We start from the raw sequence: 56,348 nt of genomic DNA, 5'->3' as shown, positions 1-56,348 counted from the left end.
CCTGCCTGCGGAGGTCAGCCGATCGGTTCTGCCATCCGGCGCACGCCGTAGCTCAGTGAGAGGACGTCGCCGGTGACCGGATCGGACATTTCGACCTTCCAGCTGCGGGCAAACTGGTCCACACCGTGCAACATGGCGACGGTTCCGGAAATCAGGACGGTTCCGGGCTTGTCCAGGCCGCGTTCGGCCAGGATTCCCAGCCAGTAGTCCGGCGTCAGCAGGGCGGCCAGGGAGCTGTCCTGGATCAGCGTGTCCGGCTCCTCGCCCGCACCCACCCAGGCTTTCAGCGTGATCTCGTCCAGGTGGTCCCGAACGTCGTCCAGCCGCCAGGCGCGGCGGCCGAGGACATCCGGGCTGGCGTTCTTGCTCCAGGCCACGCCGTGGACTTCAAGGTTCCGGTCCGTGTGGTCGCAGGCCACGGTGAGCAGGGTTCCGGCGTCGCTGATAACCAGCGCCCATTCTGCCTCTCCCGAAGTCTTGCCGTGCTGCACGCTGACTTCCCCGACCTGCTGGGCGAGGTACGGGGAGACCGGGTATAGGGCCGGGGTCACGGACGGGCCGGGGACACCCAGCTCTGCCAACTCCTTGATGTGCGCCTGGACTTCGTCCTGTTCCCGGCCCGCGTAGCCGGCATTCAGCAGGTGCTTGACGTCCACGGCAACAGCGGTACCGTCCGGAAGTTCAAAATTCAGCAGTGTCATGATGTGGCCCTTCGGAAAAGAGATTTAACAAACCGGAAATGGAAACCCTCGCCAATCTACATCAAGTATGCGTAATGTATACATCGTCCACACAAGTGGCCCGCATCACTGCCGCCCATACCCCGGAGGTCCCACAACGTGACAACCAGCCCCGCACCCGGCGCCAGCCGGCCGCCGAAACCGCCCACGCCGGAGAAGCCCGCAGGCCTCTACAAGGCCTTTGCCGCCAGCCTCACGGGCACTGCCCTTGAGTGGTATGACTTCGCGGTGTACTCCGCCGCCGCAGCCGTTGTCTTTCCGATCATCTTTTTCCCGTCCTCGGATCCGCTGACGGGAACCATCCTCGCGTTCTCCACCTACGCCGTCGGCTACGTCTCCCGTCCGGTGGGCGGAGTGGTCTTTGGCCGGCTCGGCGACCGCATCGGCAGGAAGAAGGTGCTGGTCGCAACGCTGATGATCATTGGTGTTGCAACGGTGCTGATCGGCATCCTCCCCGGCTACGGCACTCTCGGCATCGCCGCGCCCCTGATCCTGGTGCTGCTGCGGTTCGCTCAGGGAGTGGGCGTGGGCGGCGAATGGGGCGGCGCCGTCCTGCTCTCCAGCGAATACGGCGATCCGAAACGGCGCGGGTTCTGGGCCTCGGCTGCCCAGGTTGGCCCGCCTGCCGGCAACCTGATGGCGAACGGCGCCCTGGCCATCCTCACCGTTGCCATGTCCGAGGATGCCTTTATCAGCTACGGCTGGCGCATCGCCTTCCTGTTCTCCGCCGTCCTGGTTGGATTCGGACTCTGGATCCGCCTGAAGCTCGAGGACACCCCGGTCTTCAAGGCAATCGAGGCCCACGGCGACCGACCCCAGGCACCGGTCAAGGAAGTACTGACCACCCAGCTGCGCCCCCTCATCGCGGCCATCCTGAGCCGGGTTGGACCGGACGTGCTCTACGCGCTCTTCACCGTCTTCACGCTGACCTACGGCATCCAGTTCCTGGGCTACGAGCGCAACCAGGTGCTCACGGCCGTCCTGATCGGCTCTGCCTTCCAGCTCATCACCATCCCCCTTGCGGGAGCGGTGTCGGACCGGATCAACCGGCGGCTGGTCTACGCTGCAGCGGCGGTGCTGGGAGCGGCCTGGACGTTCATCTTCTTCGGCGCGCTTGGCAGCAACAACCAGGCAGTGCTGATCATCGGAATCGTGCTCGGCTTGACCTGCCACTCATTTATGTACGGACCGCAGGCGGCCTTCGTCGTCGAGCAGTTCTCTCCGCGGCTTCGTTCGACGGGCAGCTCGCTGGCCTACACGTTCGCGGGCGTGATCGGCGGTGCAATCGCACCACTGATGTTCACCCTCCTGCTCAGCGAGTTTGGCAGCTGGGTGCCGGTTGCCGCCTACGTGGGCGTCGCCGGCGTGCTCACGCTGATCGGCCTCGCGCTGGGACGCGACCCGCACGGCACTGAAGATGAGGAATACCGCACCATGCTCGAGACCGAAAAGATCTAGCCGCGCAGCAGGAGGCCCAGCGTCACGTCCAGGTGGCGGCTGATGGCCTCCTGCGCCGCGCCGGCGTCCCCTGCGACGAGCGCATCGAGGATCTCCTGGTGCTCACCGCACACCTGGCGCCGGCGTCCGGAAGTGCGGAAAAGTGCTTCCACGCCCACAAGGACCTGCCGGACGTGGAGCTTGGCGTAGGTTCGGGAAATCAGTTCATTCCCCACTGCGTCCACCAGGAGCTGGTGGAAGGCGGCATCAAGCCGGATGAACTCGCGGGCACTCTCAGCGTCAAGCAGATCCGGCAGTCCCGCCTGTTCCTGCAGGGTGGATGCCATGGCGTCGCCGGGGACGGTGCCGGCACCGATGGTGTGGACAGCGGCGTGGCGTTCCAGCACACCGCGCAGTTCCATCAGCTCGGAAATCTGCCGGCCGGTGACCGCGGGAACGTAGGCACCACGCTGCGGAATCAGCTCCACCAGCCCGTCCGCCACCAGGAGCAGGAGCGCTTCACGGACGGGAGTCCGGGAGACGCCGATTTCAGCCGCCAGCTCCTGCTCATTGAGGAAACTCCCCTGGCGGGCCGGGTCAACCAGGATGTTCTCCCGCAGATAGGCATAGGCTTTTTCGCGGCTGGACGCAGCGGTCCCCGTAGTTTTAGGCATACATTATGTATACACAAGGAAAGGGATTCCCATGCGCATTGCGCTCGCCCAAGTTATCAGCAGTTCCAAACCGGCCTCCAACCTTGAGCTGATCCGTGACTACGCAGAACAGGCCAAAGCCGCCGGCGCCGGCCTGGTGGTGTTCCCGGAAGCGGCCATGTGCGCCTTCGGCAACCCCCTGGAGTCCGTGGCCGAGCCCCTGGACGGACCGTGGGCCTCCTCCGTCCGGACACTTGCCGCGGACCTCGGTATCACGATTGTGGCCGGCATGTTCACACCGGGCAGCGGGGGCCGGGTTCGCAACACCCTCCTGGTGACCGGCCCCGGCACCGAGACGTCCTACGACAAGATCCACCTGTTTGATGCCTTCGGCTTCGCCGAGTCCGATGCCGTCGACGGCGGCGAGGCGCCGGTAACGTTCAGCCACGGGGGCCTGACGTTTGGCCTGGCCACCTGCTACGACGTGCGTTTCCCGGCGCTCTTTACCGCCAACGCGCGGGCCGGTGCAGACGTAAATATCGTGTGTGCCTCATGGGGCGCCGGTCCCGGGAAGACCGAGCAGTGGGACCTGCTGGTCCGGGCCCGCGCGCTGGACAGCACCTCTTATGTCCTCGCCTGCGGCCAGGGCGACCCGGCTTCCCTCGGCCGGGCCCGGACCGGAACCGCACCCACCGGCGTCGGGCACAGTGCCGTCATCTCACCGCTGGGCGAAACACTGGCCTCCCTCGGTGAAGCGCCCGGACTGGCCGTCTACGACCTGGATCCCGCCATTCCGGCGGAGGTCCGCGAACGCCTCCCGGTGCTGGCCAACGCGAAGGATTTCACGCCGGCCTAGAGCCAGCCGCGCACAAAAAACGCACCGGCGGCTCCCCGAGGGGAACCGCCGGTGCGCATCCGGCTAAGTGCCTATCCCTTGGGGATGGGCGGACCGAGATAAAGCAGGATGGAAAAGACGACGGCGACTCCGGCCACGGCAACCAGCGCGGCGGCCACTGGCCGGCGCAGCACCAGGGCCTGGACCTTGTCCACGAAGTTCTTGGGTTCCTCGCCGCCCGGACCCAGCCGCCAGCCGCCGTCGAGCAGTCCGCGCTTATCGAGGGACTTTTCGAACGGGATGGTGGCCCAGGGAACGACGGCGAGCGCCACGCCCAGCACGCCGGTCGCTGCCGACCACTTCTGGTTGACCCAGACGAACACGGTCACGGCGGCGTAGGACAGGAACACAAAGCCGTGCAGTCCGCCGGCAACCGGGGTAAACGCTTCGTTGCCGAACGCGTACTTGGCCACCAGGGCCGCGATCAGGAGCGTCCACGTCACGGCCTCGGCGAAGGCCAGTGTAGTGAACAGCTTGCGGGGAGTCATGGAGCAATGCCGCCTTCCGAAGGGGGTTTGCCAACATTATGTCAGCATGGACCTGCCAGCCCCTAATTCGGCCAGCCCTACCGGTACAGCTCCGGACGCATGTCCTGGGCGTAGGTATTGATGCGCCGGGCACGCTGCACCTCGTCCGGGTGAATGTCCGTCAGCAGCAGCTCTTCTCCGTCCGCTGCCGCAGCTGCCAGCAGGGTGCCGTACGGCGAAGCGATGACACTGTTGCCGGTGAAACCGGGGCCGGAGTGGTTTGCATACGCAATGTAAACCCCGTTCTCCAGCGCGCGGGCCGGCACCAGCAGTGTTGAAATCCGTTCGGCGTTGTAGGTATGCAGGGGTTGCGGCCCGCCTACGTCTCCGGTGGCGGGCACCGCCGTCGGAATGCACAGCAGGTCAGCGCCTGCCCGGACCGCCGAACGGGCGTACTCCGGGAACTCGATGTCGTAGCAGATGCCCAGCGCCACGCGCAGGCCGCGGAAGTCCACGGCCCTGGGCATGCCGGCGCCGGGTGTGAATGCACTGCGTTCTTCATCCCCAAAGAGATGGGCCTTGCGGTAGCGCAGCAGCTCCGTCCCGGTTTCGTCAAAGAGCGAGGCGGAAATGAACCGGGTTCCGCCCTCGTCTTCCACGGTGGATGCGACGACGCCGATGCCTTCCTCGTCCGCGATCACCGAAAGCTCCTTCCGCAGCCCCGCGCCGTCGGACTCCGCAGCGCGTGCCGGCGCATAGCCGGAGGGGAAGAGTTCGGGCGTGACCAGCAGGTCTGCTCCCGCCTCAGCCGCGCGCACTGCCGCGCGCCGGATCAGTGCCAGATTCTCACCGGTGCCGCCCATGCGGGACACCGCCTGCAGCACAGCTATGCGGGCCATTCTTGCTCCTGTCCGGTGGTGCACCCGCCACGTCATGTGGTGGTCACAATCACAAAAACCGTTGACTCTTCCCATGATAGGCACAACCATGATCACCAAACCGAATGTCATTCGGTTATTCGTCTTTGTGAATTGAGGAGACACGTGGACCCGAATACTTCGCCCGGTGATGAGCTCGCCCGCCGCCTGCGCACCATAACTGAAGATGAGCATCAGGACCCGTCGCGCCGGGCCCTGACGAACCGCGAGCTCGCCGCCTACGCCGGCACTGCCGCGGCGCTGTGCCTGCTCGGCCTGCTGGTGATTCTGCTGTGAGCGGCGGCAAGCGCACCGCTGAACGGGATGACTCACGCGGGGCGAGCCTGGGCTCCTTTCCGCTGCTGAAGAGTGAACGCATCTGGAGCGGCGCGGAGTTCACCTGGGTGAACGTCTCGCTGGCCATCGCCACATGGGCCTTCCTGGTCGGAGGGTCCACCGCCCTGCTCGTCGGCTTCCAGCAGGGGCTGGCGGCAATGGTGATCGGCAACGCCATCGGACTGTCCTTTATGGTGCTGGCTTCGGTGGTTTCCAGCCAGCGCCACGGCGGCGAGCAGTACACCATGCTGCGCCCCGTGTTCGGCCTGGTGGGCGTGGGCATCCTGGTCTTCACGGTCATCCTGGTCACCGAGATGGGCTGGTCTTCCCTGCTCTCCATCATGGTGGGCCGCGCCGTCACCCAGGTCTCCAACGAAGCGTTCGGCACCGGTTTCGGCCCCGAGTCAGTGATGGTCACGGCGGTGGCGCTGCTGGCCATCGCGGCCGCCTGGTGGATCCTCTCCCGCGGCCCGGTCATGATCGGCCGGTTCAACAAATTCATCGCTCCCGGGCTGGTGGTCATCACAGCCGGCCTGATGGTCTTCCTGGTCCTCAACACTTCCTGGGAGACCCTGCTGACCGCGGCCCCGCTGGCACCCTTCGAGGACGAACGCCTGAACTTCATGCTTGCCGTGGAGTTCAACGCCGGCGTGGGCGTTTCCTGGTACCCGGTCATGGGTTCCCTGGCCAGGCTGACCAAGTCGCCCAAGGCAGCACTCTGGCCGGCATACGGAGGCCTTTTTGTTGCCACGATCATCGCCCAGATGGTGGGCATGGGGGCCGCGCTTACCCTCGGCGACTCCGATCCCACCGTGTGGATGCTGCCCTTTGGCGGTCCAATCCTCGGTGCGGCGATCCTGCTGTTCATCGCCTTCGCGAACATCACCAGCACCTCGTCGATTGTGTACTCGACCGTGCTGGCGCTGCGCCAGGCCAGTGGAAGCCTGCTGGCGAAGACACCGTGGCCGCTGCTCTGCGCGGGGTTCTTTGTCCTTCCGGCCATCCTGGCGTTCTTCCCCGGCTTTATGTACGACCAGTTCATGGTCTTCGTGACCATCAGCGGAGCTTTCCTCTCCGCCATGTGCGGTGCCATCATCGCCGACTACTTCGTCATGCGCCGGCAGCACATTAACCTGCCGGAGATCTTCCGGCCAGGCTCCGCCAGCCGCTACCACTTCTCCGGCGGACTCAACTGGGCCGGCCTGGCCGCAGTCGCCGCCGGGGCTGCTTTCTACCTGGCGATCTACAACCCGGTCACCCTGGATACGCTTCCGGTCTTCAGCTACACCACCGCGTCCCTGCCGGCAGCCCTGCTGGCCGCCGCGGTCTACTACGTGCTCGCGTCGCTGGCCTACCGGCGGCGAGGCCTGGGCGGCTTCCAGGACCGGCCGGCATCGCCCGCTGTCCCAGCTTTCACCGCAACACACCAGAGTAAGGACCACGCATGACATCCTCCGTCCGTAAAACCCGCGCAGCCGTCCATGACGGCACGTCAACGGCACTGGACATCCGCACCATCGAGATCGCCGCGCCGGGCCCCGGCACGGTGCTGGTTCGCCTGGGAGCCTCCGGCGTCTGCGGCTCCGACCGGCATGTGCTTGACGGCGACTGGCAGCTTCCCTCCCCCACGGTCATGGGCCACGAGGGGGCCGGCACCGTGGAGGCCATCGGCGAAGGCGTGGAAGACGTTGCCGTGGGCGACCATGTGATCCTGTCCTGGTTCTACCCGTGCCGGCGGTGCACGGCCTGCCTGTCGGGCCGCTCCTTCGTCTGCACCGGCAGCCGCTCCGAGGAATGCCTGCTGCCGGACGGCACCACCGCGCTGAGCGACGGCGGAACCCGGGTCTTCCCCTACCTCTCCGTCGGGTCGATGAGCGAGTACACCGTTGTCCCCGAATCGGCGGCGATCAAGGTTCCTGCGGAGGTGCCGTTCGACGTCGCCAGCCTGATCGGCTGCTCCATCGCCACCGGCTACGGCTCCGTAGTGAACGACGCCGCTGTCCAGGCCGGCCAGTCCGCCGTCGTCATCGGCACCGGCGGGGTGGGGCTGTCCATCATCATGGCGCTGAACCTGGTGGGCGCGAACCCCATCATCGCCGTCGATCTCAGCGACGAGAAGCTCGAGGCCGCCCGCGGCTTCGGGGCCACGCATACGCTGAAGCCAGGCGCCGACCTGGCTGCCCGTGTCCAGGAGATCACCGGTACCGGAGCGGACTTTGCGTTCGAGGCGATCGGCCGGGTGGAGACCATCGAATCCCTGCCCTGGCTCATCACCGCCGGAGGAAAGGCAGTCATCGTCGGCCTTCCCCCGCAGGATGCCCCGGTATCCATCGACGCGCTGGCGTTGGCGGAAAGCGGCAAGTCACTGATCGGCTCCAACTACGGTTCAACCGTGCCTGGCCGGGATTTCCCGCGGCTGGCGGAGCTCTACCTGGCCGGCAAACTGCCCGTGGACCGGCTGATCTCCCACCGGATTAAGCTGGACGACGTCAACGAGGCGTTTGACGCCATGCGCCGCGGAGAACGTGCCCGCAGCGTCATCGTGTTCGACTAGACCGGAAAACCCAAGGAGAACCATGGCCAGGCCCCGCACTCCCCTGCTGTCGCTGGAGAAGATCCACACGGGTGCGCTGGAGCTGGTGGACGAGCTGGGGGATTTCACGATCCCCCAGCTCGCACGGCGCCTTGGCGTGAGTCCTTCCTCGCTCTACCACCATGTGCAGGGCCGTCCCGAAATCATCAACGGGATGCGCTCAATCATCGGCGCCCAGGCGCTGGCCTCTGACGGCTTCCCGCCCGCGCAGGGGTCCTGGCAGGAGCAGGCGGCGGCCTGGACGAGGAACTACCGGAAGGTCCTGAGCCTGCATGCCAAGGCCATACCGCTCCTGGTCGGCGAAGCAGTGACCGACGCCCCCACCCTGGAAATCTACGAGCGCCTTGCCGTGCTGCTCGCCGGCGCAGGGTTCGACGACTCGCAGGTCATCCTGGGCATCTCCGTCCTGGACATCCTGTGCCTGGGATCGTCCGTGGATACAGCAGGGCCTTCCGCCGCCTGGCGGGCAGGAGCGGAAACGGAACCGGTACTGCACCGTGCGATGGACGGCAGCCGGTACCAGCACGGAGGCAGGTCGGATGCCGCTTTCGAGGCCGGGCTCTCGGCAGCCCTGGCTTACCTTTCTTCCCTGCCGCGCCCGGTACCTGTCGCCGCCTACCCCGCGGAGGACGCCGCAGGATAGGACAGCGGTTCAGTGATCCACTCAAGGTCTGCCCACCGGTCCATCCGCTGCACAATCTCGAAGCTGCTCCGGCACATATTCACTACGGCCTGCTCCGGATCCGGGTAGGAGAACGCGTCCTCCAGCGTCAGGATGAATTCGCTCATCTGCGGCCGGAACTCCGCGCGGTCGGGCCGCAGCATGGTGGCATAGCTCTCGATGCCGGAGAAGAACGGGTACGGCATGCCGAAGAACGCCGGCTTGGACATCTTCACGTCCCCGGGCCAGAATCCGTATTCAACGAACTTTTCGTCGAAGCAGTTCACTCCGATCACGTCGGTGCCGCTGTACGGAGCGGCCTGCCCGGCGAACACCGTTCCGGAGAGGTCCATGGTGCCGAACCAGAACTCGGGCATATCCACCTTGCCGCGGAACGGTGCCAGGAACCGGGACAGGCTGCGGTGGGCGAAGTGCAGGTTCTCCAGGTACGCCTCCACCGCGTGCCGGTCCCAGGAGGCGTGCTTGGTGTCCTCATCGAACGGAGTCTCGTCGTAGAACTCCTGCGGCGTGGTGTTGATCGCCGTCGGCATGCCGATGTAGTCCAGCGCGGCCATCAGCTGGGAATGGAAGTCCGCCACGCTCAGGCCGTCGCCGAGGGGAATCCGGGACTTGCCGCCGTCGGTGTTCTGCACGTCAACGTGGTGCTGGCGCAGGTTGAAGTAGATCTCGAAGCTGGATCCGTCTCCCGGGATGATTCCGGTGCCGATCCCGTCAATGGTCAGCGGCAGGCGCACATGGCCCCATTCGGGCCGTTTGTAGCTGCGTTCGACTTTGACCTTGCCTGCCATTTGGAGGAAGAGATGCAGGGTATCTGCCGTGTCCTGCCAGTCGGTGTAGTCCAGAATCCGCTTTTCCATGGGTATCGCCTCAGCTCGTCGGCGGTCAACGGGGTTCACTCGGCGGGGCGGGATGTTCCTCCAGTGTGAAACTCCGCCCCGCACCGGTCAACGCTTCCCGACCCATTCCCGCGAAAGGCCAGTTACGGCTCGTTTGAGGGCTGAAACAAGCCGTAACTGGCCTTTCGGCGGGACTATACTGGCCGAGGCCCACCGTCTTCATAATCCTGCTTAGGAGCCCCTCCCCGGTGTCCAAAACCTCCCCCGCACGCACCTCCTCCCGGTCCCGAAGCCTGAAGTACATCCTGATGCTGGGTGCCCTCGCGGCACTGCCGGCCGTGACCACCGACATGTACCTCCCGGCCCTTCCGGAGGTCGCCTCGGACCTGGCCACCACGACGACGGCGGCCCAGTTCACGCTATCCGGCACCCTCCTGGGCACCGCCGTGGGCCAGCTGGTGATTGGCCCGCTGTCCGACCGGTTCGGCCGGAGGCTGCCGCTGCTGGTCGGCATCTCAATGCACGTGGTGACCTCGCTCCTGTGTGCCATCGCCCCGAACATCGGCCTGCTCATTGGCCTGCGGATCATGCAGGGCTTCTTCAACGCGGCCGCCTCCGTGGTGGCCATCGCCGTGATCCGGGACAGGTTCACGGGATCCGACGCTGCCCGCCTGCTCTCGCGGCTGATGCTGATGATCGGACTGGCTCCGCTGCTGGCACCCACCCTGGGCCAGGCAGTTGCCGGGATCTGGGCCTGGCGGGCGGTCTTCTACGCCCTGGCGCTGATCGGCGTGATCCTGGTGGTCATCGTCTGGCGCTGGATGCCGGAAACCCTGCCGCCGGAACGGCGCCTCACCAAAGCGAAGAAGGGCACCCCGAAGTCCGGCAAACCCGGCGGCTACCGGATCCTGCTGCGCGACCGCCGCTTCCTCGCGTTCGCCGTCATCCCCGGCCTGTCCATGGGCATCATCATGAGCTATGTGGTGGGCTCGCCATTCGTGATGCAGGAGGAGTACGGCCTCTCTCCCGCAACCTTCGCATTGATCTTCGCGGTCAACGGCGTCGCCATGGTGGTCTCCTCCCAGGTGAACGCTTCCCTGCTGAACCGTTTCCCCTCCGCGGGCATCCTGCGCATCGCCGCACCGGTCCTGCTGGTGCTGGCCGTGATCCTGCCGGTCATCATCGCCACCGGATTCGGCGGCGTCATCGGCCTGGTGGCCGGTCTCTGGGTGGTGCTGGGCATGCTCGGGTTCATCTTCTCCAACGCCACGTCCCTGGCGCTGGACGGCTACGGCCACATGGCCGGAACCGCCGCCGCGCTCCTGGGATGCCTGCAGGTGGGGCTGGCGGGGCTCATCAGCCCGCTGGTCGGCGTCTTCGGCGGTTCGGCACTGTCGATGGCCGGGGTGATCATCGGCTGTGCGCTCATGATCAACCTGGTCCTGGCCACGACGCCGGCCTACCGCCGCGGCCGACGCCGGCTGGGTTCCGCTCCCCGGACCGACGGCGTCGGGGCCCCTGACCAGGCCTAAGCGGAAGCCGGGCCTAAACGGTTCCTTCCGGCGGGGCGGCAGTGCTCTGCCGGACCACCAGGGATGTGGAGAGATCCAGCCGCGTGTTCTTGGGCTGTTCGCCGTCACGCAGCATCAGCACCATGCGCGCGGCTTCCTCGGCCATCTCGATCAGCGGCTGATGCACCGTGGTCAGGGCGGGCGAGGACCAGCGGGCCACCTGAAGGTCGTCATAGCCCACGATTGAAAGCTGCTCGGGCACGGTGATGCCCAGCTGCCGGGCGGCGTCGAGCACCCCCAGGGCCTGCAGGTCGCTGCCGGCGAAGACGGCTGTGGGACGGTTCGGCTGTGCGAGCAGGTCCAGCGCGTGGTCCCTCCCGCCGTCGACGTGGAAGTTTCCGTACCGCACCAGCTCCGGGTCGAAGTCCAGCCCCGCAGTGTTGAGGGCTGAGCGGTAACCGTCGATGCGGGCCAGCGAGCACATCAGGTCCTCCGGCCCGGTAATGGCGGCAATCCTGCGGTGGCCCAGGTCGATCAGGTGGCGGGTGGCCATCATCCCGCCGGCCCAGTTGGCCGATCCCACCGAGGGAACATCCGGTGCCGGATCCCCCGCCGGATCAATGATCACGAACGGTATGCCGCGGGATTCAAGCAGGCGGCGGGATTCCTGCGCCAGGTCCGCAAAGACCAGTACGACGCCGGCGGGCCGGCGGGCAATCACGCCCTCCACCCACTCGGGGCCGGGTGAATGCCGGGTACCGCTCTCCGTGAGCACCACGCTCAGCCCGTGTTCCCGGGCCACGTTTTCAACGCCCCGGATGATCTCCAGCGCCCACGCGCTCTCGAGCTCGTGGAACACCAGCTCCAGCAGGCCGGACTTGGTGCTGCGGCTGGCCCGGCGCTGATAACCGTGTCCGTCCAGCAGCGCCTCAACTTTCGACCTGGTTTTTCGCGAAACGTCCGAACGGCCGTTGAGAACTTTCGAAATAGTCGACAGCGAAACTTCGGCCTCTGCCGCCAGTTCCGCGAGGGTAATGCGACCAGCCGCAGGCGTTTGTGCCATTCGTATCTCCTCCGTGCGAAAGTTCCCGGCGCGAAGACGCAGCTAAAAAGTGTTGCGCATCACATCCCTGCATCCTAAGCTAGCCGCAGTCCAGAACTTTCGGCAAGTGTTTCGAAACTTTCGGAATACACTTCCCGGAAGACCTTCCAGTGAGGAGCAGTTCAATGAGGAACAACCGCAGCTGGCTGAAACCAGCTACCGCAGCCGCGGGCGCGCTGGCTCTCGGCATGTCGATGGCCGCCTGTTCGAACAGCGGCGAATCCGCCGCCAGCAACCGGCCCGAAAATGAAATCCACGTCCTGGTCTACGGCGACGCCGGCAACGACGTCGAGCGGGCCATGGTGGACAAGTTCAACGAAACCTCGGACGTCAAAGTTGTCCTGGACACCATCCCCGGTGCCGACTACCAGCAGAAGCTGCAGACCGTCATCGACACGGATTCAGCGCCGGATGTGTTCTTCAACTGGGGCGGCGGATCCATTACCGACTACGTGGACGCCGGACTGCTGATGCCGCTTGATGACTTCATCGAGGAAGATCCGCAGCTGAAGGATGCCTTTCTCCCTTCGGTCTTTGACACTGCCGTAGTCGATGACCAGGCCTACGGCATTCCCATGCGCGGCACCCAGCCGGTGATGCTCTTCAGCAACGAAGAGGTCCTGGCCAGTGCCGGGGTGGACGGCGCTCCCGAAACCTGGGACGAGCTGCTGGACGCGGTGGAGAAGCTCAAGGCGTCAGGGGTCACCCCGATTGCCCTCGGCGGCGCCGATGAATGGCCCACCCTGATGTGGGTCGAATACGTCTATGACCGCGTAGCCGGTCCGGAACTCTTCGAAAGCGCCCTGGCCGGGGACACCGAGGTCTGGGACTCGGAAGAAAGCCGTGAGGCCCTGGGCATGCTGCGTGAGCTGGTGGATGCCGGCGCCTTCGGCACCAACTTCCAGTCCGTGAAGTTCACCGACGGCGGCTCAGCGTCCCTGCTTTCCAGCGGACAGGCAGGCTTTGAGCTGATGGGTTCCTGGGCCTACTCAACGCACCAGGACGCCGCACCCGAGTTCGTTGAGTCCGGGTCCCTGGGCTACAGCGAGTTCCCGACCATCGACGGCGGCAAGGGCGATCCGAAGAACCTGGTCGGCAACACCAACAACTTCTACTCCGTCCTGGCGAACACCCGGTACCCGGACACGGTCCGCGATTTCCTGAAGCTGATGTACTCGGATGAGTTCGTCCAGGAGCAGGTGGCAATCGGCAACCTGCCGACCACCACCAACACGGAGCAGTTCCTGGACCAGTCCGCCGACCCCGACTACGCCCGGTTCCAGTACGGGCTCGTCGAACAGGCCCCCGCGTTCCAGCTCTCCTGGGACCAGGCCTACCCGCCCTCGGCAACTCCTGCCATCCACGGAGCGATGTCCGACTTCTTCAGCGGACGGATCGACGAAGACGGCTTCATCGCCGCCATGCAGGGTCTGTAGGGACTGCTCCTCATGACTGCGCTGCTTCCTCCGAAGCCGCCGGCGCTGCCGGACGGATCCCAACAGATCCGTCCGGCGGCGTCCGGACGCTCGGCCCGCACACCCCGTCCGGGGCTGGCCTGGACCCTCCCGGCCACGGTGTTCTTCCTGCTGTTCGCCGTGGTTCCCCTGATCGCCGTCGTGGTGCTGTCCTTCATGAGCTGGCGCGGCATCGGTGACCCGAAGTTCGTTGGCATGGAGAACTGGCAGGAACTCGCCGGAGACCCGGTAATGCTCAAGAGCCTCTGGCTGAGCCTGCTCTTCATCGTCCTCGGTGTGGCCACCCAGACCCCGGTGAGCATGCTGCTGGGCGTCTGGGCTGCCGGGCCGCAGCGGAACCGTGCCGTCCTGAGCGCGATCTACTTCGTTCCCCTGCTGCTCTCCTCAGCCGCTATTTCGGTCCTGTGGCGGGCGCTGCTGGACCCCAACTTCGGCGTGCCGTCCCAGTTCCGCTGGCTCTTTGGCGACGGCAACCTCTTCGGCCACCAGGCCACCGCGATCGGCGTCATCATTTTCGTGAGCATGTGGCAGTTCACGCCGTTCCACACGCTGATCTACCAGGGTGCTGCCCGGGCGATTCCGCAGGTGCTCTACCAGGCAGCGGAGGTCGACGGCGCGGGACGGGCACGCACGTTCTTCAGCATCACGCTGCCGCAGCTGCGCAATTCAATCATCACGTCCGTGATCCTGATGGTCGTGGGCGGGCTGACCACCTTTGAAACGGTATTGATCCTGACCAACGGCGGACCGGGCACCGACACCACCATCACGGCCTTCTACATGTTCGAGCAGGCCTTCCGCCGGTTCGACTTCGGCATTGGCGCCGCCGTCGCCCTCGTCCTGGTGGTCGTGGCCACCACCATCTCGCTGATCATGGTCAAAGTCTCCGGCTACGACAAGATGCGCAGCACCATGGAAGGAGTCTAGATGCGCACGCGCCCCAACTACATCGCGGGAGCCGCCGCCGTGGTCTGGCTCCTGATCGTTGCCCTGCCGCTGTACGTGATGATTGCCGCCAGTGTGCAGACGCGCAGCGAGTTCAGCGCCGGCGGGCCGCTCTCCTTCCCCACCAGCTTCACGCTGGAGAACTACGTGGGGGTCTTCCAGAGCGGGTTCGGGCTGTACTTCCTGAACACCCTGATCGTCACGGGTGGAGTGGTGGGAATCGTGCTCCTGGTAGTGCCGCCGCTGGCCTACGCCATTGTGCGCAGCCAGTCGCGCACCACCACGCTGATCTTCCGGTTCTTCCTGCTGGGCCTGGCCATTCCGGTCCAGGCGGTGATCGTTCCCATGTTCTACCTGATCAACACGGTGGGGCTCTATGACACCCTGCTGGGCATCATCCTGCCCACCGCGGCGTTCGCCCTGCCGATCTGCACGCTGATCCTCTCCGGAACCATGCGGGACATCACCCCGGAGCTGTACGAGGCGATGGCCGTGGACGGCGCCGGAACCTGGCGGACGTTCGTGCGGCTGGTGCTGCCGCTGTCCAAGCCCGGGATTTCAACGATCGCCGTCTTCGCCGCCCTGCAGGGCTGGAACGGTTTTCTGCTGCCGCTGATCCTGACCCAGTCGGAGTCGACCCGGGTCATCACCCTTGGCCTCTTCAATTTCCAGACCCAGTACGGAATCAACGTCCCCGGCATCCTCGCCGCCGTGATGCTTTCCATGATTCCCGTGCTGCTGGTGTACCTCTTTGCGCGCCGCGCACTAGTCCAGGGCCTTATGGGCGCTGGCGGAAAGTGACCCATGTCGAACACCACCACCAAGCGCGTCCCCTGGCGGGATGCTTCCCTCTCCCCCGCCGAACGCGCGGACGCCCTGCTGTCCCAAATGACCCTGGAAGAAAAGACCGCCCAGCTGATCGGAGTGTGGGTCGGTGCCTCCGCCGACGGCGCCGAGGTAGCTCCGCACCAGCACGAAATGAACGAGCCACCGGACCTTGAGGCACTGCTGCCCGCCGGACTGGGCCAGCTCACCCGTCCCTTCGGCACCAAACCGGTCGACGCCGGTGCCGGCGCCCTGTCCCTGATGCGCACCCAGGAACGGATCGCCGCCTCCAACCGGTTTGGCATTCCGGCGATGGCGCACGAGGAGTGCCTGGCCGGGTTCGCGGCCTGGGGGGCGACGGCGTACCCGGTTCCGCTGGCCTGGGGCGCCACGTTCAATCCGGACCTCGTCCGGCAAATGGCCGGGGCCATTGGTGAGGACCTGCGCCGGGTGGGCGTCCACCAGGGACTGGCCCCGGTGCTGGACGTGGTGCGCGATGCCCGCTGGGGCCGGGTGGAAGAGACCATCGGCGAGGACCCGTACCTGGTGGGCACCATTGCCACGGCCTACGTCCAGGGCCTGGAACAGTCCGGGATCGTCGCCACGCTGAAGCACTTCGCCGGCTACTCGGCCTCCCGCGCCGGGCGGAACCTTGCGCCGGTCTCAATGGGTCCGCGGGAATTCGCCGACGTCGTCCTGCCGCCGTTCGAGATGGCCGTGCGGGAGTCCGGCGTGCGCTCCGTGATGCACGCCTACACGGATACGGACGGCATTCCCTCCGCAGCCGACCGGTCCCTGCTCACCGGACTCCTGCGGGACACCTGGGGATTTGCCGGAACTGTGGTGGCCGACTACTTCGGCATCGGGTTCCTGCAGGACCTGCATGGTGTGGCCGGTAACCGCGGCGAGGCCGCGGCGGCTGCCCTGGCCGCCGGGGTTGATGTGGAGCTGCCGACCGTGGATGCCTACGGGGAGCATTTGCTGGAAGAACTGAAAGCCGGCCGGGTGGACCCGGCCCTGGTGGATGCCGCGGCGAGGCGGGTCCTGCTGCAGAAGATCGGACTCGGCCTGCTGGACGAGGACTGGAGCCCGGTACCGGAAGCGCTGGCTGCCGGGGCCTCGGATCTCGAAGCGGTCCAGTCCACGGTGGACCTGGATCCGCCCGGAAACCGGAAGCTGGCCCGTGAGCTGGCCGAGGAGTCCGTTGTCCTGCTCAGCAACAACGGCATCCTGCCGCTGCAGACTCCGGCGCGCATCGCCGTCGTTGGTCCCAATGCCGAGAATCCGATGGCATTCCTTGGCTGTTATTCGTTCCCGGCCCACGTCGGTTCGCAGTTCCCGGAGATCGCCGCGGGCATTGAACTGCCAACGGTCGCGGACTCGCTGCGGACGGAGTTCCCGGACAGCCGCATCGAGTACGTTGCCGGCTGCGGAATCGATGATCCGGACGTGTCCGGGATCGCCGCCGCGGTGGCAGCGGCCCGGGAAGCCGACGTCGTGATTGCCGCTCTTGGAGACCGTGCCGGGCTCTTTGGCCGGGGCACCAGCGGCGAAGGATGCGACGTCGAGTCCCTGGTGCTGCCGGGCGTGCAGCAGCAGCTGCTGGAGGCCCTGCTGGACACCGGCACACCGGTGGTGGCCGTGCTGCTGACCGGCCGCCCGTATGCGCTGGGGGCCGGTGTGTCCCGCGCCGCCGCCGTTGTGCAGGCCTTTTTCCCCGGGGAGGAAGGCGGGCCCGCCGTCGCACGGGTGCTCAGCGGTGCCGTTAATCCCTCCGGCAGGCTGCCGGTCAGTGTTCCGGCCACGCCCGGGGGCCAGCCCGCCGGCTATCTGGCGGCGCCGCTGGCCGGGCGGACGGATGTGTCCAGCATCGATCCGACGCCGGCCTTCGGTTTTGGCCACGGGCTCAGCTACACGCAGTTCGCCTGGGACTCGCTGTCTGTGGACAGCACTGAAATCAGCACTGCGGGTGAAGCCGCTGCCTCCCTGACCGTGACCAACACGGGCAACCGCGACGGCGTGGAAGTGGTTCAGCTGTACCTGCACGATCCGGTGGCTTCCGTGGTGCGGCCCGTGCAGCGCCTCATTGGCTATGCCCGGGTGCCGCTGCAGGCCGCGGAATCCACGCGCGTCCGGTTTACCGTGCCGGCGGATCTGGCCTCCTTTACCGGGGTGGACGGGCAGCGGCGGGTGGAGCCTGGAGAACTGGAACTGCGCTTCGGGGCCTCCAGTACTGACATCCGGCTCAGCGCCGGAATTACGCTCACGGGACCGGTACGCTCGGTGGATCACACCCGGCGGCTGCACTGTGGAGTTCACGTGGCCGAAGGGCCGGTGGACCTCACAGGGCCGTAGGAGGAATTCACGTGTACATGGATATGCCCGCTGACCAGCTGGCCACCTATCTGGGCAGCCAAAGTGAGCCCGCCGGGTTCGACGAATTCTGGGCACAGACCCTGGCCGAGGCTCAGGCCCATCCGCTGGGCCTGAGCCTGGAGCCAGTCGAGACCGTGCTGTCCACGGTGGACGTTTGGGACGTGACCTTCAACGGCTATGCCGGCGAACCGATCCGCGCCTGGCTGCGGGTGCCGTCCGGAGCGTCCGGTCCGTTGCCCGGCGTGGTTCAGTTTGTGGGCTACGGCGGAGGCCGCGGCGACGCGCACGAAAACCTCTTCTGGGCGTCCTGCGGTTTCGCGCACCTGGAGATGGACACCCGCGGGCAGGGAGCGGGCTGGAGCACCGGCGACACCCCTGATGCCGCTGGCAGTGCCGGGCCCCAGGGGCAAGGCGTGATGACCCGCGGCGTCACCGATCCCCAGACGTACTATTACCGGCGGCTGACCACGGATGCCGTCCGGGCTGTCCAGGCGTTGAGGTCAGCGGACCGGGTGGATCCCACCCGCTGCGCTGCCGTGGGGATGAGTCAGGGCGGCGGGCTGGCAGTCGCCGCCGCGGCGCTGGCCCCGGAGCTGGCAGCCATCGTGGCGAAAGTGCCTTTCCTGTCCGACATTCCCCGGGCACTGCAGGTGACGGATGCGTACCCGTTCCGGGAGCTGGTGGACTATCTGGCGATCCACCGCACGCGGGTGCAGCAGGTGCACCAGACCCTGCAGTATTTTGATTCGATCAACTTCGCCAAGCGGGCCAAGGTTCCGGCCCTGTTTTCGGTGGGCCTGATGGATGAGATCACGCCGCCGTCCACCGTTTATGCGGCGTATAACAACTATTCCGGGCCCAAGGAACTGCAGGTCTGGCCCTTCAACGGGCACGAGGCCGGCGGAATAGAGGACGACGTGGCTGCCGCGGCGTTCCTGCGCCGGGTTCTGGCCGGCGGCTCAACCGCCGGCAGTGCCAATCCGGCAGGCTGAGCAACGGTCTGCCGGGCTCAGCCGATCACCACGGACGCTGCCACAGCGGCAGCCAGGACGGCCGCATAGCTGGTGACCGTCGCCGGCCCCGGTCCCCTGTTTTTGCTCACACGGACGGTCGCCGGTGTTCCGGACTCCGGCTGGACACGCCGTCCCGGCAGCTCCGGCCAGCGGACAACCAGACCTGCGGCAGCAATCCCCAGCGCGGCAACGGAAAATACCCACAACCAGACCGTCACGGACGAGAATTCAATCATCAGCCGGCAAACCACCACCACGAAGCCGGCCTCCAGCAGGGCTGCGAGATAGGCGCTGCGGGATTTCTCCGGCAACGACGGCGTCCAGGCTGAGTAGGCTGCCCAGTCACAGTAGACCACCAGGCCTGCCGGGATCACCCACGCGATCGCTGCGGCCATCATGTGGCACCTGCCGTGAGGAGCTCAAACACTGCTTCTTCGTGTCCGGCTGAGACGTTGGAGAGCATCACGACGGCGGTGCCGGACTCCCGGTCCAGTGCCACCATGGACCAGAATCCGCCGGTCTGTCCGTTGTGCCAGGTGATCTCCCGGCCCCAGTGTTCTTCGGTGATCCAGGCCAGCCCGTACCGGCCGCCGCTTCCGTCGTCCCACTGCGGTTCCAGCGCCGAGGCGCCCGGGGCAGTTCCGTCCAGCTGCGCCCGTGCGTAAAGCACCAGGTCAGCGGCGGTGGACCGGATTCCGCCTGCCGGCGCCGTGCCGTTCGCTGTCCAGGCTCGTTCCGGACGGCCCGCGGCGCTTCGCCCGGTGGGAGCGGCGTCGGGCAGGTTCCCTGCAGTGACCGGCGCGAAGGTTTCCGCCAGTGCCAGCGGGGTCAGCACCCGCTCGGCCAGGAGTTCTTCCCAGCTGGCGCCGGCAGCCCTGGCCAGCAGCTGGCCGAGGAAGGCGTAGCCCAGATTCGAGTAGGTGGCCGTTCCGCGGCCGTCCAGGCGGGAGGCCTGAGCCTGCTCCAGGACCTGTTCCGGCGAGGCGGTATACGGATCCCGGTTCAGCAGCTGTCCGGCCAGGAGGGAGGGCAGGGCATCGAGTCCTGTTGCCAGCCGCGGCAGGCCGGAACGGTGGCTGGCCAGCTCGGCCAGCGTCACGGTGCCAATTTCAGCATTCGGGTCCAGGAGGTCTTCCCCCAGGATGTCCGCGACGGTGGTATCCAGCGTGACCTCTCCCCGGTCCACGGCATCGGCAAGCAGCGAGGCAGTGAAGGTCTTACTGACGGACCCGATCTCATATTCGGTGTGTTCGTCAGCGCCGAAGCCGGCGTAGCGCACGTCATCGCCGTCGATGTACGCCACGCTGACCTGATCCGCCGGAGCGGTGAGCAGCGGACGCACCCGCTCGGCCAGGGCAGCATCGCCGGTGACGCTGTCGGAGAGCTTGGGCGGCCACGGCGCCGCAGCCACGCCAATGACCAGAATAACGACGGCGGCGGCACCTCCCGCCAGCATCCGTGGTGTCAGTGTGCGGGTTACGGCTTCGGGCATCAGTTACCTCCTGTGGCAGCGGTAAGGATGGCCAGCAGTGGAATGACCCGCGGCGCCGGAACCCGGTAGCGGGAACGGGCATGGGCAGCCAGCCAGCCCTGGGCGCTGAGCTGGTTGACGTGATGGTAGATCTGCCCGGCGGTGCCGGCACCCAGTTCCTCCGCGAGCGCGGCCACGGTTTCAGTTCCGCCCAGGACTGCACGCAGTATCGACAGCCGCACCGGGTTGCCCAGGGCGGCGAGGGACTCGGCGAAGGGTGCCCAGTCGACGTCGAGCAGGTGTCCTGTCTCGAGGCCGTACTGGTACTCGTACCGCTCACCGGCGGGAGTGCTGGCGGTTCCGGCGAACAGGACGGCTCCCGGGTCCGGATAGCGGTCCCGAATACCGTTGAGCGCCCAGAAGATGTCATCTGCCTCCGGGCGGCTCGCCGGCGGCGCAGCCGTGAGCCGTTCTTCCAGGGCAGCCACCCGCTCCTCGAGTGCCTGCAGGCGATCATCGCGCGAACTCATTCTTCAAGAGTTACGTAACTTCTGAAGAACGTCAAGGATTATTGAATTACTCCTTGAGTTCGACGAAGAACACATGGGTGTCCGTGTCGCCGATGTTCTCGCCGACGTGTTCCTGGGCGGGGAGCCACTGGACGGCACCGGACGGCAGTTCGACCTCCCGCTGCCGGCCGCCGGTGCTGAGCCGCCGGCGGAAAGAGCTGGCGGTAATCATTACGCTGTCAGGATGCCGGTGCACAAGGGTCCGGTGTCCGGGGGTGTCGCGGTACTCGAGGACGCGCACGCGGTCGTTCTCGAAAACCACCGAATAGTTGTCCGGGTTGGACTGGACTGGGTCCTGCGTCATACCCCGAAGACTAGGCCTGCCCGCGGGCATCCTGAAAGGGTCCCGCTAACCAGCTGCTTCAGCCGGAGTCAGTTCCGCAGCCGCCGCAGCGCCCGCACCCCGGCGAATACCGCACCCCCGGCAATGACCCAAGGCGCGCCGGCAACGATGGGGTCGATCCAGGCGTGGTTCACGTCCGCCCTGCGCCGCCCCGCCCGTGAGGAGAGCCCGCCGCGGCGAAACTCGCTGAGGACTCCGGTTTCGGTGATGGGATTATCCGGATGCAGGGTTGCAAGGGACGTCACGTGTGCGCCGAAGGCGTCGACCCGGTCCGCTGCGAGGAGGATCAGCCAGTGCGCGGCACGTGCTTCGCTGTAGCGGCTGTAGGCCAGGCGCCGCATCGCTCCCGATACGCCCTTGAGCGGTACGGCGGTGCCGAAGACCGGGGTCAGCCGCTCATGCTCGATCGACCGTTCCCGCGGATAGGTTTCCTCCTGCTGCTCGGGGAAGTCCCAGTGCGCGCCGGTGCGCCCGGGATCGAACTGCAGCTTGGGAACGGACGGCCGGTCGAGCGGATTCAGGTCCGCTCCCCATCCGGGGATGCGTGCCCGCAGTTCCTCGGCGGTGGGGACAGTAACGGGATTCCGGGCGGTGTAGGCCATGGGGAGCTCCTTTGCGGGTTCAGGATGCGCTGGGCACAATGACCGGCTTGATGCAGTCATCGAGCTTCGAGGAGAAAATGTGATAACCCTCGGCAATATGCTCCAGCGGAATGCGGTGGGTGATGATGTCGCTTGGCGTGAGGTAGCCGTTGCGGATGTGCTCGAACAGGCGCGGCCACTGCCGTTTCATGGGGCACTGGTTCATGTTCAGCGTCAGGCCCTTGTTCATGGCGTCACCAAACTTCACCGCGTTGAAAATGGGACCGTAGGCACCCATGACCGAGACGGTCCCGCCCTTGCGGACGGAATCAATGGCCCAGTTCAGGGCAACGGCGGAACCTCCCTGGAGCTTGAGCTTGGTGCCGGTGACGTGCTGCAGGAAGTTCCCGTCCGCTTCGGCGCCCACGGCATCGATCGCCACGTCCGCGCCAAGGTAGCCGGTGTCCTTCTTCATCTGGACCACAATGTCCTCGTACTGCGTGAAGTTGTAGGTCTCTGCGTGGGCGAAGTCCCGCGCCTTTTCCAGGCGGTAGTCCAGGTGGTCGATCACCAGGACCCGCCGGGCACCCATCAGCCACGCAGACTTGGCGGCATACAGCCCCACAGGCCCGGCCCCGAACACCACCACGGTGTCGCGTTCCCGGATGTCCCCCAGCTGCGCGCCGAAATACCCGGTGGCCAGGGCATCGGTGCACATCAGCGCGTCTTCCTCTGACATCCAGTCCGGGATGATGGACGGTCCGACGTCGGCGAACGGCACCCGCACATACTCCGCCTGGCCGCCGTCGTAGCCGCCGGTGGTGTGGGAGTAGCCGTACAGTGCGCCGACGGCGGTGGCGTTCGGGTTCACGTTGTGGCAGTTGGAGTACAGCCCGCGGACGCAGAACCAGCACGAACCGCAGTAGATGTTCGCCGGAACCATCACGCGGTCCCCCGGCTTGAGGTTCTGCACGGAGGAGCCGACTTCCTCGACGACGCCGATGAACTCGTGCCCAAAGGTGGTACCGACCCGGGTGTCGGGCATCAGGCCGTGGTAAAGATGCAGGTCGGAGCCGCAGATCGCCGCAAGGGTTACCCGGATGATCGCGTCATTGGGATGCTCAATGCGCGGCATGTCCTTTTCTTCGACCCGAACCTTGTACGGGCCGCGGTACACCATTGCTTCCACTGGTCCTCCTCGTCGGCGAGCAGATAGTAAGCAACCTTCACATACCCGTTTCGAGGCGGTCAACCACGGATGGGCGGCATTGCTACCCGAGCTGCCCCGGCAGCTTCAGCTTCTCCTTCGGCGGGAAGCGGGCGTCGAACGCGTCCACATCCTCGTCACTCACCGCATAACCGGGTGGATCCCGGTAGATCCAGGGACCTTCGGCAAGGTAACCGTCCTGCAGTTCAAGCGCCTGAAGGTACGGCGTGGGCTCATCCCGGGGAACGCCGTCGTAATAGATCCCCAGGGTCTTCGCCTCCGCGAAGCCAAAGCGGCGGTAATACTCCGGGCTCCCGGTAATAACGACGGCGCCGAAGCCGCGTTCGGCTGCCTCGGCCAGGGTGTGCCGGATCAGTGCCGCGCCGTAACCGCGCTTCTGGTACTCGGGCAGCACGGAGACCGGCCCGAAGACCAGGATGGGCAGCGCGCCGCCGTCCTCCCGCATCAGTTCTGCGCGGCTGTACATGATGTGGCCGGCGATCCGGCCGTCCGCCTCAAGGACCAGGCTCAGCTCGGGAACGAATTCCGGCAGGGAGCGGTAACGGTGCAGCAGGAAGTGTTCAACCGCGCCCGGACGGTACACGTTCCAGAACGCCTCGCGGGTCAGATTGTCCACTGCGGCGCGGTCTTCCGGGTCTTCCCGGCGGATGCTGTAGTCGGTGCCCATTCCGGGAGACTACCCCGGCACGCGCAAAAGCGCCGGTCCCGCTTCCCTGAGTGGGGGCGGAACCGGCGCTTCGAGGGGTGACCGGGCTACTGAACCGAGTTGTTGTAGTTCTCGATTTCACTCTTGAGCGCGTCAACGGACTTGGTCAGCTCCGTCTTGCTGTCTCCGCCAAGCAGCGCGCCTTCCAGTGCGTCCTCGGCGGCCTTGCGGGCCTGCGGCATGGAACCGGCTGCGCAGCCCTGGGTGGCGGCGGTCAGTTCGGTTGCCTCGAGCTGCTGCACGGCGACGTCGAACTGGGGGTACTGCTCGCGCCAGGCGATGTCCTCGGGCTCATCCAGTGCGGCCTTGGAGATCGGGAAGTAGCCGGTGCCGGTGTGCCAGGTGGCCTGGGTGGCCGGCTCGGCAAGGAACTGCATGAACTGCCAGGTAGCTTCCTTCTCGGCGTCGGAGTGTCCTTCACCGGAGATCCAGAGCGAGGCACCGCCGATAATGGGACCGGAATCGTTCTGCTCGATCTTCGGGTAGAAGCCGACTCCCAGTTCGAAGCCCTGCTCCTCGGCTGCCTTCTGCATGCCGCCCAGCGCGCCCGTTGATTCGAGGGTCATGCCGATGGTGCCGCTCTTGAAGGCGTTCTGTGCGTCCGCGGTGGCGCGGCCGGTGTTGCCGGCAACCCCGTCAGCGACCAGGCCCTTCCACCAGTCCACGAACTCGACGGCGGTGTCATTGTTGAAGCTGTAGTCTGAGGCGCGTTCTCCGGAGCGGCCGTTGTCCGGGCTGCAGTAGAGGGCGCCGTTGGCTGCGATTTCCTGCTCCAGGAGCCAGCCGTAGATGGCCGCGTTGAAGCCGAACTCCGCCGGGCCGCCGTTCTTCTTGGACAGCGCGGCGGCTGCTTCGCCAACCTCGTCCAGGGTTTCGGGCGCCGTTTCCGGGTCCAGGCCGGCGGCTTCGAAGAGGGTCTTGTTGTAGTACAGGACCGGCATTGAGGTGTTGAAAGGCATGGACCAGAGGTCCTCGTCGATCGTGTAGTAGCCGGCGATGTTCGGCTGCAGGTCCGAGACGTCGTATTCGTCCCGGTCGATGAACGCCTGGGTGGGCAGCACGGCGCCGGAGTCGATCATGAACTGGGTGCCGATGTCGTAGATCTGCACCATGCTGGGCGTGCTGTTGGACTGGACCGCAGCCTTGTACTTGGTGATGGTGGAATCGTAGTCGCCCTGGTAGACGCCCTTGACCTCAATCTTGCCTTCATTGGCAGCGTTGAATTCATCAATGAGCTTGCCCAGGGTCTCGCCGTTGGTGCCGTCCATCGAGTGCCAGAAATTGACGGTGGTGACGCCGTCGGCTGATTCAAGTGCATCCGCGGCCGGCGCTTCACCGGCGCCTCCCGTGCTGCTGCCCCCGCCGCAGGCGGACAGTACCAGGGCAAGCCCCGCGGCACCGGCGGCCATCATTGGCAGCCGGCGTCCTCTGGTTGTAGTTCGCAATGAATATCCCTTCAGGATTGGCCGGAGCCGGGGCTCCGGATAGCCGTGGTGTTTGGCCTGGGTGCGTTTACTTGATGGAACCCGCGGTCAGGCCGCGGACGATGAAGCGCTGGCCGAAGATGACCAGCAGCAGGGTGGGAATGATGGCCAGGACCGTTCCGGCCAGGACAAGCCCGGCGTTGAAGTTGTCTGCGGAACGCAGCTGGGTGATGCCAATCTGGATGGTCTGCATTTCCGGGGTCTGGGTGACCAGCAGCGGCCAGAAATACATGTTCCAGGCCGAGAGGAAGGCCCAGATTCCCAGTGCCGCCAGGGTGGGCTTGGACAGCGGGACCAGAACCGAAATCAGGAACCGGAAGTGGCCGGCGCCGTCGATCTTGGCCGCTTCCCAGAGTTCCGTGGGGAAGGACAGGAACGCCTGCCGGAGCAGGAAGATACCGAATCCGTGAGCGAGGAAGGGCAGCGTCAGCGCCGGAATCGTGTTGATCAGTCCGGCGGAGGACATGGTCAGGTAGTTCGGGATGATGATGGCTTCGGCCGGCACCATCATGCTGCACAGGAACAGGGCGAACCAGAAGGCCCGGCCCCGTACCTTCAGGAAGACCAGCGCGTAGGCCGCCAGCAGGGAGGTCACCAGCTGGCCAAGCGTGATCAGGCCTGCCATGACAACGGAGTTCACGTACTGCCGGCCGAGCGGGATCGAGTTCAGCGCACCGGCGAAGTTCTCCACCCGGAATCCGTTGAACGGCCACAGCGACGCCGGGTAGGCGTTGATGTCTGCCGGGCCCATGAAGGAGCCGACGAAACCGAAATAGACGGGGAACAGGACGATGACGGCGCCGACGCTCAGCGCGGCGTACGTCAGGACCCGTCCGGGTGTCAGGGGGCGGCGCTGGCTCTTCTTCAGGTCCCGGGGACGGCCCACTGCCGCCGGGGGCTTCGCGGGCGCGGGGGCTGCTGTGCGGCTCATCGGTAGAAGACCTTCCGTTCCAGGACACCGAATTGGATGGCGGACACCACTACCACGATGATCAGAAGCACCACGGCCTGCGCGGACGCGTAGCCGAAGTTTGAGTTGTTGTTGGCGAATGCCTGCTCGTAGATGGAGTACACGAGCGTGGTGGTGCTGTCCTGCGGGCCGCCCTTGGTGAGGATGTGGATCTGGCCGAAGCTCTGCAGGGCGTGGATGGTTCCGGTGACCAGCAGGAAGAACATCTGGGGTGTGAGCAGCGGCATGATGATGGAGCGCTGCATCCGCCAGCCGTGGGCACCGTCCAGGCGGGCCGCTTCCACCACGTCTTCGGAGACCGCCCCGAGGCCTGCGGAAAGTACCAGCAGGTTGTAGCCAAGCTGCATCCAGACCGTGGCCAGGGATACCGAGACCAGGGCCCAGGCCGGGTCCGTGAGCCAGCCGACCCGGTCGAACCCGAAGAAGCCGAGCATGCCGTTCAGCACGCCGGTGGCCTGGTTGAACATCACGCCGAAGATGACCGAGGCGGTAGCCACGGAGTAGGCAAACGGAAGGGCAAAGGCCGTCCGGAAGAACCGGATGCCCTTGATCTTCTGGTGCAGCAGCAGCGCAAGCGCCAGTGCGATGCCGATGGAGGGAATCACGGTCAGCACCGTGAATCCGAGCGTTACACCCATGACCGTCCAGAAACCGCTGTCCGTGAACATGCGGATGTACTGGTCGAACCCGACGAAGCCGGAGGGACGGCCGAACAGGTCGCTGCCCTGGAAGGAAAGGAAAACTGACCGGCCCAGCGGGTAGAAAAGGAACAGCGCGAAAACAACCAGCGCGGGAACGAGGTACCACAGGGCGCTGAGGCTGCCGCGGTCCGTGACGCGCTCGGGCGGGGTTTTCAGGAGTTCCTGTTTGGGTGCGGTGGCCGGTTTAAGGGCGCTCATGCCCCGGCGCCCGGTGCGGGCCTGCAGGGATGGGCGTACGGCCAGCGGACGGTTCCATCCGGCTGCAGCGGTTCACTGCAGGTAGCTTTCATTGCTTTATTCCGTCCATAATTCTGCGGCGCTCCATTGCGCCGGATACCGGTGTTACGCCCGTCACAGTACCCATTAGTTTTTACCCATGGCAAACAGGCTTGCCGTTGCCGCAGGTATTGCTGCGCCGCAGGTCAGCTGGCGGAACCGTGCATTCGCTGCGCTGCGGCCCGGTAACGTTCCAGCACCTGGGGCGCGGGCGGGGCGGAGACCGTCAGCGAGTCGTGGGTTTTCCATTCGGGCCAGGCTCCGGTGAGTACGGCAGCTGCCTGGCGGGCAGCGCCGTCGGCCACGTATTCCCCCGGTTCCGGGACATCCACCGGCATGCCCAGCACGGAGGACAGTATCTGCTGCATGGCGGCCGAGCGGGCGCCGCCGCCCACCAGGATGACGCGCCGCGCTTCGATCCCCAGTCCGGTCACTGCGCGGAAGGCATCCGCCAGCGAGCAGGCCACTCCTTCGAAGGCCGCGCGGGCCAGGTTGGCGGGAGTGTAGTTTGCCAGCGTCATGCCGTGCAGGCTCGCCTGCGCCTCGGGCAGGTTGGGGGTGCGCTCCCCCTCGAAATAGGGAACCAGTGAGAGGCCGCCGGCTCCGGGTTCCGCGGTCAGCGCCAGTTCGGTGAGCGCCGGAAGCCCGACGCCGAGCACACCTGCCGTCGCGTCCAGGACCCGGGAGGCGTTCAGGGTAGCGGCCAGCGGAAGGAAGTTTCCGGTGGCGTCTGCGAACCCGGCCACCAGCCCCGTGACATCTGCCGTAGGGTCCTCGGTCACGGCGAAGACAGTCCCGGAAGTTCCCACGGACACGACCACATCGCCCACGGTGGCGCCGACGCCGAGTGCGGCCCCGGCGTTGTCCCCGGTGCCTGGACCGATCACGGTCCCCGCGGCGGTCTGCAGCCCGGGTTCCAGCGGGCCGAGGACCACGGGCAGGGCCGGAACGTGGCCGAGCGTCGCGTCGAGGACCTCGGGCAGGTACTGCCCGGTTGCCGGGGACCAGTAGCCGGTGCCGGACGCATCGGAGCGGTCAGTGCGCAGGGCGGCCAGTCCCCCGGTGCCCGGGCCATGGCCGGCCAGGCGCCAGGACAGCCAGTCATGCGGCAGGCACACGGCGGCGGTCCGTGCGGCGTTTTCGGGTTCGTTGTCCGCCAGCCACTTCAGCTTGGCGGCCGTGATGGACGCGACCGGCACGGTGCCGGTCGTTTTCGCCCAGTAGGCCGCGCCGTCGGGCCCGGCATCTTCGATCATGTGCCGGGCCGCGGCGGCGGACCGTGTGTCATTCCAGAGCAGCGCATCCCGCACCACTGCCCCGTCAGCATCCAGGCAGACCATGCCGTGCTGCTGGCCGGACACCGCCACGGCAGCGACGTCCTCCAGGCCGCCCGCCGCTGCAGCAGCCTCAAGCAGCGCGCGCCACCAGGTTTCCGGATCCACCTCGGTCCCGGGCGCGTGCCGGGCTGTTCCCTGACGGTGCAGGGCCCCGGTTTCGGCGTCGCGGATAACGACCTTGCAGGACTGCGTGGAGCTGTCCACTCCTGCGACAAGCGGCATAACGGACCTTTCAACAGGCGGAGCGGGCTTCAGTGCCCGGAACCAGGAATGCTAGCAAACTGCTCAGGGGCGGCACCGCCGCCGAAGGAGGCCTACCGGGCGCCGAGCAGGTGCTCCAGTGCCAGCTGGTTCAGCCGGATGAAGCCGAAGGAGCGCTGGGCGGCTGCATCGGCGTCGAACTCTTCGAACGATGCCGCGTCAGCGAGCAGGTCCGCCGTGCTCTCCCCCGCCGCCAGCGTGGGTTCAGCCAGTTCGCCGACGCCGGATGCCGCGAGGGCTTCCTGGACCTCCGGGTCCGCGCGGAAGGACTGCGCGCGCTCCTTCAGCAGCAGGTACATGGACATGTTCGCGGCCGCCGATTCCCAGACGCCGTCGTAACCGTCGGTACGGGAAGGCTTGTAGTCGAAGTGCCGCGGGCCTTCGTAGACCGGCCCGCCGTTCGGGAAGCCGTTCTCCAGCAGGTCCACGGTGAAGAACGCGCTGGTGAGGTCGCCGTGGCCGAAGACCAGGTCCTGGTCGTACTTGATGGACTTCTGGCCGTTGAGGTCAATGTGGAAGAGCTTGCCGGCCCACAGGGCCTGGGCGATGCCGTGCGTGTAGTTCAGTCCGGCCATCTGCTCGTGCCCGGTTTCCGGGTTCAGACCCACAATGTCCTGGTGCTCGAGCTGGGCGATGAAGGCCAGGGCGTGGCCGACGGTGGGCAGCAGGATGTCTCCGCGCGGTTCGTTGGGCTTGGGCTCCAGCGCGATCCGCAGGTCGTAGCCCTGGTCCTTGATGTAGGCGGCGGCGGTGTCCACGCCTTCGCGCATCCGGTCCAGCGCTGCGGAGATGTCCTTGGAGCCGTCGTACTCCGCGCCTTCGCGTCCGCCCCACATCACGAAGGTCTTGGCGCCGAGTTCAGCGGCCAGGTCCATGTTGCGCAGCACCTTGCGCAGGGCGAATCGGCGCACGGAGCGGTCATTGGAGGAGAAGCCGCCGTCCTTGAAGACCGGGTGGCTGAACAGGTTGGTGGTGACCATGGGAACCTGCAGGCCGGTCTCGGCCAGTGCGGCGCGGAAGCGCTTGAGGATGAGGTCCCGCTCCTGGGAGGAGGAGCCGAAGGGCACCAGGTCATCGTCATGGAACGTGACGCCGTAGGCGCCCAGGTCGGCAAGCTTGTGGACTGCTTCCACGGGGTCCAGGTCGGCGCGGGACGCGGTGCCGAACGGGTCGTTGCCCGTCCACCCGACGGTCCAGAGTCCAAAGGTGAAGTGGTCGGCAGGTGTTGGCGTCTTTGTCATGTGCTCTGCTCCAGAAAGGTGGGTCCACTGAATTAGTTGTGGTCAACAACATATGCACCCCTCACGCCACTGTCAATGGGTTCCCGGGGCGCATTTCCTGCCGCAACGTACTGTCGAAAATGGTGTTCCGTGCAACAATCAAGCGTTCAGTTCTCTCCGCAAAGGACCCAGCGCATGCCGAGCAAACCGGCCACAGACAGCATCCGCGTACAGAACCTCTCCCGGGTGCTGACCCTGCTGCACCGCCGCGGAGCGCTCTCCCGGGCAGAGCTGACCCGGCTCACCGGGTTCAACCGGTCCACCATCGGAGCCCTGGCCGCCGAGTTGTCCCGGCTGGGCCTCGCCTACGAGACCGAGCCCGCTGCTGCCGGCCGGGCCGGGCGTCCCAGCCCGCTGGTCCACCCCAATGAACGTGTTGCCGCGCTGGCAGTACATCCCGACGTCGACGCCGTGACGGTAGGCCTGGTGGGCCTGGGCGGAAAGGTCCACCGCAGGGTCCGTTACGACGCCGCGGCCGTTCCCGGCGTGGCGGAAACCCTGAGCATCACCCGGGCAGTGGTGGAAGGCATGGCAGCGGAACTGGCAACCATGGACCGGATTGTCGGAGTAGGGGCAGCGGTTCCCGGACTCGTGGACAGCGCCGACGGATCGGTGCGCCTGGCACCGCACCTGGGCTGGACGGATGAACCGCTGGGCCAGGCGCTGTCGCAGGCGCTGGGACTGCCGGCCTTCGCAGGCAATGACGCCACGCTCGGGACCCTTGCCGAATCCGTTTTCGGTGCCGGTGTGGGCCAGACGGACGTGGTGTACCTCAACGGCAGTGCCAGCGGGATCGGCGGCGGCGCCGTCGTTGGCGGTGTGCCGCTGGGCGGGCAGGCGGGTTTCGCGGGGGAACTGGGCCATACGCTGGTCCGCTCGGACGGGCTGGCCTGTTTCTGCGGCCGGCGCGGCTGCCTTGAAACCGAGGTGAACCTGGGCGGGCTGCTGGCACCGCTGGGACTCGAGCACGCAGACCTCGAAGAGCTTGAAGCCGCCATGTCCGGCCGCCGCACGCCGGAGTTCGAGGCTGCTGCCGCCCGCCAGCTGGACCTGCTCGCTGAAGCCCTGGTCAACTTCGTGAACATCTTCAATCCGCGCACCATCCTGCTGGGCGGGTTCCTCGGAGTCCTGTTCTCCTTCGATCCCCGGCGGCTGCAGAACGCGGTGGCTCAGGGCGGCATTGGCGGCCTGGGCCGGCAGGTCGAAATCCGCCGGGCAGCACTGGGCGCGGACCTGCTGCTGGTAGGCGCGGCAGAGCTGGCGTTCTCCGAGCTGCTGGCGGCACCGGCGGCAGCGAGGCAGCGGGATCCGGAACCTGCGGAGCAGGCGGCCGCGGGGTCCTGATCCCGGGCCTCAGGAATCCCAGCCGAACCCGAACCGCTCGGGCCGGAACGGCTCCAGCAGCGGATGCCGGCGGCCGGTGAGGATCTCATCGGCCAAGAGTTCCCCGGCAATCAGGCCCAGCGTGGCCCCGGAATGGGTAAACACGGCCCAGCAGCCCGGCAGCGCGCGCAGCTCGCCCAGCACGGGTTCACCGTCTCCGGGCACCGGTTTCAGGCCGGGCTGCCAGTCCTGGATCCGGATCTCAGGGTTTCCTTCCAGCAGCCGGCCCGCCTCGGCTGCCACCTCCGCCAGGACATGGGCGGGAACGTCCCAGCTGCCGTCTTCCCGCCGCTGAACCAGGTCCAGGTACCAGGTGTGGTCCATGGCCAGCCGTCCGCCGGGATGCGGCCGCACGGAGATCCGCGGTGTGTTCAGCACGGCCCGGAGCCCGTGCTCCAGCGGCTCGGAAATCAGCAGCACGGCCGGGTCGGACGCATCCGGCAGCTCGATCCCTGCCTTGGCCAGGACTGCCGGGGTGCCCGCGCCGCAGGCCACCACCACCGTCCCGGCTTCGTACACCTCTTCGCCGGCGGTCCGCACTCCGGCCGCCCTGCCGCTTTTCCCGGCCACGACGGAGCACAGGCCTGCGTCCTCAACCAGGGTCCCGCCGCGCACGGTGAACTCCTCCGCCAGCAGCCGCACCAGCTGCGGCAGTGCCACCCAGCCTTCACCGGGGTTCATCAGCACCCGGTGCGGAAGGACGCCCGGATCAATCCCGGGCACCGCGGCTGCGGCGTCGTCGCGGTCAAGCATCCGCGCTTCATAGCCCTCCCGGGTCTGCCGATTGTGGCGCTCGATGACCTCGAACGGGTCGTCGTCCCAGTAGAGGCCGCCGTCGAACGCCAGCCAGTCCGCGCCCGGATGGCGGGCCAGCAGCGTGCGGTAGCGGTCGATTCCGGCCATCCGCAGCCGGAAGTACGGCTCCCCGTACGCGCCGCCGGCATTCAGCCAGGACAGCGAACGCCCGGACGCCCCGCTGCCCGCCTTTTCCTCGGTCAGGAGCACCACGTCGGCCCCGCCGCGCAGCAGCTCCACCGCGGTGGAGAGCCCCAGGACGCCGCCGCCCAGTACGGCGGCCCGGTCATTCACGGGTTCGGGACCAGGATGGCCCGGCCGGTGAGTTTGCCGGCGTCGAGGTCGTGCAGGGCCTGCACCGCGTCGAGGAGGTCGTAGGAAGTGGTGTGCAGGGTGATCTCGCCCAGCGAGTTCAGCGTCATCAGTTCCGCCAGGTCCTGGTAGGTGCCCACGAGGTTCCCCACCACGCTGATTTCCCGGGAGATCAGGTCGATCGTCGGCAGCGCAACGGTGCCGCCGTAGCCGACCGCGTAGTAGCTGCCCCGGTTCCGCAGCATCGCCGGTCCGGTGATTTCGGTGCCGTGCTCGCCCACGAAGTCGAAGACCACGTGCGCCCCGCCGCAGGTGATGTCCAGGACCGCAAGCACGACGGCGTCTGCCGGAGGTTCGCCGACGGCGCGGGCGGCGGGATGCAGGTCGTTGGGATTCACGGTGGCGTCGGCGCCCAGTTCCTTCGCCAGTGCCAGGGCCGCGTCCGAGGTGTCCACCACGGTGATGTGCGCGCCCGTCAGTGCCTTCAGGGACTGCACGCCGATGTGTCCCAGCCCGCCCGCGCCGATCACCACGGCTTCGGAGCCGGGCGGCAGCAGCGGCACGGCCTTGCGCACCGCGTGATAGGCGGTGAGTCCGGCGTCGGCCAGTGCCGCAACGTCCGCAGGTGCCGCGGAGGGGTCCAGCTTCACCACGGCGCGGGCGCTGGTCTTCAGCAGCTCCGCCATGCCGCCGTCGGCGTTCAGGCCGGGAAAGGACGACGCCTCGCAGTGCGAATCTTCCCCCGCCCGGCACGGGGCGCAGAGTCCGCAGGTGACCAGGGGGTGCAGAATCACCGTGTCCCCCGGCTGGACGTTCGTCACCGCGGAACCGGTCTCCAGCACCCAGCCCGCATTTTCGTGGCCCAGGATGTAGGGCAGTTCCGGCCGCTGGATCGCATCCCACTGGCCTTCCAGGACGTGCAGGTCCGTCCGGCAGACTCCGGCGGCTCCCACCCGGACCAGTACGTCCCAGGGTCCGGTGATCTCCGGCTCCGGTACATCGTCAATGCGCGCGTCTTCCCCGTAGCGGTGTACCCGTACAGCTTTCATGCCTGCTCCTTTGCGATGGACTGTGGCCGGAATCGTATCCCGCTGCTCCCGGCCGCCAACAGCCCCCGGAGCTGAGGCGGCGCGGCCTGGAGCGTCAGGCCGGCGGTGCACCGGCGTCGTCGTCCGCCAGCATGTGCGGCGCGTTGGTGACCACCAGCCAGGCGGGCAGCACGGCCAGGCACATCAGCGCTGTCACCGTCACGTCCCCGGTGACGACGACGGCGATGAACAGTGCCATCCAGCCGTCGCGGGCTACGGCCAGGACCAGGCCAAGGACTGCGGCGGAGACCGCCACGCTCACCGGAACAGCCGGAACCAGGGCCTGCGCGGCGAGCCCAAACGCGACACCGGTGAACACCGCGGGGAAGATCCGCCCGCCCCGGAATCCGGTGGCCGCGGCCACCACCAGCGCAGCCAGCTTGACGACGGCGAGCAGGAGCAGGATTCCGAAAGGTTCCGGCCCGCTGCCGAGCAGTTCCGCCGATTCCTCGGCGCCCTTGAACAGGGTGAGCGGACCGCCGAGAGCGCCAAGCAGGCCCAGGACGGCGCCGCCGAGAGTGGTGAACAGGATCGGGCTGCGCAGGCGACGGGCCCAGCGGTGCGCCCGCCGGAACGCGAAGACGCCCAGCAGCCCGAACCCTGCGGCCAGCGGTGCGATGGCCATGGCCGCGAGGACGTCCCATCCGGTGTGCGGCCCGGACTGCGGCACCCGAAAACCCAGCAGTGTTCCACCCACCAGGGTCATGGTTGCCGCGCCCGCGCCGGCCGCAACGAGGGGCAGGAAAAGCTTGTCGAACAGTGCTCCCTTGGCGGCCATCGATCCGGCCAGGCCGGTAAACAGCAGGGCTGCGGCAACAGGAGTGCCGAACAGCGCCCCCACTGTTCCGGCCACCGCCAGTCCGGCCACGAGTTTCGCCGGCACACGGGGAAAGGTTCGGGCCAGCAGCACGGTCATGACGGCGGTGTTGATGGCGATGATGGGATTTTCCGGGCCCAGGCTCACGCCGCCGGCCAGGCCTACGACGGCGGCCGCCGCCAGGCCCGGAACCACCCGCAGCGGCAGGGCCGGCCCGCCGAGTTCGGAGGCCGCCGAGTCGGGTCCCGCGTGTCCCGGAACGTACGCCACGATCAGTCCGACAGCCAGCCCGGTGGCCGTGAGCATGCCGAAGATCCACCACCCGCTGTCCGGGTCGATCCCGGCGGCGTGGGGCAGGTTCTCCCACAGCACGTGCTGCAGCAGCAGGCTGAGCTCATCGACGGCGAAGAGGATCAGGGCGGAGAGCACACCGGTCAGGATCGCCGGAACCGAGGCCGCGGCGAGCGTCCGGACACGGTTCTTCGCCAAGGGTCCGTCTGGGGTTCCCGCGGATGCAGGCATGGGGTGCCTTCCCTGGGCGGCGCATGCCGCGCGGATACGAATGCAACGGAACCGGAGGTCCCACCAAGGGTTTTACAGCCTACCGATGCAGCGCTGCAGCTGACAGCGGGAATAGCCTCAGGGAGCGGCAGCGGCCCGATTTTCCCGGATCACACCGGCGGGGCAAGCGTGCCGGGACGCGAGAGCTGCTGCCGGAAATCCTTCAGGGACATTCCGTGGGCCTGCTGGATGACGCGGCGCAGCTGATACGTGGACCGGAACCCGGACTTCGCTGCCACCTCGTCGAAGCCCATCCGGACCGGGGCGGCGATCAGCCGTTCCGCCCTGGCCCGGCGGTGCCCGTCGATCCGCGCGGAAACAGTGGTTCCCGCCTCCGCATAGGCCCGCTGCAGGCTGCGCAGGGAAACTCCAAGGGCGTCGGCAACGGCCTGGGGGCCGAGCTCCGGTTCCGTGCAGAGCGCCTGGATCAGCGCCTCGGCCCGCAGCCGGAGGCCGCCAAAGGCAGCCGCGGAATCCGCGCGGTAGCCTTCCTGCTCCATCAGCATGGCGACGAGCATTTCCTCGGCGGCCGCGCCCAGGCTGGCGTTCGCCGGGGAATGTGGGTCGAACCGGCGGCGCAGCAGGGTCAGGAGGTACTTCTGGGCGGCCCTCGCGAGCGGATCGACGGGCAGGAGCAGGTATTCGGTCTTGAGGCCGCGGTCCTGCAGGCGGTCGCGGGGTACGGCCAGGGACAGGATGTCTGCGCCGGCCGCCGTCCTCGAACGGCTGGCTCCCAGCCCCCGGCGGATAGTTGAAACCTCTTTGGTCAGGAGCACCTTCGCTCCCCGTCCCTCGACCGTCAGGCTTCCGGCAAGGACAGATGTCCAAAAGACATCGTCCGGCTGCACCAGGGGCCGGCCCGGTTTATCGAAGGGGCTCACCGAGACGCGGCGGATACGCACTGTGCCAAACCGCCGGTCGTGCATCCGGGGCGGTACAGCGCCGCCAATCCTCAGCGGGTCCATTCCCAGCTCATCCAACCAGGTAGCTGCGCTGCTCCCAGCCCGTGTCATTCTTCCCCGATTCCAAGACTCCCCACGGTCCAGCCATACGGCATAACCGTCCCGTTTCGAGCTTAGTCCAGCCGCGCGACAGGCACCTCCAGAAAAGCGACACCCCGCCGGGAACGCCGGCAGGGGCATGGTTCCATGGAGGTAAGCCCGCAGCGTGCGGGATCAGCTCGTGAATCTAGGACGATGGTGAAAAGGACCGTGCACCGAGTGCTGCCGCTCTCCTTCTCAAGGCCGCCGCTGCCGAACTCCAGCCGGCTGCGCCATACCCTCAGCCACATCAGCCGCCCTCCGGGCTAGCACCGCGGTGCCGGGGCCCCGCCAAGCGGGCCGGGCCAACGCACTCCCTCAGTCCGCCGGGTCCCTGCTCCCCCCAATCCGGGGCCCGGCTCTCTTCCCTGCCATCCCGCGCCCCTGCTCCTGCCGTGCCCTGCTCTTGCCACACCCCGCCATCGCCGGGCCGGATATCAGCGCTGCCTGGAGTGGCAGCGACCTCAACAACAGCACCACCAAGATAAAAGGAAACCACCGTGTCACCACTGCCCAGCCATCCCTCACCCTCAGTCCCTTCGGCCCGGCGCCGCACCGGTGCCGCACTGGCAGGAGCAGGGATCGCTGCTGCCCTGCTCACCGCGCCCCTGGCCGCCGGGCCGTGGGCCGCTGATGCAGTGGCAGCGGCGCCCGAGAGCTTCAACCCCTTCGATGCGAATAACGGTTTCACGCTTTACGTTTCCGGGGATGCGGTTCTGGGCAACGCAGAGATTGAAGGTTCCGTGGCCGTTGACGGGCGCTTTTCCACCGCGAACCAGAACGGATACCCCATGGTCCACCAGGTCGCCGGGCTGCCGGACTACACGGTGCCGTTCGTTGACGGTGTCCCTGTCCGTCTTCTCGCAGCGGAGTACACCGGAAGCGGCAGCGTCGACCTGACCAACAGGAATGCCCAGCCGGGCAGCCCCGAAGCGTCCGCAGCCGTGAAGCTGGTGGAAACCGCCAACCTCACGGGCTCGGCGCGCGGAGGCGGCAACAACGGCCAGGATTTCCTCCGCGTAACCAACAACGACGGCGGCAATCTGGACCTCAAGGCCGTGCCCTTCCAGAGCGGACACCTGACGGATCTGGGCCTGCTGGCCACCGCCGAACCATCCGTGGCGGCCTACTTCCCCCAGCGGGCTGCCCAGCTCAGCCGAACGAGCCAGTGCCTGGCGTCCATGTACGACCCCGCCAACCAGGCCGCCCACATGGTTCCGGTCCAGAACAACGGTTCCATGGTCATGCCTGGCCCCTACGCAACGGACAAGCCCAATGTGCTCAACTACGACGACGTGGCCGGCCTGATCATCAAGGGCGACAACGCTTCCGGTTACCGTCCGACCGCCGAAGCTCCGCTGGTGATCAAGGTCCCGGCCGGAACAACGGAGGTGGGCAGGCTGAACTTTGAAGGCTGGTCATCCGCCGGAACCGGCCAGGCACTGGCCCGGTACATCTTTCTGGATCTCTCCGAAGTCACCGGAAACGTAGTGGTTGACGGACTGGAGATGGGATCGGTCTACGCCCCGTCGGCCAGCGTGTTGTTCGACTCCAATGTGACGCACAACGGCCAGTGGCTGACCGGATCCTTTGCCAGCTCCGGTGCCGGCGAACTCCACCACCACAGCTTCCTCGGCGAGCTGCCGTGCGCGGCTTCCCAGCCCGTGGTTCCCACACCCGAACCCAGCACCACCACTCCCGCGGAACCCACGGCACAGCCCACACCCGAGCCCAGCACCACCACTCCGGCTGAACCCACGGCACAGCCCACCACGGTGAGCCCGTCGGCTGATCCCTCCGGCGCTCCGGCGGCAGGATCCGGCGAATCGCCGGCACCTTCAGGCGATGCAGACGCCCCGGCCCTCTCCCCGTCTGCCGAAGCCGGGAACACTGCCTCGTTGGCGGCGACCGGTTCCGCCGGAGCAGTCGCCATTGGTGCGGTAGCCGTCCTGCTGCTCACTGCCGGCCTCGTCATGGTCTTCGGTGCGCGAAAGGGCAGGCACGCCTGATCCTCCGCGGCTCACAACGCAGGACGACGGCGGCACCGGAGTGCCGCCGTCGTCCTGCGTTTAGTTGTAACTAGTGCTGCGGCTGGCGTGCCGGGAGCAGCGGCGCGAAGAATTCGGCGAGCTCCGAGGTCGCAGTCAGCGGAAGCACTGAGGCCACGTACTGGTCGGGGCGCACAACTACTACCGCACCGCTGCGGTCGATGCCGCGCGCCTCGAAGATGTCTTCTTCCGGGTTGGCGCCGTAGACCTTGTTCAGGTCCGTGAGGCGGAACGGGCCGACCTGCGGCTTGAAGACCTGGGGAACCGCGTTGATGTCGATGCCGGTGTGGTCCTGCTGGTAGATCACCTTCACGTCGAACCAGGCGTCGTCGTCGCCGGCCGGCTGTGCGGCGAGCGGTGAGTCAGGTGCGTTCTGCAGCCATTCGGCCAGTTCCGTCACGCCGGACTGCGTGCCTGCCGGTGCTGCGTCGGCGAAGACATAGATGCGCCAGCGGCCGTCGGCCTTGGCCTGGTGGCCCAGCTGCAGCGGGTTGGTGTCGCTGACCCGCAGTACCGGAGCGGACTTGAAACGCTTGCCGATGGTGAACCCGGTGGCCAGGTCCTGGTGCTTCGCCTCGCTGATCAGCATGGACGGCGTGTACTCGGTCATGAAGCCGGCCGGGAACTCGGCGGTGCGGACGTAGAAGTCCTCCAGATCCGACGGGTTCTCGAATTCCTCCGGCTTCTTGGCCATGAGGGTGGACCATTCCTTATCGAAGTCGATGAGGTTCTTGGCCACCACCTGGCGCTCTGCGGAGTACGTCGAGAGCAGGGATTCCGGTGCGCGGCCGTCCAGCACGTGGCCGAGCTTCCAGGCGATGTTGAAACCGTCCTGCATTGAAACGTTCATGCCCTGGCCGGCCTTGGCGCTGTGGGTGTGGCAGGCGTCGCCGGTGATGAACACGCGCGGGGTGCGGGTGCCGACTTCTTCCGGCTTGACGTCGTCGAACCGGTCGGTGAGCCGGTGGCCCACCTCGTAAACGCTGTGCCAGGCCACGTTGCGCACGTCCAGCGTGTACGGGTGCAGGATCGCGTTGGCCTTGGCGATGATCTCGTCGATGCTGGTCTTGCGGACGGCTCCGTTGTCGCCTTCGGGCACTTCGCCCAGGTCCACGTACATGCGGAACAGGTGTCCGCCTTCGCGCGGGATGTGCAGGATCGAGCCGCCGTTGGAGGACTGGATGGCGCACTTGGTGCGGATGTCCGGGAAATCGGTGGAGGCCAAAACGTCCATGACACCCCAGGCGTGGTTCGCGGCGTCGCCGGCCAGGGTGGAGCCGATCGACTGGCGGACCTTGCTGCGGGCGCCGTCGCAGCCCACAACGTACTTGGCCCTGACCGTGCGCTCGGTGCCTTCGTCGTCTCCGGCGGTGCGGCGGAGGGTAACGGTGACCGGGTACTCGGCGTCGTCGTCGACCTCCAGGTCCACGAATTCGAAGCCGTAGTCCGGCTTCATACGGGCCGGGGAGTTGGCCATGAACCGGGCGAAGTAGTCCAGGACTCGGGCCTGGTTGACGATCAGGTGCGGGAATTCGCTGATGCCGGCCGGATCATCCAGCGCGCGGCCGGAGCGGACGATGTTTTCCGGTTTCTCCGGGTCCGGGCGCCAGAAGCACATCTCAGTGATGCGGTAGGCCTCGGCAGTGATTTCCTCGGCGAAGCCGAAGGCCTGGAAGGTCTCAACGCTGCGGGCCTGGATGCCGTCGGCCTGGCCGATCACCAGGCGGCCGGGGCGGCGCTCGACGATCCGGGTGGTGATGTTCGGGAACTGGGACAGCTGTGCAGCGGCGAGCATGCCGGCGGGCCCGGAGCCCACGATCAGGACGTCGACTTCCTCGGGGAGCTCTTCGGGGCGGTCAATGCCGACGCCGGCTGCCGGTTCGATGCGCGGATCGCCGGAAACGTAGCCGTGGTGGTGGAACTGCACAGTGTCCTCACTTCTCTGGTTCTTTGTGTTCGATATTTGAACAACTAGTTCAATATTCGAATCAAGCTCGGATTTACTGTACTGGAGACATGACGCACGTCACAAGCAGGTGCCTGCGTGTGACGTGGCTGGGGCAGTGGCGCCTTGTCTGGGTGCGCTCTGGGTGCGGCACACCTGGCACGGGCACCGCCCCTCCAGTTCGGGACATTCCTGCCGTTAGGGCGCCACATCCGGGGCACCGCCCCTCCGGTTCGGGACATTCCTGCCGTTAGGGCGCCAGTCCGGGGCACCGCCCCTCCGGTTCGGGACATTCCTGCCCTTTGGGTGCCAGTCCGGGGCACCTTTCCTCCAGTTCGGGACATCCCTGCCGTTAGGGGACAATCCTGCGTGGCGCGCGGGCAGGAAAGTCCCCAACTGGCAGGGAAGTCCCAAAGCGGAGGGATTCTGCGACCTCCAGGACCACATGTCAGGTTGCGGGCCCAAACGGAGCAGAGCCGCACCCTATGGCCGCGCCCAGAACGGCACCCCCAGGCAGGGGTCGCCGGAGCCCCACGCGCCGCGAACCCAGCCGGTTGACACCCCGGGCCCAGCCTGAGCCGCCGGAGCCGCCGGTCGACGAACCAGCAGGTCAACGGACCAGCCCCACCCCGTGCACAGCCCCACCCCAGCACCACGCCGGAGCCCAGCCCGAACCCATCCCCGCCCGGGTCCAACCGCGAACCGGCCCAGGCACCGCCCAGCCCGAACCGGTCCCCGCCCGGACCCCGCTGGGGTCCGGGCACCGCCCAGCTTCTACCCGAACACGGGCACACCCGCCCGGACGAGCCGCCAGCTCTCCTCGGCAAACGCAGCCGGATCGATGCTCTGGTTGGCCACCACGTAGTCGATCAGCAGCTGCCGGATTTCGGTCTGCTGGTTCAGCAGCACCGGGGCCGTGGCGATATGCGGGAAGTTCCCGCCGCCGGACTGGCGGTAGTTGTTCGTCGCAACGGCGAAGTGCTGCGCCGGATCCAGCGGAGCGCCGTCGTACGCCAGGTTGGTGATCCGCTCCCCTACCGGCGCACTGATGTCGATGTCATAGCTGATGCCGGAGAACATGTCGTAGTTGTAGTCCGGAGTTCCGTCAGCGTTGGTCAGGGTTTCCGGATCCACCGGAGCACCCGGGGCCGTCTGGTTGAAGTACTTCGCCGAATACTCCAGGTACTCCTCAATCTGCGCGCCCGTCATCTCCACCGCGTAGAGCGTGTTTGGGAAGACGTAGAGTCCGGCCAGGTCGCGGATGGTCACCGGGCCCTCGGGGATCACAGCTGTCCGGCTGAACGGCGCAGCGACGGAGAGCACCGGAAGGTCACCGGCCGGAGTGCCGGCCAGCGCCCGCTCCACCGCCTGGGTCTGCACCTCGTTGACGAAGTCGATCACGGCCGTGTCGCGGTACCGCGATTCGGCGGCAGGCATGGTCTCGGTAGCCGTCCCCACCGGGGTGTTCACGTAGTCGATGACGCGCTGGTGCGCATCCCGGACCAGGTCCGAGACCACCGGGTCAGCCTCGACGGTGTTGGCATTGAGCAGGGAGGCCGACGCCGATGTGACGTCCCACTGGCCGCGCACCTTGGTCAGTTCAAAGTCCATGACGGACAGGCGCATACCCCAGTTCAGCGGTTCCGTCAGCAGCACCTGCTCGCCGGTGGCCTTGTTGGTCACGAAGTGCTCGGGGATTTCCTGGTGCGCATGGCCCACCAGGATCGCGTCGATCCCGGGGACTTCCTCCGCCACCTGCGTCGCGGCATTTTCGAGCGGCAGGTCATCGCCGTAGGAGGACGTGCCGGAGGTGCCGGAGTGGGCACTGACCACAACGACGTCGGCTCCCGCAGCCTTCATCTGCGGCACGTATTCAGCGGCGGTTTCCACCAGGCCCGGGAAGCGGAGCTTTCCTTCCACGTTGCCTTTGTCCCAGATAGCGATGCCGGGGTTGGTCAGACCCAGGATGCCGACCTTGATCGGCTTACTGCCCTTCGGCTTGACGGTCTTGATGATGTACGGAGCGAACGCGGGCTCACCCGTGGCTTCGTCCACTGCGTTGGCGGCGAGCAGCGGGAAGTCCAGCTGGTCCTCGAACTTGGCGAGCAGCTCGGTTCCGTAGTTGAACTCGTGGTTTCCCAGGGCAGCGGCGTCGTAATTCATGGCGTTCATCGCGGCAGCCATGGGATGGATTTCGCCCGTCTCGGTGATGGGTTCCACGTTGGCGAAATAGTCGGTGAGCGAGGTGCCCTGGATGGTGTCCCCGGCGTCGATCAGCAGGGTGCTGTCCACGCCCCGGTCGGCACGGACCTGGTTGACCAGGCCGGAGATCTTGGCGAGGCCCACGTCGTTGCCGGCGGCGTCGTCGTACTCCGTGTTCTTGAAGTAGTCCCAGTTTTCGATGTAGCCGTGCAGGTCCGACGTGCCCATCACCGTGATGCTGGCAGTTTTGCCGGGCTTCCCCGGCTTGCCGTGGCCGTGGCTCGACCCGTGGCCATGGCCCTTTCCATGGCTGGAACCGTGGCCGGAACCAGGCGAAGCGGCTGCAGAGGGCATGACTACAAGGCTAGCCGCGCAGAGGGCAGCAAGGACGGCGGCCACGCGTGTACGAGGCCGGGGCGATGGGAAGAACACGGGGAACCAGCTCCTTGAAGGACCGTTCGGGATTGAGGTACTTAGGCAGCCTTCCTCTCCGCCCCGTCCCGGCGGAAGGTGCTGAGCCCGTTTCGGCGTCCAATACCTGAAATGTCATACCCCGGACACCGGCAGTTCGCCTCGTCGAGAGATACCTCTGGACATTCCTAAGCGCTTAGGTAATTATGGCTAAGTGCTTAGCAAATTCGCCCTGCTGTCTCTCAGCGCCCTCGCCCCCGTTGCCTGGGGAACGACATACCTCGTCACCACGGAGTTCCTCCCGCCGGACCGGCCGCTCCTGGCCGCCGTCCTGCGGTCCCTGCCGGCAGGCCTGGTACTGCTGGCCGCCCTCCGCAAACTCCCTGAAGGCGCCTGGTGGTGGAAGGCAGCCGTGCTGGGGCTGCTGAATTTCGGTGCCTTCTTTGCCCTGCTGTTCGTTGCCGCGTACCGGCTGCCCGGCGGTGTGGCGGCGATGGTCGGCGCGGTACAGCCGCTGCTGGTGGCGGTGCTGGCCTCAACAGTCCTCGGTGAGCGCCTGGGTCCGGTGAAGATTGGGGCCGGCGCGGCAGGAATTGCCGGGGTTGGCCTGCTGGTCCTCTCAGCGGATGCGAGGCTCGACACCGCCGGGGTGCTGGCAGCACTCGGCGGAGCCGCGTCCATGGCAGCCGGCATTGTGCTGACGAAACGCTGGCAGCCGCCGGCCGGCCCGCTGGTTTCCACAGCGTGGCAGCTGGTGGCCGGCGGAGTGTTCCTGATACCGGTCACGCTGGTCGTCGAAGGCCCGGCACTGCCGTCCTTCACTGCCTGGAATCTCGCCGGCTACCTGTACCTGGCACTGGTGGGAACAGTCCTGGCGTACTGGCTCTGGTTCCGCGGCATTCGGCAGCTGCCCGCCTCCAGCGTCAGCTTCCTGTCCCTGCTCAGCCCCGTGGTGGCCACTGCGGCCGGCGCGGCGGTGCTGGGGGAATCCTTCGCTCCGGGCCAGCTGGTTGGCCTGGGACTGATCCTCGGCGCGCTGGCGGCCGCCAACGTTGCCGGGCTGCGCCCCGGTACAGGCCAGCCACAACGACGCCGCCCCGGTTACTGGGTCTGCCAGCTCGCCTCGGATGGGCCGCTGATGGCGAAGGTCTCCTCCACCAGCACCCGCTGGCCCGGGAGCGCCGCTGCCGGAACGTCCATGCAGACCTCATACTGGGCCGCGCCGCCGTTTTCGAGTGTTGGCACCGACGTGCCTTCCAGATCGAGGGTGGCGGTGCACGTCGATTCGTCATACTGGCGGCTGTCGGAGCCCACGAACGCCGGCGTCAGGTCCAGCCAGGGGTCGCCTTCCTCATTGCCGTTGTAGACGACGTCGAGGGTGATCAGCACATACTGCCCCTCGGGCGCCTCATTGAATTCGTTGAAGCCGAGGATCGCATCCGTCGCATTCAGCTGGACACTGGAAACGGTGACCGTGTACTCCCCTACTTCCGCCGCGGTTCCCAGGGGAAGCAGCTCTCCGCTGGCAGTTGCCGACGGAGAACCGGCGGAAGGACTGGCAGAAGGACTGGCGGTGACCGAGGGAGCCCTTGTGGAAGGGCTGCTCGCCTCTTCCTCCACCGCATTGAAGAGCGCGCCCCAGAACGTGGTCCCCAGGATCGCAGCGATCAGCGCAACACCGGAAACCACCACGGCAGCAATTGAAAGCCCCCTGGCCGTCGTCCGGTGCCGCACGGCCGTCACCAGTGCCGCTATGCCGAGCCCCAGTCCGACCAGCGCCATAATCAGCGCCACCCAGCTGATCACCGGAATCCAGAACAGGAAAAGCGCGACAATTCCCAGGATCAGCCCCGCGAGCGCCATGCCCCTGCCCTGGTTTGGCTGCATATACCCCGGCGGCGGCGGATACCCCTGCCCGCCGTAGCCGTACATCGGATCGTTTGGCTGAGTACCCATGATCGCCTCGCTGGATTCGGACGCCGCAGCAAGGAACCCTGTTTCTCCCGGCAGCGGGTCGATTTTTCGGGTCTTTCAACGGTAGGCGTGCCCGGAAGGCGCTACAAGGACTTGCCGTTATCCGGCCGCCCGTCAGGTGCGCACTCAGCGCGAGGCAGTCGCGCCGCTGGTTGGTCCGGCCGGGGACGAGGTCCCGGAAGTTCCGGTGGGAGCGGACGACGACGGCACGCTCGTTCCCGTCGCGGGGGGCGCCGACGACGGCGTGGCGGTGCGCGTGACCGTGGTAGTGGGCTCGGGTGAGGGCGTGACCGTGTTCCGGTCCATCGGAGTGAACAGTGACGCCCACATAACCGCAGCGAGGACGCTCAGGACCAGGGCCGCCGCGGAAATGATCACGGCAGCAGTGCCAAGCCCTTTGGCGGAACTTCCGATCCGGCCCGAGACAACCAGGCCTCCGATACCCAGGCCGAGCCCAATGACCGCGAGCACCACTGCCAGCAGGTTGATGGCGGGAAACCAGAAGACCAGCAGCGCAAGGATGCCAAGAACAAGACCTGCGAGCGCCAGCCCCCTGCCGGCATTCCGGCCCTGCTGCGAATACCCCTGGGAACCCCCGGGGTCGAACGGCTGGGAGCCCATGGTCGCCTCACTGGTCCGGACACCTGCCTGCAGTGTCAGTGGTTTTGAGCTTCTCCCACGGTAGGTGTGCCGGATGTGCCCAGCAAGAAGGGGGACGGTTCGCCCGCCTCGCCGGCAAGCTTTTCCACCTGTTCCCGCAAGGCATCCGCCAAAACGGAAGTGGCTGCCGGCATTGGACCGGACTCCACAGTTGATGCGCCCCCGGGGCGGGCCTCCCTCACCGTGGATCCGCTGCCGCCACCCAGCAGTTCCTCCCGGGCCGTCACGCCGATCAGCCGGAACAGCTCCCGGTCCTCCCGCGTGGCCAGCGAAGAGGTCTTCAGGTCATTCAGCACGGCCAGGCCGGCCAGTGAGCGGCGCGGGTTGGCGCTCAGGGACGCTTCGAGCGCCCACTGGGCACGCACCCACCACTGGGCCCGGCGGTCCGCCTCCAGCTTCTGCCGGTAAGCGAAATAGGCAACAAGCGCCGTCGCCAGGATCCCCAGCGGACCCAGCACCGGTATCCACGTGATGGCCCAGCCTGCGGCTGCCGGCCAGAAGTCTCCCCAACCCATGCCCGGAGCTTAGCCCCGGGCGCGGACTGTGCGGGAGGGGCAGGACCTAGTCAAGGATGGCCACGGCTTCAATCTCCACCAGCAGCCCGGGTGCGGCGAGGGCTGCGACGCCGATGCCGGTGAACGGCGGCAGCGGCTCGGTAATACCCAGCTTCCGGATAGCCCGGTCCCGGCCCTCCATGAACAGCGGGAATTCTTCGGGCTTGTAATCCACGAGGTAGCAGGTCAGCTTGGCAACGTCAGCGAACGTCGCACCGGCAGCTTCCAGGGCCACGGCCAGGTTCAGGTAGACCTGCTCCACCTGCGCGGCGAGGTCCCCTTCCCCAACCAGCTCTCCGGCGGAGTCGAGGGCCACCTGGCCGGCAAGGAAGACCATTTTGGATCCGGAAGCGACGGCGACCTGGCGGTACAGCGGCACCTCGGGCAGGGTGCTCGGGTTCAGCAGGGTGACGGACATGGATTGCTCCTAGGCGGGTATGGCCGATGGAAGCGGGACTGCCTCCGCTGGCTTTCTGGAAATAACATAGCATTGCTATGCCATGTAATGTTGACGGCATGGCACGTCCCACAGATCCAGCCGTACGACGGCGCCTCCTGGAACGCGCGGCGCGGATGCTCCGTGACCGCGAGCCGGTGACTCTCCGCTCGCTGGTGGCCGGCACCGGTGCATCCACCATGGCCGTCTACACCCACTTCGGCAGCATGGAAGGCATGTGGCAGGCGCTGCGGCAGGAGGGGTTCACCAGCCTGGAAGAAGCTTTCGCAAAGATTCCCGTTACCGATGATCCGCTGCAGGACCTCACCGCCCTGGTCTGTGCCTATCTGCGCCACGGACTGGACCATCCGGATCTGTACCGGGTGATGTTCGATGCCAGCATCGAACTCGTGGACCTGCCAGCGGCCGACGCCACCCTGGACTACCTGGTCCGGGCCGCCCGGCGGGCCATGGAGGCGGGCCGCCTGGACTCCGGAACGGAACCGCTCGACGTCGCAATCCAGAGCTGGGCGATTGCCCACGGCCTGCTGTCCCTCGTAGCCGGGGGCCCGCTCCCCCGTGAAGCGCTGCAGCACGCCGTTCCGATCCTGAGCGCACTCTTCGCCGGCTCCGGTGATGACCCACAGCGCTCCCGCCGGTCCGTGCAGGCCGGGTGGAACCTCCAGGACCCAGGCGGCCGGTAGATTGTTGAGTCCCACCAACCGAGGAGTCCCTGCATGCCCCGTCCCCGCTCGCCCCTGCTGTCCGTGGACGGAATCGTCACCACGGCGCTGGAGCTGATCGACGAAACGGGAAACTTCAGCTTCCCGCGGATCGCCCGCCGGCTGGAGGTCAGCCAGTCCTCGCTTTATAACCACATCGACAACCGCGAACACATCATCGAGCTGATCCGCGCCCGGGTCTTCGCCGAAAGGCTGCAGGTGCCGGTGCAGGACCTGCCCTGGGACGAGGCACTGCGTGCCGTGATCCGTGCCTACCGCGAGTGCATTGCCGCCCATCCGCGGCTGGTGCAGCTGATCCTTGCCCAGACCGTCCAGGACCCGGGAGCACTGTCCGCGTACGAGACCATGGCTCACGCCCTGGAACAGGCCGGTCTCCCGCCGCACCGCATCGTGTCCGCCCTGTCCCTGATCGACAACCTGGTGCTGGGCTCGGCCATGGAACTCAACGCGCCTGCAGTGGTCTGGGCTCCGCCGGCCGGGCAGTTTCCGGCGCTGGAACGCGCCCTCGAAGAGCCCTATACCGTGGAAGGCAGAGCCGAGGCGGCCTTCGAGCTGGGACTGGACGTGCTCATTGAAGGACTGCGGGCGCAGGAGTTTACACAAAGTTAACTGAAAGCCTTTCGTTTTCTATTGCGCCAGGACTCCCGGTGCCGGAAAGTAAATGAAATCCATTCATTTACTGTTCACTTCACGCACTGAGGGAGACACCATGGCCCAGACCATCACCGCTGAGGGGCGCGTTCCGCTCACCGCCAAACGCGCCGTCGCGGTCTTCGGCATCGGCGTGATCGGCTTTATGACCGCCAATCTGGTGCCGATCATGATCGTCGCCCTCACGGGGGACCTCGGCTTCTCCGTCACCGCTGCCGGAACTCTGATGACGGCGTCGCTTCTGGCCTGTGCTGCGTCCTGCCTGCTGACCTCCCGCTGGGCTGCGGCCTCCGGGCGCTACGTCATTGCCCGGGTCGGGCTGGCCCTGACCGCCGCCGGTTTCGGCGCTGCGGCGTTCATTCCGTCCGAGCCGGTGGTCATTGCAGGGGTCATCCTCGGCGGCCTGGGTGCCGGCGGCGCAGTCTCCGCATCGGGCGCCGCGCTGGGTGCGCTGCGCAACCCGGACCGCGCGTCGGGCATCAGCGGTTTCAGCAACCGGGCGATTGTCTCCGTGGTCCTCTTCGTCATCCCTGTCCTCGGCGCCGGCATGGGCAGCGCGTTCGGCCTGTTCGCCGGGCTGGCCCTGGCCGCACTGCTGGCCACCGGCTGGCTGCCGGACCGTCCGACGCCGGAGCCCGACGCCGCTGCCGGCGCCCTGGGCATTGCTGCAGGCACCGCCGCGCCGGCCGGCCCCGCGGCTTCCCGCACCGCCACCCTCGCCGGTCTGGCCCTGCTCGCCTGCTTCGCCCTCTGGGGCCTGAGCGAGGATTCGCTCTGGGCAGTTGCTGCGACCATGGGCGCTGACCAGGCCGGACTCGACGAAACCGGCATGGGCCTGGTGCTTAGCCTCTCCACGCTGGGCGGCCTGGCCGGTTCGGCACTGGTGGCACTCGCCGGCCGCCGGCTGGGCCGCACCCTCCCGCTCGCCGTCGTCCTGGTTGCCGGAGCGGCCATGAAGTTCATCTCCGGCATGGTGGAGGATTCGGGTCTCTACATGGTGGTCATCATTATCTGGAACACGCTCTACCTGATCGCCTTTGTCTACATCATCGCCATCGCTGCCGCACTGGATGCGTCCGGCAAGTGGTCCGCCCCGGCGCTCGGCGTCTACCTGATCGGCTCTTCCTTCGCCCCGTTCCTCGGCACCGCGGTCTCCGCGTCCGCCGGGTACGAAGCACTGGGCATCATCCTGGCCGTCATGACCCTGGTGCTGCTGGTGCCGTTCGTGCTGATCTCCCGCTACTCGGTCCGCGCCGAAAAGGCAGCTGCAGCACCCGCACCCGTAGCGGCGGTGGCCTGATGCGCACGCTCTACACCAACGCCGCGGTCTTCACCGCTGACGGCCCGCCGGCCGCTGCCTTTGTGGTCGACGGCGGTAAGTTCCAGTACGTGGGTGACGCCGCCTCGGCGTCGGCGGCAGCCGGGCCAGGTGCCAGGACCGTGGACCTGAACGGAGCCTTTGTGCTCCCCGGCATCATTGATGCCCACACCCATCTGCTGATGACCGGCCAGGCGCTGGGCAAGGTCCAGCTGCGGGATGCCTCGACCCTCGCCGAGCTGCAGGAGCGGCTGCGGCAGGCCGCCGCGGAGAGCCCGGACGCACCGCGCATCCTCGGTGCCGGCTGGCTGCACTCAGCGCTCGGCGGCGCCGCGCCCACCCGGGAACTGCTCGACGCCGCAGTGCCGGACCGCCCGGTGTACCTGGACGCCAATGATCTCCATTCGGTATGGGTCAACACGGCTGCGCTGGCCGAATTGGGCATAGCTGAGGGCACACCGGACCCGCTCGGCGGGCGCATCGGCCGCGACGCCGCCGGGACCGCGGACGGCATGCTCTATGAAACCGCTGCCGTGCAGATCGTCTGGCCCGCCCTGGCCGGCGCGGCCCGGGACGAAGACCGCGACGCCTGGCTGGAGTCGGCGTTCGAGCACTACGCTGCCGCCGGCGTCACCGGTGCGGTGGACATGGCAGTGCAGGACGACGACGTCGCCGCCTTCGAACGTGCCCTCGTCCGCCGCCGCGGCGCCCTCCCGCTGCGGGTGAAGGGCCACTGGCTGATCCACCGCACGGACAGCACCGCGGAGAACCTGGCGCAGGTGGACCGGGCCCTGGAGCTGGCCCGCCGGCTGGCGGCGCAGCCCGCTGCGGAATATCTGCAGCTGTGCGGGATCAAGATCATCGTGGACGGGGTGATCGACAGCTGCACCGCCGCGATGAAGGAACCCTACGCGGACGGCAGCACCTCCGGACCGATCTGGGACCGGGAATCGCTGCTGCCCGTGGTGGCCGCCGCGGATGCCGCCGGTCTGCAGGTGGCGCTGCATGCCATCGGCGACGAGGCCTCGGACATCGCCCTGGACGCCCTGGAACACGCGGTGCGGGTGAACGGTCCGCGGGACCGCCGGCACCGGATCGAACACCTGGAAACTGTCACCGAAGCCAACGTGGCCCGGCTGGCGGATCTCGGCGTCGTCGCGTCCGTGCAGCCTGTGCACGCCGATCCGGCGATCCAGGAGAACTGGCGTGCCGTGCTCGGCGACTCGCGCGTGGACCGCGCCTTTCCGTGGACGGAGTTCACCGCTGCCGGCGCCACGCTGGCGATCAGCACCGACGCGCCCACCGCCCCGTACCAGGCACTGCCGAACCTGTATGTCGCGGCCACCCGGAAATCGGCGCTGGAACCCGGCCTCCCGGCCAACCTGCCCCGGTACGCCCTGGACCTGGCCGATGCCATCTGCCACGCCACGCGTGATGCCGCGTACTCCTGCCGTGAAGAAGCCCGCCTGGGCCGGATCGCTGCCGGCTACCGGGCCGATTTTGCTGTCCTGGCCAGCGATCCGCTGACCTCCCCGGCAGAGAACCTGCTGGCCAACAGCGTGTTACTGACCGTTACCGGCGGCGAAACTGTCTTCGACGCCGCGGCCGCTACCCTGAGCTAAACGACCCGTTAGGATCCACCGCAATGTCTTCGAGCATCACTTCCATGCCCGCTGAGTGGGCTCCCCACGACCGCACCTGGATGGCCTTCCCGCCGTCGAATGAGACCTTCGGCGACCCCGGCAGCGAGACGCTGGACCGTGCCCGCACAGCGTGGTCCGCCGTCGCACGCACCATCGCCCGGTACGAGCCGGTCACGGTGCTCGCGGATCCGGCGGATCTCGATGCCGCCCGCGAATACCTCGGCGACGGCATCAAGATTCTGGCCGCCGAGCTGGATGATGCGTGGCTGCGGGATTCCGGGCCCACGTTCGTCCACACGGCCGACGGTTCGGTGGCGGCCGTGGACTGGATCTTCAACGGCTGGGGCGCCCAGGACTGGGCGGCCTGGGACAAGGACCAGCACCTGGGCCGGTTCGTTGCCGGGCAGGCCGGTGCTCCGGTATCCGCGAGCAGTCTGGTCAATGAAGGCGGCGGCTTCCATACCGACGGCGAGGGCACGGTGCTGCTCACCGAGACGGTGCAGCTCGATCCGGGACGCAACCCCGGCGCCACCCGGGAATCCGTGGAGGCTGAAATCCACGCGCGGCTCGGGACGTCCAAGGCCATCTGGCTGCCGCGCGGACTGACCCGCGACTACGACGAGTTCGGCACCCGCGGCCACGTGGACATCGTGGCGTGCTTCGCTTCCCCCGGCACGGTGCTGCTGCACCGGCAGGATGACCCGGCGCACCCGGACCACGAGGTGATGCAGGAGATCCGCGCCGTCCTCGAAGCGGCCACCGATGCCCGCGGCCGGAAACTCGAGCTCATCGACGTCCCCGCGCCCACCGTGATCGATGCCGGGGACGGGTTCGTGGACTACTCCTACATCAACCACTACGTCGCCAACGGTGCCGTGATCCTCTGCGCCTTCGATGATAAGAACGACGCCGCTGCCGCGGACATCCTGTCCCGCGCCTACCCGGGCCGCACCATTGAGCTGGTGGATGCACGGGACATCTTCGAGTTCGGCGGCGGCATCCACTGCATCACCCAGCAGCAGCCCGCTCCCCTCGCTGCTGACGGTCTCCCTGCCACCGGCCCGTCCGGAGACGCCTGATGTTCGACGTCGTTGAGGCCGGCATTGCCGAGCTGCGGGACGCGCTTGAATCCGGGGAAACCACCAGCGAGGAACTCGTTGCCGCCTACCTGGCGCGGATCGAGGCCTACGACCGGTCCGGGCCGGAGCTGAATTCGGTGGTCGTGGAGAACCCGGAGGTGCTGGCCGAGGCCCGCGCCTCTGATGCCCGGCGCGCCCGCGGGGAAACTCTCGGCCCGCTGGACGGCATCCCCTACACGGCGAAGAACAGTTTCAAGGTACGGGGCCTGACCGTTGCGGCCGGGTCCCCGGCGTTCGCCGATTTGGTGGCGCAGGAGGATGCGTTCACCATCGGCCGGCTGCGGGAGGCCGGTGCCGTGCTGATCGGCCTGACGAACATGCCGCCGATGGCCAACGGCGGCATGCAGCGCGGCCTGTACGGCCGGGCCGAAAGCCCGTACAACGCGGAGTTCCTCACCTCGGCGTTCGCTTCCGGATCCTCCAACGGGTCCGGCACGGCGACGGCGGCGAGCTTCGCGGCGTTCGGACTCGGCGAGGAGAGCTGGTCTTCCGGCCGGGCACCGGCGTCGTGCAATGCTCTCTGCGCCTACACTCCGTCCCGCGGCGTGATTTCCATCCGCGGCAACTGGCCGCTGGTGCCCACCATGGATGTGGTGGTTCCGCACACGCGTTCCATGGCCGATCTGTTCGAGGTCCTGGACGTGATCGTGGCGGACGACGCCGAGACGCGCGGGGACTTCTGGCGCGCCCAGCCGTGGGTATCGGTGCCGCGCGCGTCCGAGGTGCGGCCGCCGTCGTACCCTGCCCTGGCCGTGCCCTCCGCCGATGCCGCACGCGGCGTGCTCGCCGGAAAGCGCTTTGGTGTGCCGAAGATGTACATCAACGCCGATCCCGGCGCCGGCACGGCGGACTCCCCCGGCATCGGCGGACCAACCGGACAGCGGATCGACACCCGGGACTCCGTGCTGGACCTGTGGCAGGCCGCCCGGCGCGACCTGGAAGCAGCCGGCGCCGAGGTGATGGAGGTCGAATTCCCCGTCGTGTCCAACTACGAAGGCGACCGGCCCGGCGCACCGACCCTGTTTACCCGCGGCCTGGTCAGCCCGGAGTTCCTGCACCGCGAGATCGTGGACCTCTCGGCCTGGGCGTGGGATGACTTCCTGGCGGCCAACAATGATCCGCCGCTGAACTCGCTGGCGCAGGTGGACGGGGCCGCGATTTTCCCGCATCCGCAGGGTGCACTGCCGGACCGGTACACGGGGTTCGACGACGACATCGCCATGTATCCCGGGCACGTACGGAACCATCCGTTGGAGTCCTTTACCGGGATTCCGCACCTGGCCGGCGGCGTGCGCGGGCTGGAGGAAACCCGGCGGATCGATCTTGAAGAGTGGATGGATTCGCTCGGGCTGGATGCCGTGGTGTTCCCGGCCGTGGCTGATATTGGCCCTGCCGACGCCGACGTGAACCCGGCATCCGCGGACCTTGCCTGGCGCAACGGCGTCTGGGTTGCCAACGGGAACCTGGTGCCGCGGCACCTTGGCATCCCGACCGTGACCGTGCCGATGGGCACCCTGGCCGACATTGGCATGCCGGTGGGGCTGACGTTTGCCGGGCGGGGCTGGGATGACAACACGCTGCTGCGGTTTGGTGCTGCGTTCGAGGCCACCGGCTCCCGCCGTACCGGGCCTTCCCGGACGCCGCGGCTGTAGCGGGCACGGGGCGGGCCGGCCTTGGCATGCCTGTCGGCCGGCCCCGGATACAGCAAAAGCCAGCGAATCCCCTCCGCTGGCTTTCACCCGCAATCTCCGCTGAACCCCCACAGTCAGCGGATGCTGCCTAACCGTCCGGGCGTAGCAGCACCGGAGGCGACCCAGGAACGCGGACGGGGTGCGCGGCGGGGACGTATCCCCGGGCCAGTACAGCAGGCGTGATCCCCCAATCACATAATGCCTGCAGCTTCACCTGTCGGTGAGCGCTGTCCCCGTCCGTCGTTCCTGGTTTTCACTCATGTTTCACACATGTGTGAGACATGAGTGAAACCATAGCAGCGCGCACCGGACCGGTCAAAAAATGTCTCAGTCGGTTTCGTCGAGGATCTTGGCGATGGCACGCAGCGCCTCGGGGTCCACCGGGCCCAGGGCGCGTGCGGCGAAATTGCGGACTTCTGCGCGGCGCAGGCTGCGGATCAGTTCGAGTTCGGCCTCCACCCGTTCGGGCAGTTTGCCGCCCTCCTGGAGCAGGTACTCGGGGTCGACGTCGAACACGGCGGCAATGGCGCGCAGGGCATCATCCGGGACCACCTGTTCCTTGCCGGACTTCAGCAGGGACCACCTGGTGCGGGACAGGTAGTAGCCCGCCTTCTGGGCGCCGTCGCGGATCGCCGGGTAGTCAAAGGGCTTGCCGGATTCGGACATAATGACGTCCAGGAGCAGGTTGATCTTCCGGGCGAGCGTTTCCGCGCGCCGAAGTCCCGCCGCCCGCTCAGGAGGAAGATCCAGATTCTCCACGTTGTTCAGCTCCATGTTCTTGCTATGAGGAAACAGCAGAAGGTAGCCGTTCCCAGTAAGGCACCTGAAAGTGCCTCCGGCCAGGTGTGCTCACGGAGAGTGACCCTGCTGAACATCATCAACGGCGATAATATCAACAGCCATGCCCACGTTCCCCCGAATACTGCCACAACCCACAGCGCACCGAAGGTAATTACGGACACATGGGCGGACACGTTCAGCCAGCGCCGGAAGAACACCAGCCCAACGTTGCCCAGGAACAGCGCCGCCACGGTCAGCGGAACCGGTGATCCCAGCGGCAGCAGGAAACAGGCGACGGCACCGGCGAAGGTAAAGACGGCCAGCAGCTGGATGCGCAGCCGGTCAGGCAGCCCGCGCCGCTGGAAGGGCCGCTTCGCGAGTTTGTACAGCAGCCCGGGAACGCCGATGATCCCGGCCAGCAGCAGCCCGGCGCCTGCCGGACCGAGCCCTGCCTTGAGCCCGGCAAGGACTACCAGGACGGCCAGCACCAGGGCCGGCGGCAGGATCCGGGACAGGTTAGCGGCCAGTGCCTGCCGGACGCTGGACCGTTGAACCGTTGTGCTCAATGCGTGTGCCTACCTCGTCAATAATTGCCGTTTCGTGCGGGGAGATCAGCGCGGGCTGCAGGACCCGAACGTCACCGATGAAGATGAACCAGCGGTACAGCTGCGCCTTGGACGGCCGGTCGCCCAGGAAGATCTGCGCGGCACCGAGGGAGCTGCGTCCCTGCGGCGTCTGCACCAGCCGGGCGACGATGGGCCGCAGCGCTGCGATGTCCTGCGCGCGGCGTCTCCGGGCGCGGAACGTTGCCTTGATCCGTTCCGAGGACGGAAGGATGAAGCCGACGGCGAAGCCCAGAATCATCAGGGCGAGCAGCACCTGGTAGGCCACCGCCTGCGGTCCGCCGGAATCGGTGATGCCGTTCAGTTCCATCCCGATCTGGACCATCTTGAGGACTGCCGCGGCTACTCCGGCCAGGCAGGCTGCTCCCAGGACGTCGAACCCGATCCGGAAGGCCCTTGATTCCCCGCTGCGGTTGCGGCGCATCATTTCAAAGCAGGTGTAACCGCAGATCATGGCGAACCAGCCGAAGAATGTGGCCTGGTACCCGGCGATGGCGGGAATGTGGCCGAACGTGTCCGTGAAGCTCGCCGCGGACCCCCGGGTGTCGGACACCGCCAGCAGCACGATCTGGGCCGTCCCGAGGACCAGCCCAACAGCCAGCAGCACCTTCACCCGCCGTCCCCGCCGGTGACCTGCAGCAGCAGGCGGCTGAGGTCCGTCATGCCGGCGCCTACCAGCAGGTGGATCAACACGTTCAGCACGTTCCGCCCGGCCAGCGCCTGGTCAACGGCCAGGTACACCGGGTCGATGTTCAGGGTCCCGGCCAGCGCCACGGCACTCACCGCGGGAAGAACGCCCGGTTTCCAGCCGAACCGCAGTCCGAGAACCCGGATGGCCACCACCGCCCAGAGGACCAGGACGGGGAGGACCTGCAGGTACGTCATATAAACGTCCGCTCGAAGTCGCTGGGACTTCCGCCGTCCTTGGGCAGCAGCGAAAGGGACAGCAGGTAGGCGACATGCTCGGCAGCGCGTTCGGTCTCGTTCCAGTCCAGCGAGCGGGCGAGCATTGTCTTGATGCCCCTGCGGCTGCCGACATGCGCAAAGACCGACGGCGTTGCGGTCTCCACTCCGCCGCAGCCCTGGTGCTGCAGGAGGATGTGGCCAAACTCGTGGCACGCGGCATGGGTGCGGTGCAGCCGGTTGTCCCCGGCCGGCAGCAGGATGACGGACTTCTGTTCCTTTTCGATCCACAGCCCGGTCACGGCAGGGATGATGGAATGGTCAATGTCGCGCAGTTCAATGGGTTTGCCGTGCGCATTGGATACGGCGGCCAGCATCTCGTCAAAGCTGACGTGCTCAGCCAGGCCGAGCGCCGCCACCACGGCCTTGGAAGCGGCACGTTCGCGCTCCCTGCCGGCGGGCCTCGTAAAACGCAGTGCCATCAAATCCCCATCGTTGTCCCACACCTGCAGCCGTGCTCCTGCTGACGGGCACGGACCCTGCGACTTTATCCCACATCAGGGGCACGACGCCGATGCCCCTCCACGTCAGGGCAGCAGCAGGGCGGCCGCGAAGGCAACG

General features: G+C 67.1%; 54 protein-coding genes (1 of these 54 only partly in view). 21 read left to right on the top strand and 33 right to left on the bottom strand.

Annotation, left to right across the window (positions count from 1 at the left end; genetic code table 11):
- Positions 1–14 precede the first annotated feature (14 nt).
- Positions 15–701 (bottom strand): DUF2848 domain-containing protein, encoded by a 687-nt coding sequence (locus NGB94_RS06255; RefSeq protein WP_325789749.1) that lies wholly within the window; start codon positions 699–701, stop codon positions 15–17.
- Positions 702–839: 138 nt separating this feature from the next.
- Here NGB94_RS06255 and NGB94_RS06250 point away from each other — a divergent pair, with 138 nt between their 5' ends.
- The gene (locus NGB94_RS06250) at positions 840–2,198 is read left to right on the top strand and encodes an MFS transporter (protein ID WP_325789748.1); all 1,359 of its coding nucleotides are present in this window, start codon (positions 840–842) and stop codon (positions 2,196–2,198) included.
- Here the strand turns inward: NGB94_RS06250 and NGB94_RS06245 are convergent.
- Positions 2,195–2,851 (bottom strand): GntR family transcriptional regulator, encoded by a 657-nt coding sequence (locus tag NGB94_RS06245; protein WP_325789747.1) that lies wholly within the window; start codon positions 2,849–2,851, stop codon positions 2,195–2,197. The genes NGB94_RS06250 and NGB94_RS06245 overlap by 4 nt on opposite strands.
- Before the next feature lie 31 nt (positions 2,852–2,882).
- Here NGB94_RS06245 and NGB94_RS06240 point away from each other — a divergent pair, with 31 nt between their 5' ends.
- On the top strand, positions 2,883–3,686 hold the full coding sequence (locus tag NGB94_RS06240; RefSeq protein WP_325789746.1) for a carbon-nitrogen hydrolase family protein: 804 nt from the start codon (positions 2,883–2,885) through the stop codon (positions 3,684–3,686).
- A gap of 71 nt (positions 3,687–3,757) precedes the next feature.
- On the opposite strand, the gene NGB94_RS06235 is transcribed toward NGB94_RS06240, so the two are convergent.
- Both NGB94_RS06235 and NGB94_RS06230 read right to left on the bottom strand, forming a co-directional pair.
- Positions 3,758–4,213 (bottom strand): DUF3817 domain-containing protein, encoded by a 456-nt coding sequence (locus NGB94_RS06235; protein ID WP_325789745.1) that lies wholly within the window; start codon positions 4,211–4,213, stop codon positions 3,758–3,760.
- Positions 4,214–4,290: 77 nt separating this feature from the next.
- Positions 4,291–5,091 carry a nitrilase-related carbon-nitrogen hydrolase gene (locus NGB94_RS06230; RefSeq protein ID WP_325789744.1) on the bottom strand — a complete coding sequence of 267 codons (801 nt, stop codon included), beginning with the start codon at positions 5,089–5,091 and terminating at the stop codon, positions 4,291–4,293.
- A gap of 144 nt (positions 5,092–5,235) precedes the next feature.
- Between NGB94_RS06230 and NGB94_RS06225 the strand changes: the two genes are divergently transcribed.
- From NGB94_RS06225 to NGB94_RS06210, 4 genes are read left to right on the top strand one after another with little or no spacing between them, the layout of a single operon-like run.
- The gene (locus NGB94_RS06225) at positions 5,236–5,406 is read left to right on the top strand and encodes a hypothetical protein (protein ID WP_325789743.1); all 171 of its coding nucleotides are present in this window, start codon (positions 5,236–5,238) and stop codon (positions 5,404–5,406) included.
- The gene (locus NGB94_RS06220; RefSeq protein ID WP_325789742.1) at positions 5,403–6,893 is read left to right on the top strand and encodes a cytosine permease; all 1,491 of its coding nucleotides are present in this window, start codon (positions 5,403–5,405) and stop codon (positions 6,891–6,893) included. The genes NGB94_RS06225 and NGB94_RS06220 overlap by 4 nt, the downstream gene beginning before the upstream one ends.
- A complete protein-coding gene (locus NGB94_RS06215) occupies positions 6,890–7,999 on the top strand; it encodes a Zn-dependent alcohol dehydrogenase (RefSeq protein ID WP_325789741.1) in 1,110 nt (369 codons plus the stop codon). Before NGB94_RS06220 ends, NGB94_RS06215 begins: the two co-directional genes overlap by 4 nt.
- A 22-nt stretch (positions 8,000–8,021) precedes the next feature.
- Positions 8,022–8,681, top strand: a complete 660-nt coding sequence (locus NGB94_RS06210; protein ID WP_325789740.1) for a TetR/AcrR family transcriptional regulator — start codon at positions 8,022–8,024, stop codon at positions 8,679–8,681.
- Here NGB94_RS06210 and NGB94_RS06205 read toward each other — a convergent pair.
- On the bottom strand, positions 8,654–9,577 hold the full coding sequence (locus NGB94_RS06205) for a DUF5996 family protein (RefSeq protein ID WP_325789739.1): 924 nt from the start codon (positions 9,575–9,577) through the stop codon (positions 8,654–8,656). The genes NGB94_RS06210 and NGB94_RS06205 overlap by 28 nt on opposite strands.
- A 227-nt stretch (positions 9,578–9,804) precedes the next feature.
- Here NGB94_RS06205 and NGB94_RS06200 point away from each other — a divergent pair, with 227 nt between their 5' ends.
- Positions 9,805–11,088, top strand: a complete 1,284-nt coding sequence (locus NGB94_RS06200; protein ID WP_325789738.1) for a multidrug effflux MFS transporter — start codon at positions 9,805–9,807, stop codon at positions 11,086–11,088.
- A 13-nt stretch (positions 11,089–11,101) separates the two neighbouring features.
- On the opposite strand, the gene NGB94_RS06195 is transcribed toward NGB94_RS06200, so the two are convergent.
- Complete coding sequence (locus NGB94_RS06195) at positions 11,102–12,130, bottom strand: LacI family DNA-binding transcriptional regulator (RefSeq protein WP_325789737.1); 1,029 nt, start codon at positions 12,128–12,130, stop codon at positions 11,102–11,104.
- A 164-nt stretch (positions 12,131–12,294) separates the two neighbouring features.
- Between NGB94_RS06195 and NGB94_RS06190 the strand changes: the two genes are divergently transcribed.
- Genes NGB94_RS06190 through NGB94_RS06170 form a run of 5 tightly spaced genes read left to right on the top strand, consistent with a single transcriptional unit; the run spans position 12,295 to position 18,782 of the window.
- Positions 12,295–13,605: an ABC transporter substrate-binding protein gene (locus NGB94_RS06190; RefSeq protein ID WP_325789736.1), complete on the top strand. Its 1,311-nt coding sequence runs from the start codon at positions 12,295–12,297 to the stop codon at positions 13,603–13,605.
- Between the two features lie 12 nt (positions 13,606–13,617).
- Positions 13,618–14,571, top strand: a complete 954-nt coding sequence (locus NGB94_RS06185; protein ID WP_325789735.1) for a sugar ABC transporter permease — start codon at positions 13,618–13,620, stop codon at positions 14,569–14,571.
- Positions 14,572–15,390 (top strand): carbohydrate ABC transporter permease, encoded by an 819-nt coding sequence (locus NGB94_RS06180; RefSeq protein WP_325789734.1) that lies wholly within the window; start codon positions 14,572–14,574, stop codon positions 15,388–15,390.
- 3 nt (positions 15,391–15,393) lie between these two features.
- The gene (locus NGB94_RS06175) at positions 15,394–17,769 is read left to right on the top strand and encodes a glycoside hydrolase family 3 N-terminal domain-containing protein (RefSeq protein WP_325789733.1); all 2,376 of its coding nucleotides are present in this window, start codon (positions 15,394–15,396) and stop codon (positions 17,767–17,769) included.
- Positions 17,770–17,786: 17 nt separating this feature from the next.
- A complete protein-coding gene (locus NGB94_RS06170) occupies positions 17,787–18,782 on the top strand; it encodes an acetylxylan esterase (protein WP_325789732.1) in 996 nt (331 codons plus the stop codon).
- Between the two features lie 17 nt (positions 18,783–18,799).
- Here NGB94_RS06170 and NGB94_RS06165 read toward each other — a convergent pair whose 3' ends face one another.
- The 12 genes from NGB94_RS06165 to xylA form a co-directional block, all read right to left on the bottom strand.
- Complete coding sequence (locus NGB94_RS06165; RefSeq protein ID WP_325789731.1) at positions 18,800–19,201, bottom strand: hypothetical protein; 402 nt, start codon at positions 19,199–19,201, stop codon at positions 18,800–18,802.
- Positions 19,198–20,295: a serine hydrolase domain-containing protein gene (locus NGB94_RS06160; protein ID WP_325789730.1), complete on the bottom strand. Its 1,098-nt coding sequence runs from the start codon at positions 20,293–20,295 to the stop codon at positions 19,198–19,200. Before NGB94_RS06160 ends, NGB94_RS06165 begins: the two co-directional genes overlap by 4 nt.
- On the bottom strand, positions 20,295–20,804 hold the full coding sequence (locus NGB94_RS06155; protein WP_325789729.1) for an ArsR/SmtB family transcription factor: 510 nt from the start codon (positions 20,802–20,804) through the stop codon (positions 20,295–20,297). The genes NGB94_RS06160 and NGB94_RS06155 overlap by 1 nt, the downstream gene beginning before the upstream one ends.
- A 46-nt stretch (positions 20,805–20,850) precedes the next feature.
- Positions 20,851–21,147 (bottom strand): cytoplasmic protein, encoded by a 297-nt coding sequence (locus tag NGB94_RS06150; protein WP_325789728.1) that lies wholly within the window; start codon positions 21,145–21,147, stop codon positions 20,851–20,853.
- A gap of 68 nt (positions 21,148–21,215) precedes the next feature.
- Complete coding sequence (locus tag NGB94_RS06145; RefSeq protein WP_325789727.1) at positions 21,216–21,788, bottom strand: hypothetical protein; 573 nt, start codon at positions 21,786–21,788, stop codon at positions 21,216–21,218.
- Between the two features lie 19 nt (positions 21,789–21,807).
- Entirely contained in the window at positions 21,808–22,956 is a 1,149-nt protein-coding gene (locus NGB94_RS06140) for a zinc-dependent alcohol dehydrogenase (RefSeq protein ID WP_325789726.1), read from the bottom strand.
- Positions 22,957–23,038: 82 nt separating this feature from the next.
- A complete protein-coding gene (locus tag NGB94_RS06135; RefSeq protein ID WP_325789725.1) occupies positions 23,039–23,662 on the bottom strand; it encodes an N-acetyltransferase in 624 nt (207 codons plus the stop codon).
- A gap of 86 nt (positions 23,663–23,748) precedes the next feature.
- Complete coding sequence (locus tag NGB94_RS06130; RefSeq protein ID WP_325789724.1) at positions 23,749–25,146, bottom strand: ABC transporter substrate-binding protein; 1,398 nt, start codon at positions 25,144–25,146, stop codon at positions 23,749–23,751.
- 67 nt (positions 25,147–25,213) lie between these two features.
- Positions 25,214–26,116 (bottom strand): carbohydrate ABC transporter permease, encoded by a 903-nt coding sequence (locus NGB94_RS06125; protein WP_325789723.1) that lies wholly within the window; start codon positions 26,114–26,116, stop codon positions 25,214–25,216.
- On the bottom strand, positions 26,113–27,054 hold the full coding sequence (locus tag NGB94_RS06120; protein WP_325789722.1) for a sugar ABC transporter permease: 942 nt from the start codon (positions 27,052–27,054) through the stop codon (positions 26,113–26,115). The genes NGB94_RS06125 and NGB94_RS06120 overlap by 4 nt, the downstream gene beginning before the upstream one ends.
- Positions 27,055–27,278: 224 nt before the next feature.
- Entirely contained in the window at positions 27,279–28,691 is a 1,413-nt protein-coding gene (locus NGB94_RS06115; protein ID WP_325789721.1) for a xylulokinase, read from the bottom strand.
- Between the two features lie 92 nt (positions 28,692–28,783).
- Positions 28,784–29,971 (bottom strand): xylose isomerase, encoded by a 1,188-nt coding sequence (gene xylA / locus NGB94_RS06110; protein ID WP_325789720.1) that lies wholly within the window; start codon positions 29,969–29,971, stop codon positions 28,784–28,786.
- 174 nt (positions 29,972–30,145) lie between these two features.
- On the opposite strand from xylA, the gene NGB94_RS06105 reads away from it, so the two are divergent.
- Positions 30,146–31,354: an ROK family transcriptional regulator gene (locus NGB94_RS06105; RefSeq protein WP_325789719.1), complete on the top strand. Its 1,209-nt coding sequence runs from the start codon at positions 30,146–30,148 to the stop codon at positions 31,352–31,354.
- A gap of 9 nt (positions 31,355–31,363) precedes the next feature.
- Here the strand turns inward: NGB94_RS06105 and NGB94_RS06100 are convergent, their stop codons facing one another.
- From NGB94_RS06100 to NGB94_RS06085, 4 genes are all read right to left on the bottom strand, one after another.
- Entirely contained in the window at positions 31,364–32,482 is a 1,119-nt protein-coding gene (locus NGB94_RS06100; protein WP_325789718.1) for an FAD-binding oxidoreductase, read from the bottom strand.
- Positions 32,479–33,549, bottom strand: a complete 1,071-nt coding sequence (locus NGB94_RS06095; RefSeq protein WP_325789717.1) for an NAD(P)-dependent alcohol dehydrogenase — start codon at positions 33,547–33,549, stop codon at positions 32,479–32,481. The genes NGB94_RS06100 and NGB94_RS06095 overlap by 4 nt, the downstream gene beginning before the upstream one ends.
- 94 nt (positions 33,550–33,643) lie before the next feature.
- Complete coding sequence (locus NGB94_RS06090) at positions 33,644–34,894, bottom strand: ion channel protein (RefSeq protein ID WP_325789716.1); 1,251 nt, start codon at positions 34,892–34,894, stop codon at positions 33,644–33,646.
- Between the two features lie 182 nt (positions 34,895–35,076).
- On the bottom strand, positions 35,077–35,931 hold the full coding sequence (locus tag NGB94_RS06085) for a helix-turn-helix transcriptional regulator (RefSeq protein ID WP_325789715.1): 855 nt from the start codon (positions 35,929–35,931) through the stop codon (positions 35,077–35,079).
- Between the two features lie 575 nt (positions 35,932–36,506).
- Between NGB94_RS06085 and NGB94_RS06080 the strand changes: the two genes are divergently transcribed.
- Entirely contained in the window at positions 36,507–38,015 is a 1,509-nt protein-coding gene (locus NGB94_RS06080; protein WP_325789714.1) for a collagen-binding domain-containing protein, read from the top strand.
- A gap of 70 nt (positions 38,016–38,085) precedes the next feature.
- On the opposite strand, the gene NGB94_RS06075 is transcribed toward NGB94_RS06080, so the two are convergent.
- Together NGB94_RS06075 and NGB94_RS06070 are read right to left on the bottom strand one after the other, a co-directional pair.
- Positions 38,086–39,981: an FAD-binding monooxygenase gene (locus NGB94_RS06075; protein ID WP_325789713.1), complete on the bottom strand. Its 1,896-nt coding sequence runs from the start codon at positions 39,979–39,981 to the stop codon at positions 38,086–38,088.
- A gap of 792 nt (positions 39,982–40,773) precedes the next feature.
- Positions 40,774–42,555 carry a bifunctional metallophosphatase/5'-nucleotidase gene (locus NGB94_RS06070; protein WP_325789712.1) on the bottom strand — a complete coding sequence of 594 codons (1,782 nt, stop codon included), beginning with the start codon at positions 42,553–42,555 and terminating at the stop codon, positions 40,774–40,776.
- Positions 42,556–42,826: 271 nt separating this feature from the next.
- Here NGB94_RS06070 and NGB94_RS06065 point away from each other — a divergent pair, with 271 nt between their 5' ends.
- Positions 42,827–43,978 (top strand): EamA family transporter, encoded by a 1,152-nt coding sequence (locus tag NGB94_RS06065; RefSeq protein ID WP_325789711.1) that lies wholly within the window; start codon positions 42,827–42,829, stop codon positions 43,976–43,978.
- A gap of 734 nt (positions 43,979–44,712) precedes the next feature.
- Here the strand turns inward: NGB94_RS06065 and NGB94_RS06060 are convergent.
- The 3 genes from NGB94_RS06060 to NGB94_RS06050 are packed head-to-tail and all read right to left on the bottom strand — an operon-like array spanning position 44,713 to position 46,218.
- Positions 44,713–45,207, bottom strand: coding sequence for a hypothetical protein (locus tag NGB94_RS06060; RefSeq protein WP_325789710.1), 495 nt, complete (start codon positions 45,205–45,207; stop codon positions 44,713–44,715).
- A 35-nt stretch (positions 45,208–45,242) separates the two neighbouring features.
- The gene (locus NGB94_RS06055) at positions 45,243–45,761 is read right to left on the bottom strand and encodes a hypothetical protein (RefSeq protein ID WP_325789709.1); all 519 of its coding nucleotides are present in this window, start codon (positions 45,759–45,761) and stop codon (positions 45,243–45,245) included.
- Positions 45,762–45,807: 46 nt separating this feature from the next.
- A complete protein-coding gene (locus NGB94_RS06050; RefSeq protein ID WP_325789708.1) occupies positions 45,808–46,218 on the bottom strand; it encodes a RidA family protein in 411 nt (136 codons plus the stop codon).
- Positions 46,219–46,316: 98 nt separating this feature from the next.
- Between NGB94_RS06050 and NGB94_RS06045 the strand changes: the two genes are divergently transcribed.
- From NGB94_RS06045 to NGB94_RS06020, 6 genes are all read left to right on the top strand, one after another.
- Positions 46,317–46,940, top strand: coding sequence for a TetR-like C-terminal domain-containing protein (locus NGB94_RS06045; protein WP_325789707.1), 624 nt, complete (start codon positions 46,317–46,319; stop codon positions 46,938–46,940).
- A gap of 33 nt (positions 46,941–46,973) precedes the next feature.
- The gene (locus NGB94_RS06040) at positions 46,974–47,588 is read left to right on the top strand and encodes a TetR/AcrR family transcriptional regulator (protein WP_325789706.1); all 615 of its coding nucleotides are present in this window, start codon (positions 46,974–46,976) and stop codon (positions 47,586–47,588) included.
- Positions 47,589–47,688: 100 nt separating this feature from the next.
- Positions 47,689–48,930, top strand: coding sequence for an MFS transporter (locus NGB94_RS06035; protein WP_325789705.1), 1,242 nt, complete (start codon positions 47,689–47,691; stop codon positions 48,928–48,930).
- The gene (locus NGB94_RS06030; protein ID WP_325789704.1) at positions 48,930–50,570 is read left to right on the top strand and encodes an amidohydrolase; all 1,641 of its coding nucleotides are present in this window, start codon (positions 48,930–48,932) and stop codon (positions 50,568–50,570) included. The genes NGB94_RS06035 and NGB94_RS06030 overlap by 1 nt, the downstream gene beginning before the upstream one ends.
- Before the next feature lie 23 nt (positions 50,571–50,593).
- Positions 50,594–51,670 (top strand): agmatine deiminase family protein, encoded by a 1,077-nt coding sequence (locus NGB94_RS06025; RefSeq protein ID WP_325789703.1) that lies wholly within the window; start codon positions 50,594–50,596, stop codon positions 51,668–51,670.
- The gene (locus NGB94_RS06020) at positions 51,670–53,382 is read left to right on the top strand and encodes an amidase (protein ID WP_325789702.1); all 1,713 of its coding nucleotides are present in this window, start codon (positions 51,670–51,672) and stop codon (positions 53,380–53,382) included. The genes NGB94_RS06025 and NGB94_RS06020 overlap by 1 nt, the downstream gene beginning before the upstream one ends.
- Positions 53,383–53,748: 366 nt before the next feature.
- Here the strand turns inward: NGB94_RS06020 and NGB94_RS06015 are convergent, their stop codons facing one another.
- From NGB94_RS06015 to NGB94_RS05990, 6 genes are all read right to left on the bottom strand, one after another.
- Positions 53,749–54,195 (bottom strand): hypothetical protein, encoded by a 447-nt coding sequence (locus tag NGB94_RS06015; protein WP_325789701.1) that lies wholly within the window; start codon positions 54,193–54,195, stop codon positions 53,749–53,751.
- On the bottom strand, positions 54,186–54,767 hold the full coding sequence (locus NGB94_RS06010; RefSeq protein WP_325789700.1) for a hypothetical protein: 582 nt from the start codon (positions 54,765–54,767) through the stop codon (positions 54,186–54,188). The genes NGB94_RS06015 and NGB94_RS06010 overlap by 10 nt, the downstream gene beginning before the upstream one ends.
- Positions 54,718–55,437: a hypothetical protein gene (locus NGB94_RS06005; protein ID WP_325789699.1), complete on the bottom strand. Its 720-nt coding sequence runs from the start codon at positions 55,435–55,437 to the stop codon at positions 54,718–54,720. The genes NGB94_RS06010 and NGB94_RS06005 overlap by 50 nt, the downstream gene beginning before the upstream one ends.
- Positions 55,434–55,709, bottom strand: coding sequence for a hypothetical protein (locus NGB94_RS06000; protein ID WP_325789698.1), 276 nt, complete (start codon positions 55,707–55,709; stop codon positions 55,434–55,436). Before NGB94_RS06000 ends, NGB94_RS06005 begins: the two co-directional genes overlap by 4 nt.
- Positions 55,706–56,209, bottom strand: a complete 504-nt coding sequence (locus tag NGB94_RS05995; protein ID WP_325789697.1) for a hypothetical protein — start codon at positions 56,207–56,209, stop codon at positions 55,706–55,708. Before NGB94_RS05995 ends, NGB94_RS06000 begins: the two co-directional genes overlap by 4 nt.
- A 105-nt stretch (positions 56,210–56,314) precedes the next feature.
- Positions 56,315–56,348, bottom strand: partial view of a phosphatase PAP2 family protein gene (locus tag NGB94_RS05990; RefSeq protein WP_325789696.1) — the 3' portion only. The gene runs 578 nt beyond the window's last position; only the last 34 of its 612 coding nucleotides appear in the window; its start codon lies off the right edge, out of view; its stop codon occupies positions 56,315–56,317.

Source organism: Arthrobacter koreensis, from assembly GCF_035792275.1.
GTDB lineage: Bacteria > Actinomycetota > Actinomycetes > Actinomycetales > Micrococcaceae > Arthrobacter_B > Arthrobacter_B koreensis_A.
This window is presented reverse-complemented; position numbering and strand designations above follow the sequence as displayed.

Coding starts and splice junctions, on each gene's coding strand:
- NGB94_RS06255 (WP_325789749.1), bottom strand. CDS start 701: ATGACACTGCTGAATTTTGAACTTCCGGACGGTACCGCTGTTGCCGTG.
- NGB94_RS06245 (WP_325789747.1), bottom strand. CDS start 2,851: ATGCCTAAAACTACGGGGACCGCTGCGTCCAGCCGCGAAAAAGCCTAT.
- NGB94_RS06240 (WP_325789746.1), top strand. CDS start 2,883: ATGCGCATTGCGCTCGCCCAAGTTATCAGCAGTTCCAAACCGGCCTCC.
- NGB94_RS06235 (WP_325789745.1), bottom strand. CDS start 4,213: ATGACTCCCCGCAAGCTGTTCACTACACTGGCCTTCGCCGAGGCCGTG.
- NGB94_RS06230 (WP_325789744.1), bottom strand. CDS start 5,091: ATGGCCCGCATAGCTGTGCTGCAGGCGGTGTCCCGCATGGGCGGCACC.
- NGB94_RS06215 (WP_325789741.1), top strand. CDS start 6,890: ATGACATCCTCCGTCCGTAAAACCCGCGCAGCCGTCCATGACGGCACG.
- NGB94_RS06210 (WP_325789740.1), top strand. CDS start 8,022: ATGGCCAGGCCCCGCACTCCCCTGCTGTCGCTGGAGAAGATCCACACG.
- NGB94_RS06205 (WP_325789739.1), bottom strand. CDS start 9,577: ATGGAAAAGCGGATTCTGGACTACACCGACTGGCAGGACACGGCAGAT.
- NGB94_RS06195 (WP_325789737.1), bottom strand. CDS start 12,130: ATGGCACAAACGCCTGCGGCTGGTCGCATTACCCTCGCGGAACTGGCG.
- NGB94_RS06190 (WP_325789736.1), top strand. CDS start 12,295: ATGAGGAACAACCGCAGCTGGCTGAAACCAGCTACCGCAGCCGCGGGC.
- NGB94_RS06185 (WP_325789735.1), top strand. CDS start 13,618: ATGACTGCGCTGCTTCCTCCGAAGCCGCCGGCGCTGCCGGACGGATCC.
- NGB94_RS06180 (WP_325789734.1), top strand. CDS start 14,572: ATGCGCACGCGCCCCAACTACATCGCGGGAGCCGCCGCCGTGGTCTGG.
- NGB94_RS06175 (WP_325789733.1), top strand. CDS start 15,394: ATGTCGAACACCACCACCAAGCGCGTCCCCTGGCGGGATGCTTCCCTC.
- NGB94_RS06170 (WP_325789732.1), top strand. CDS start 17,787: ATGGATATGCCCGCTGACCAGCTGGCCACCTATCTGGGCAGCCAAAGT.
- NGB94_RS06165 (WP_325789731.1), bottom strand. CDS start 19,201: ATGATGGCCGCAGCGATCGCGTGGGTGATCCCGGCAGGCCTGGTGGTC.
- NGB94_RS06160 (WP_325789730.1), bottom strand. CDS start 20,295: ATGCCCGAAGCCGTAACCCGCACACTGACACCACGGATGCTGGCGGGA.
- NGB94_RS06155 (WP_325789729.1), bottom strand. CDS start 20,804: ATGAGTTCGCGCGATGATCGCCTGCAGGCACTCGAGGAGCGGGTGGCT.
- NGB94_RS06150 (WP_325789728.1), bottom strand. CDS start 21,147: ATGACGCAGGACCCAGTCCAGTCCAACCCGGACAACTATTCGGTGGTT.
- NGB94_RS06145 (WP_325789727.1), bottom strand. CDS start 21,788: ATGGCCTACACCGCCCGGAATCCCGTTACTGTCCCCACCGCCGAGGAA.
- NGB94_RS06135 (WP_325789725.1), bottom strand. CDS start 23,662: ATGGGCACCGACTACAGCATCCGCCGGGAAGACCCGGAAGACCGCGCC.
- NGB94_RS06125 (WP_325789723.1), bottom strand. CDS start 26,116: ATGAGCCGCACAGCAGCCCCCGCGCCCGCGAAGCCCCCGGCGGCAGTG.
- NGB94_RS06120 (WP_325789722.1), bottom strand. CDS start 27,054: ATGAGCGCCCTTAAACCGGCCACCGCACCCAAACAGGAACTCCTGAAA.
- NGB94_RS06115 (WP_325789721.1), bottom strand. CDS start 28,691: ATGCCGCTTGTCGCAGGAGTGGACAGCTCCACGCAGTCCTGCAAGGTC.
- xylA (WP_325789720.1), bottom strand. CDS start 29,971: ATGACAAAGACGCCAACACCTGCCGACCACTTCACCTTTGGACTCTGG.
- NGB94_RS06105 (WP_325789719.1), top strand. CDS start 30,146: ATGCCGAGCAAACCGGCCACAGACAGCATCCGCGTACAGAACCTCTCC.
- NGB94_RS06095 (WP_325789717.1), bottom strand. CDS start 33,549: ATGAAAGCTGTACGGGTACACCGCTACGGGGAAGACGCGCGCATTGAC.
- NGB94_RS06085 (WP_325789715.1), bottom strand. CDS start 35,931: ATGGACCCGCTGAGGATTGGCGGCGCTGTACCGCCCCGGATGCACGAC.
- NGB94_RS06070 (WP_325789712.1), bottom strand. CDS start 42,555: ATGCCCTCTGCAGCCGCTTCGCCTGGTTCCGGCCACGGTTCCAGCCAT.
- NGB94_RS06060 (WP_325789710.1), bottom strand. CDS start 45,207: ATGGGCTCCCAGCCGTTCGACCCCGGGGGTTCCCAGGGGTATTCGCAG.
- NGB94_RS06055 (WP_325789709.1), bottom strand. CDS start 45,761: ATGGGTTGGGGAGACTTCTGGCCGGCAGCCGCAGGCTGGGCCATCACG.
- NGB94_RS06050 (WP_325789708.1), bottom strand. CDS start 46,218: ATGTCCGTCACCCTGCTGAACCCGAGCACCCTGCCCGAGGTGCCGCTG.
- NGB94_RS06045 (WP_325789707.1), top strand. CDS start 46,317: ATGGCACGTCCCACAGATCCAGCCGTACGACGGCGCCTCCTGGAACGC.
- NGB94_RS06040 (WP_325789706.1), top strand. CDS start 46,974: ATGCCCCGTCCCCGCTCGCCCCTGCTGTCCGTGGACGGAATCGTCACC.
- NGB94_RS06035 (WP_325789705.1), top strand. CDS start 47,689: ATGGCCCAGACCATCACCGCTGAGGGGCGCGTTCCGCTCACCGCCAAA.
- NGB94_RS06030 (WP_325789704.1), top strand. CDS start 48,930: ATGCGCACGCTCTACACCAACGCCGCGGTCTTCACCGCTGACGGCCCG.
- NGB94_RS06025 (WP_325789703.1), top strand. CDS start 50,594: ATGTCTTCGAGCATCACTTCCATGCCCGCTGAGTGGGCTCCCCACGAC.
- NGB94_RS06020 (WP_325789702.1), top strand. CDS start 51,670: ATGTTCGACGTCGTTGAGGCCGGCATTGCCGAGCTGCGGGACGCGCTT.
- NGB94_RS06015 (WP_325789701.1), bottom strand. CDS start 54,195: ATGGAGCTGAACAACGTGGAGAATCTGGATCTTCCTCCTGAGCGGGCG.
- NGB94_RS06000 (WP_325789698.1), bottom strand. CDS start 55,709: ATGACGTACCTGCAGGTCCTCCCCGTCCTGGTCCTCTGGGCGGTGGTG.
- NGB94_RS05995 (WP_325789697.1), bottom strand. CDS start 56,209: ATGGCACTGCGTTTTACGAGGCCCGCCGGCAGGGAGCGCGAACGTGCC.